Source organism: Gordonia sp. LMA484 (assembly GCF_058129505.1).
Map to the genome: position 1 here is coordinate 3,448,697 of NZ_CM176700.1, position 57,671 is coordinate 3,506,367.

At 67.7% G+C, this 57,671-nt stretch carries 52 protein-coding genes (2 of these 52 running past the window's edge); 18 read left to right on the top strand and 34 right to left on the bottom strand.

The features are described from left to right. The 18 genes from rimI to eccCa form a co-directional block, all read right to left on the bottom strand. A protein-coding gene (rimI, locus tag AC4AMJ_RS15180; RefSeq protein WP_489900323.1) for a ribosomal protein S18-alanine N-acetyltransferase crosses the window boundary here: on the bottom strand, positions 1-407 show its 5' portion. 97 nt of this gene lie to the left of the window's left edge; only the first 407 of its 504 coding nucleotides appear in the window; the start codon lies at positions 405-407; the stop codon falls past the left edge of the window. Further along, a complete protein-coding gene (gene tsaB / locus AC4AMJ_RS15185; RefSeq protein WP_489913076.1) occupies positions 404-1,120 on the bottom strand; it encodes a tRNA (adenosine(37)-N6)-threonylcarbamoyltransferase complex dimerization subunit type 1 TsaB in 717 nt (238 codons plus the stop codon). Before tsaB ends, rimI begins: the two co-directional genes overlap by 4 nt. Then, positions 1,105-1,566, bottom strand: coding sequence for a tRNA (adenosine(37)-N6)-threonylcarbamoyltransferase complex ATPase subunit type 1 TsaE (gene tsaE / locus AC4AMJ_RS15190; protein ID WP_489900321.1), 462 nt, complete (start codon positions 1,564-1,566; stop codon positions 1,105-1,107). The genes tsaB and tsaE overlap by 16 nt, the downstream gene beginning before the upstream one ends. After that, a complete protein-coding gene (locus AC4AMJ_RS15195) occupies positions 1,563-2,696 on the bottom strand; it encodes an alpha/beta fold hydrolase (protein ID WP_489913078.1) in 1,134 nt (377 codons plus the stop codon). The genes tsaE and AC4AMJ_RS15195 overlap by 4 nt, the downstream gene beginning before the upstream one ends. Then, positions 2,689-3,822 carry an alanine racemase gene (gene alr, locus AC4AMJ_RS15200; protein ID WP_489913080.1) on the bottom strand — a complete coding sequence of 378 codons (1,134 nt, stop codon included), beginning with the start codon at positions 3,820-3,822 and terminating at the stop codon, positions 2,689-2,691. Before alr ends, AC4AMJ_RS15195 begins: the two co-directional genes overlap by 8 nt. Before the next feature lie 34 nt (positions 3,823-3,856). Continuing rightward, the gene (locus AC4AMJ_RS15205) at positions 3,857-5,296 is read right to left on the bottom strand and encodes an NAD(P)H-hydrate dehydratase (RefSeq protein ID WP_489913082.1); all 1,440 of its coding nucleotides are present in this window, start codon (positions 5,294-5,296) and stop codon (positions 3,857-3,859) included. Between the two features lie 10 nt (positions 5,297-5,306). After that, positions 5,307-7,169, bottom strand: a complete 1,863-nt coding sequence (gene glmS / locus AC4AMJ_RS15210) for a glutamine--fructose-6-phosphate transaminase (isomerizing) (protein ID WP_489913084.1) — start codon at positions 7,167-7,169, stop codon at positions 5,307-5,309. Positions 7,170-7,192: 23 nt separating this feature from the next. Next, a complete protein-coding gene (locus AC4AMJ_RS15215; protein ID WP_489913086.1) occupies positions 7,193-8,065 on the bottom strand; it encodes a dienelactone hydrolase family protein in 873 nt (290 codons plus the stop codon). A gap of 90 nt (positions 8,066-8,155) precedes the next feature. Beyond that, a complete protein-coding gene (locus tag AC4AMJ_RS15220; RefSeq protein ID WP_489913088.1) occupies positions 8,156-8,416 on the bottom strand; it encodes a hypothetical protein in 261 nt (86 codons plus the stop codon). 28 nt (positions 8,417-8,444) lie between these two features. Continuing rightward, positions 8,445-9,518 carry a hypothetical protein gene (locus AC4AMJ_RS15225; protein ID WP_489913090.1) on the bottom strand — a complete coding sequence of 358 codons (1,074 nt, stop codon included), beginning with the start codon at positions 9,516-9,518 and terminating at the stop codon, positions 8,445-8,447. Next, complete coding sequence (locus AC4AMJ_RS15230) at positions 9,515-9,805, bottom strand: hypothetical protein (RefSeq protein WP_489900312.1); 291 nt, start codon at positions 9,803-9,805, stop codon at positions 9,515-9,517. Before AC4AMJ_RS15230 ends, AC4AMJ_RS15225 begins: the two co-directional genes overlap by 4 nt. Positions 9,806-9,895: 90 nt before the next feature. Further along, the gene (locus tag AC4AMJ_RS15235) at positions 9,896-10,594 is read right to left on the bottom strand and encodes an HAD family hydrolase (RefSeq protein WP_489900311.1); all 699 of its coding nucleotides are present in this window, start codon (positions 10,592-10,594) and stop codon (positions 9,896-9,898) included. Next, positions 10,591-11,955: a phosphoglucosamine mutase gene (gene glmM, locus AC4AMJ_RS15240; RefSeq protein WP_489900310.1), complete on the bottom strand. Its 1,365-nt coding sequence runs from the start codon at positions 11,953-11,955 to the stop codon at positions 10,591-10,593. Before glmM ends, AC4AMJ_RS15235 begins: the two co-directional genes overlap by 4 nt. 2 nt (positions 11,956-11,957) lie before the next feature. Continuing rightward, positions 11,958-12,518 carry a 30S ribosomal protein S9 gene (gene rpsI, locus AC4AMJ_RS15245; protein ID WP_489900309.1) on the bottom strand — a complete coding sequence of 187 codons (561 nt, stop codon included), beginning with the start codon at positions 12,516-12,518 and terminating at the stop codon, positions 11,958-11,960. After that, positions 12,515-12,958: a 50S ribosomal protein L13 gene (gene rplM, locus AC4AMJ_RS15250; protein ID WP_489900308.1), complete on the bottom strand. Its 444-nt coding sequence runs from the start codon at positions 12,956-12,958 to the stop codon at positions 12,515-12,517. The genes rpsI and rplM overlap by 4 nt, the downstream gene beginning before the upstream one ends. A 179-nt stretch (positions 12,959-13,137) precedes the next feature. Beyond that, entirely contained in the window at positions 13,138-14,706 is a 1,569-nt protein-coding gene (locus AC4AMJ_RS15255) for an alpha/beta hydrolase domain-containing protein (RefSeq protein WP_489913091.1), read from the bottom strand. Positions 14,707-14,824: 118 nt separating this feature from the next. After that, complete coding sequence (locus tag AC4AMJ_RS15260) at positions 14,825-16,117, bottom strand: type VII secretion-associated protein (protein WP_489913093.1); 1,293 nt, start codon at positions 16,115-16,117, stop codon at positions 14,825-14,827. Between the two features lie 6 nt (positions 16,118-16,123). Next, on the bottom strand, positions 16,124-20,203 hold the full coding sequence (gene eccCa / locus AC4AMJ_RS15265; RefSeq protein WP_489913095.1) for a type VII secretion protein EccCa: 4,080 nt from the start codon (positions 20,201-20,203) through the stop codon (positions 16,124-16,126). Between the two features lie 115 nt (positions 20,204-20,318). Between eccCa and eccD the strand changes: the two genes are divergently transcribed. Next, positions 20,319-21,869, top strand: coding sequence for a type VII secretion integral membrane protein EccD (eccD, locus tag AC4AMJ_RS15270; RefSeq protein WP_489913097.1), 1,551 nt, complete (start codon positions 20,319-20,321; stop codon positions 21,867-21,869). Between the two features lies 1 nt (position 21,870). Beyond that, the gene (gene mycP / locus AC4AMJ_RS15275; RefSeq protein ID WP_489913099.1) at positions 21,871-23,271 is read left to right on the top strand and encodes a type VII secretion-associated serine protease mycosin; all 1,401 of its coding nucleotides are present in this window, start codon (positions 21,871-21,873) and stop codon (positions 23,269-23,271) included. Positions 23,272-23,788: 517 nt separating this feature from the next. Here the strand turns inward: mycP and AC4AMJ_RS15280 are convergent. The 4 genes from AC4AMJ_RS15280 to AC4AMJ_RS15295 form a co-directional block, all read right to left on the bottom strand. Continuing rightward, a complete protein-coding gene (locus AC4AMJ_RS15280; RefSeq protein ID WP_489918444.1) occupies positions 23,789-24,751 on the bottom strand; it encodes an HNH endonuclease signature motif containing protein in 963 nt (320 codons plus the stop codon). After that, complete coding sequence (locus AC4AMJ_RS15285; protein ID WP_489913101.1) at positions 24,643-25,602, bottom strand: hypothetical protein; 960 nt, start codon at positions 25,600-25,602, stop codon at positions 24,643-24,645. Before AC4AMJ_RS15285 ends, AC4AMJ_RS15280 begins: the two co-directional genes overlap by 109 nt. Positions 25,603-25,998: 396 nt before the next feature. Next, the gene (locus AC4AMJ_RS15290) at positions 25,999-29,052 is read right to left on the bottom strand and encodes an ATP-binding protein (RefSeq protein WP_489913103.1); all 3,054 of its coding nucleotides are present in this window, start codon (positions 29,050-29,052) and stop codon (positions 25,999-26,001) included. A gap of 17 nt (positions 29,053-29,069) precedes the next feature. Continuing rightward, positions 29,070-30,179 carry a class I SAM-dependent methyltransferase gene (locus AC4AMJ_RS15295; RefSeq protein WP_489913105.1) on the bottom strand — a complete coding sequence of 370 codons (1,110 nt, stop codon included), beginning with the start codon at positions 30,177-30,179 and terminating at the stop codon, positions 29,070-29,072. Positions 30,180-30,321: 142 nt separating this feature from the next. Here AC4AMJ_RS15295 and AC4AMJ_RS15300 point away from each other — a divergent pair, with 142 nt between their 5' ends. After that, complete coding sequence (locus AC4AMJ_RS15300) at positions 30,322-31,761, top strand: amidase (protein WP_489913107.1); 1,440 nt, start codon at positions 30,322-30,324, stop codon at positions 31,759-31,761. Here the strand turns inward: AC4AMJ_RS15300 and AC4AMJ_RS15305 are convergent. After that, positions 31,758-32,705 (bottom strand): 4-hydroxy-3-methylbut-2-enyl diphosphate reductase, encoded by a 948-nt coding sequence (locus tag AC4AMJ_RS15305; protein ID WP_489900805.1) that lies wholly within the window; start codon positions 32,703-32,705, stop codon positions 31,758-31,760. The genes AC4AMJ_RS15300 and AC4AMJ_RS15305 overlap by 4 nt on opposite strands. Positions 32,706-32,925: 220 nt before the next feature. On the opposite strand from AC4AMJ_RS15305, the gene AC4AMJ_RS15310 reads away from it, so the two are divergent. The 3 genes from AC4AMJ_RS15310 to AC4AMJ_RS15320 are packed head-to-tail and all read left to right on the top strand — an operon-like array spanning position 32,926 to position 35,203. After that, the gene (locus AC4AMJ_RS15310) at positions 32,926-33,699 is read left to right on the top strand and encodes a lipid droplet-associated protein (protein ID WP_489900296.1); all 774 of its coding nucleotides are present in this window, start codon (positions 32,926-32,928) and stop codon (positions 33,697-33,699) included. Then, positions 33,696-34,949, top strand: a complete 1,254-nt coding sequence (gene xseA, locus AC4AMJ_RS15315) for an exodeoxyribonuclease VII large subunit (RefSeq protein WP_489913109.1) — start codon at positions 33,696-33,698, stop codon at positions 34,947-34,949. The genes AC4AMJ_RS15310 and xseA overlap by 4 nt, the downstream gene beginning before the upstream one ends. A gap of 8 nt (positions 34,950-34,957) precedes the next feature. Continuing rightward, on the top strand, positions 34,958-35,203 hold the full coding sequence (locus AC4AMJ_RS15320) for an exodeoxyribonuclease VII small subunit (protein WP_489913111.1): 246 nt from the start codon (positions 34,958-34,960) through the stop codon (positions 35,201-35,203). A 98-nt stretch (positions 35,204-35,301) separates the two neighbouring features. Here AC4AMJ_RS15320 and AC4AMJ_RS15325 read toward each other — a convergent pair whose 3' ends face one another. After that, positions 35,302-35,868: a DUF4245 domain-containing protein gene (locus AC4AMJ_RS15325; protein WP_489913113.1), complete on the bottom strand. Its 567-nt coding sequence runs from the start codon at positions 35,866-35,868 to the stop codon at positions 35,302-35,304. A 113-nt stretch (positions 35,869-35,981) separates the two neighbouring features. Here AC4AMJ_RS15325 and glpX point away from each other — a divergent pair, with 113 nt between their 5' ends. The 3 genes from glpX (at position 35,982) to AC4AMJ_RS15340 (ending at position 39,320) form a co-directional block, all read left to right on the top strand. Beyond that, entirely contained in the window at positions 35,982-36,974 is a 993-nt protein-coding gene (gene glpX / locus AC4AMJ_RS15330) for a class II fructose-bisphosphatase (protein WP_489900292.1), read from the top strand. A 191-nt stretch (positions 36,975-37,165) separates the two neighbouring features. Continuing rightward, complete coding sequence (locus AC4AMJ_RS15335; protein WP_489913115.1) at positions 37,166-38,854, top strand: fumarate hydratase; 1,689 nt, start codon at positions 37,166-37,168, stop codon at positions 38,852-38,854. Positions 38,855-38,972: 118 nt separating this feature from the next. Further along, entirely contained in the window at positions 38,973-39,320 is a 348-nt protein-coding gene (locus AC4AMJ_RS15340; protein ID WP_489913117.1) for a hypothetical protein, read from the top strand. Between the two features lie 50 nt (positions 39,321-39,370). On the opposite strand, the gene AC4AMJ_RS15345 is transcribed toward AC4AMJ_RS15340, so the two are convergent. Then, positions 39,371-39,847: a hypothetical protein gene (locus tag AC4AMJ_RS15345; RefSeq protein WP_489913119.1), complete on the bottom strand. Its 477-nt coding sequence runs from the start codon at positions 39,845-39,847 to the stop codon at positions 39,371-39,373. Between the two features lie 195 nt (positions 39,848-40,042). On the opposite strand from AC4AMJ_RS15345, the gene AC4AMJ_RS15350 reads away from it, so the two are divergent. Beyond that, positions 40,043-41,443 carry a class II fumarate hydratase gene (locus tag AC4AMJ_RS15350; protein ID WP_489913121.1) on the top strand — a complete coding sequence of 467 codons (1,401 nt, stop codon included), beginning with the start codon at positions 40,043-40,045 and terminating at the stop codon, positions 41,441-41,443. A gap of 85 nt (positions 41,444-41,528) precedes the next feature. After that, the gene (locus tag AC4AMJ_RS15355; protein WP_489913123.1) at positions 41,529-42,206 is read left to right on the top strand and encodes a PIG-L deacetylase family protein; all 678 of its coding nucleotides are present in this window, start codon (positions 41,529-41,531) and stop codon (positions 42,204-42,206) included. A gap of 45 nt (positions 42,207-42,251) precedes the next feature. On the opposite strand, the gene AC4AMJ_RS15360 is transcribed toward AC4AMJ_RS15355, so the two are convergent. The 5 genes from AC4AMJ_RS15360 to AC4AMJ_RS15380 form a co-directional block, all read right to left on the bottom strand. After that, complete coding sequence (locus tag AC4AMJ_RS15360) at positions 42,252-43,217, bottom strand: L,D-transpeptidase family protein (RefSeq protein ID WP_489913125.1); 966 nt, start codon at positions 43,215-43,217, stop codon at positions 42,252-42,254. 362 nt (positions 43,218-43,579) lie between these two features. Next, positions 43,580-44,878, bottom strand: coding sequence for an RNA 5'-3' helicase PhoH2 (gene phoH2 / locus AC4AMJ_RS15365; protein WP_489900286.1), 1,299 nt, complete (start codon positions 44,876-44,878; stop codon positions 43,580-43,582). A gap of 263 nt (positions 44,879-45,141) precedes the next feature. Next, positions 45,142-46,026, bottom strand: a complete 885-nt coding sequence (locus AC4AMJ_RS15370) for an acyl-ACP desaturase (RefSeq protein WP_489900285.1) — start codon at positions 46,024-46,026, stop codon at positions 45,142-45,144. Between the two features lie 78 nt (positions 46,027-46,104). Next, positions 46,105-47,382 carry a serine hydroxymethyltransferase gene (gene glyA, locus AC4AMJ_RS15375; RefSeq protein WP_489900804.1) on the bottom strand — a complete coding sequence of 426 codons (1,278 nt, stop codon included), beginning with the start codon at positions 47,380-47,382 and terminating at the stop codon, positions 46,105-46,107. A gap of 26 nt (positions 47,383-47,408) precedes the next feature. Beyond that, positions 47,409-48,641: a DUF885 domain-containing protein gene (locus tag AC4AMJ_RS15380; RefSeq protein ID WP_489900283.1), complete on the bottom strand. Its 1,233-nt coding sequence runs from the start codon at positions 48,639-48,641 to the stop codon at positions 47,409-47,411. A 52-nt stretch (positions 48,642-48,693) separates the two neighbouring features. On the opposite strand from AC4AMJ_RS15380, the gene coaA reads away from it, so the two are divergent. Next, positions 48,694-49,635, top strand: a complete 942-nt coding sequence (gene coaA / locus AC4AMJ_RS15385) for a type I pantothenate kinase (RefSeq protein WP_489900282.1) — start codon at positions 48,694-48,696, stop codon at positions 49,633-49,635. Between the two features lie 14 nt (positions 49,636-49,649). Here coaA and AC4AMJ_RS15390 read toward each other — a convergent pair whose 3' ends face one another. Beyond that, on the bottom strand, positions 49,650-50,024 hold the full coding sequence (locus AC4AMJ_RS15390; protein WP_489913127.1) for a cupin domain-containing protein: 375 nt from the start codon (positions 50,022-50,024) through the stop codon (positions 49,650-49,652). A gap of 58 nt (positions 50,025-50,082) precedes the next feature. Between AC4AMJ_RS15390 and AC4AMJ_RS15395 the strand changes: the two genes are divergently transcribed. Continuing rightward, positions 50,083-50,535: a MarR family winged helix-turn-helix transcriptional regulator gene (locus AC4AMJ_RS15395; RefSeq protein WP_489913129.1), complete on the top strand. Its 453-nt coding sequence runs from the start codon at positions 50,083-50,085 to the stop codon at positions 50,533-50,535. A gap of 10 nt (positions 50,536-50,545) precedes the next feature. Here the strand turns inward: AC4AMJ_RS15395 and AC4AMJ_RS15400 are convergent, their stop codons facing one another. Beyond that, on the bottom strand, positions 50,546-51,031 hold the full coding sequence (locus AC4AMJ_RS15400; protein ID WP_489913131.1) for a carboxymuconolactone decarboxylase family protein: 486 nt from the start codon (positions 51,029-51,031) through the stop codon (positions 50,546-50,548). After that, positions 51,028-51,783: an SDR family oxidoreductase gene (locus AC4AMJ_RS15405; RefSeq protein ID WP_489913133.1), complete on the bottom strand. Its 756-nt coding sequence runs from the start codon at positions 51,781-51,783 to the stop codon at positions 51,028-51,030. Before AC4AMJ_RS15405 ends, AC4AMJ_RS15400 begins: the two co-directional genes overlap by 4 nt. An 81-nt stretch (positions 51,784-51,864) precedes the next feature. On the opposite strand from AC4AMJ_RS15405, the gene pdxR reads away from it, so the two are divergent. Then, on the top strand, positions 51,865-53,337 hold the full coding sequence (gene pdxR / locus AC4AMJ_RS15410) for a MocR-like pyridoxine biosynthesis transcription factor PdxR (RefSeq protein ID WP_489913135.1): 1,473 nt from the start codon (positions 51,865-51,867) through the stop codon (positions 53,335-53,337). 29 nt (positions 53,338-53,366) lie between these two features. Here pdxR and AC4AMJ_RS15415 read toward each other — a convergent pair whose 3' ends face one another. After that, positions 53,367-54,149: an isoprenyl transferase gene (locus AC4AMJ_RS15415; protein ID WP_489900276.1), complete on the bottom strand. Its 783-nt coding sequence runs from the start codon at positions 54,147-54,149 to the stop codon at positions 53,367-53,369. Positions 54,150-54,196: 47 nt separating this feature from the next. On the opposite strand from AC4AMJ_RS15415, the gene trhA reads away from it, so the two are divergent. From trhA to AC4AMJ_RS15435, 4 genes are all read left to right on the top strand, one after another. Beyond that, the gene (trhA, locus tag AC4AMJ_RS15420; protein WP_489900275.1) at positions 54,197-54,868 is read left to right on the top strand and encodes a PAQR family membrane homeostasis protein TrhA; all 672 of its coding nucleotides are present in this window, start codon (positions 54,197-54,199) and stop codon (positions 54,866-54,868) included. Positions 54,869-54,980: 112 nt separating this feature from the next. Then, positions 54,981-56,603: an alkaline phosphatase D family protein gene (locus tag AC4AMJ_RS15425; protein WP_489913137.1), complete on the top strand. Its 1,623-nt coding sequence runs from the start codon at positions 54,981-54,983 to the stop codon at positions 56,601-56,603. 103 nt (positions 56,604-56,706) lie between these two features. After that, the gene (locus tag AC4AMJ_RS15430; RefSeq protein WP_489900273.1) at positions 56,707-57,321 is read left to right on the top strand and encodes a ClpP family protease; all 615 of its coding nucleotides are present in this window, start codon (positions 56,707-56,709) and stop codon (positions 57,319-57,321) included. After that, a protein-coding gene (locus tag AC4AMJ_RS15435; protein ID WP_489900272.1) for a ClpP family protease crosses the window boundary here: on the top strand, positions 57,318-57,671 show its 5' portion. The gene runs 237 nt beyond the window's last position; only the first 354 of its 591 coding nucleotides appear in the window; its start codon is at positions 57,318-57,320; its stop codon lies off the right edge, out of view. The genes AC4AMJ_RS15430 and AC4AMJ_RS15435 overlap by 4 nt, the downstream gene beginning before the upstream one ends.

Below are 57,671 nucleotides of genomic sequence, written 5' to 3' on the forward strand. Positions count from 1 at the left end.
CCGGAGCGCACGAACCCGTGACGTTCGTAGAGCGAGATCGCGGTGTCGTTGTCGGTGCGCACCTCGAGGAACACCGGCGCCCCGCAGTCGTCGGCAACCTCGAGCATCGCCACGAGCAGCGCACGTCCGAAGCCGCGTCCACGGTGTGATGGAGCCACCGCGATCGTGTGGACCTCACATTCGTGGGCACCGACCGGGCCGAGGGTGGAGATGCCCGCATACCCGACGATCTCACCCCCCGGTCGTTCCCGCGCAGCGAAGTACCGGTTGTACGGGGCGTTGAGCTCAGCACGGAATGCACTTGCGGGCCAGGGAGAATCGCCCTCGAACATCTCCTTCTCCAGCTCGGCGCAGCGCGGGATGTCCGGGTAGTCGAGGTCGTCGATGAGCAGCTCGGGTGTCGTCATCGGACCACCCCGGCCCGTTCGGCGGGGCGACGGCGCTTGGGTTCCACCGCATCCGGGCGACGCAGATACATCGGCACGAGGGCGCCCGGAGCGGTGCCCGAGGCAAGCTCCACCGCCGCGACGCCCACCAGCCCGGCGACCGTTGGCACGGTCGTACCGCCGACCGGGCGGCCGAAGAGTCCGGTGTGCGCGGGCGATCCGAGGACCAGGTCGATCGGTGTCTCGGCGAGATCGGCGACCACGTGTGCCGGGGCGGTGACGTTCGGCCCGCTGATGCGATGCGCGTCGCGGTAGGTGGCCCAATAGATCTCCCTGCGGCGGGCGTCGGAGACCACGAGCACCGATCCCACATCCCCCCGCACCGCGAGTTCCTCCTCGACGATCGCGTCCAGCGAGCACACCCCGTACACCGGTAGGTCCAGGGCGTCGGCGAACGCGGCCGCAGTGGCCATCCCGACCCGAAGTCCGGTGAACGGGCCGGGCCCGCAGCCGACGACCACGGCATCGAGGTCGCTGCGGCGCACCGACGCCTCCTCGAGTGCGTCCCGGATCAACGTGGTGAGCACCTCGGCGTGGCGTCGTCCGTCCGAGACCGCCTGGTCGGCAAGCACTTCCGGGCGTGCAGTGCCGTCCCGATCCATCCGCGCGACGCCGGTCACCACCGCATCGGTCGACGTGTCGATGGCCAGTACGTACATCAGTGCTCCACCCATTCCCACTCTGCTTGGCGGACTTCGGATTCCGGCGCGCGTCGCAACCGCACCCGCAGATGGCGCTCGGCGAGTCGCTCGGCGACACCTTCGCCCCACTCCACCACGATCACCGAATCGGTCAGGTCGGAATCGAGATCCAGGGCATCGAGTTCCTCGAGACCACCGAGTCGGTAGGCGTCGACGTGAATCATGCCCGGCCGCCCGGGCCGTGCCGCGCGGTGCTCCCGCGCGATGATGAACGTCGGCGACGACACCCGACCGGCCACGTCGAGGCCCGCCGCGATACCGCGTGTCATCGCGGTCTTCCCTGCTCCGAGAGGTCCGTCGAGGATGACCAGATCGCCGGCCTGTAACACCGCGGCGAGCTCGCGACCCAACGCCTCGGTGTCGGCGACGTCGGGCAGGATGCGGGATCCGGCGATACCCGCGGCCACAGTCTCGGTCACCGTGGCACCAACTTCCGCCACCACCGCCGGTGCGGCTGCGGGGACGCCGCCCGTGCCCGATCGACGAGATCCGCGATCGCCTCGGTGACCACGTCCGGCCGCTCCATCGGGACCATGTGGCCCGCCCCGTCGACCACCACCAGTCTGGAGTCCGCACCCAGTTCCCCATACATCCGTACCGATTTCGGCAGCGGCGTCAACCTGTCCTGGTTGCCGCACACCACCACCGACGGCAAGTGCGCCAGGATCGGCAGCGCCGTCGACTCGTCATGGTCCTCGAGGGCATGAAGGAAGTTCACGATGGTCTCGATCGGCGTGTTCTGGATCATCTTCTCCACCGCCCGACCGGCGTTGGGACTGTAGAAGTCCGGGCCGAAACTGGCCGCGACCAGGACGGGCTCGAGCACTTGTCGGGTGACCCCGCGTCCGGCCCGCACCACCGACGGGGCGTGGCGGACCGACAGCCGGAACGCGTCGAGGAGCGGATTGGTCAGCCCGACACCGAGTCCGGCTTCGGTGACACCTCGCGACGCGGTCGCGATCAGTCCGACTCCGGTGACGCGGCCGTCGGGACCGAACAACGCCGGATCGCGTCGCGCGAGACCCATCAGCGACATGCCACCCATCGAATGCCCCAGCAGGACAACCGGTCCCGAGGGTGCGGTGGCCCGGATGACCGTGGCGATGTCGTCGGCGAGTCGGGAGATCGTGCACGTCGCGGCGGGCGCGGGATCGCTGCGACCGTGGCCACGATGATCGAAGAAGACCATCCGGATCGATCGGTCGGCCCAATGCTGCGCCAGCGCGTAGCGCTGAAAATGCCAGGTCGCCATGCGGAGGCTGAAGCCGTGCACGAAGACGACGGTGAGGTCGACATCCTCGGTGCCCGGGTCCACGCCCGCCGGACCCGTGACGACCGTGCGCACTGCGAGGTCGAGGCCGTCATCGGTCGTCACCGTCACCGCATGATCGTCGTAGATGGTGGTGAAATCCACTCCGGCAAAGGGATCGACCAATCCGGTGGTCCGCCGGCGGGCGGCGTTGCGGGCGACCCCGGTCGCCGCCACGGCGCCGAGTGCACCCACACCGGTGATCCCGGCCAGCCAGCCGAGGCGCTCGGAGTTACCCATGGACATCACCCACGTACTCCCGGGTGGCGCGTTGCCCTATGCCCGAGACGATCTCGTAGTCGATGGTGCCGATGGTGTCGGCCCAGTCCCGGGCGGTCGGGCCCCCGTCGCGGCCGGTGCCGAACAACTCTGCCCGGTCCCCCTCGCGTACTCCCCCGCCGTCGGGCCCGAGGTCGACGACCAGCTGGTCCATGCAGATCCGGCCCACCCCGGGGTAGGAACGACCGTTGATCCACACGGTGAAACGACCCGACAGCAGGCGTGGGACACCGTCGGCATAGCCGGCGGGCAGCACCGCGATCGTCGTGTCGGCCGGGGTGACCCACGTGTGACCGTAGGAAACCCCTTGGCCGGCAGGCAGCTTCTTGATCAGGGCGACCTGGGCGGTCAGGGTCATCGCCGGGATCAGACCGAAGTCGCCACGATCGGGTACCGGCGTGCGACCGTACAGCGCGATGCCCGGCCGCACGAGGTCCCGAGCGAGGTCCGGACGCGTCAGCGCAGCAGGCGAATTGGCGATGTGCACGACCTCGGGACCGGCGCCGAGCCGGCGCAGGTCGTCGGCGGCGGCGTCGAGACGAAGCGCCTGCTCAGTGTTGAGCGGGTGATCCGGTTCGTCCCCTCGAGCGAGGTGACACATGATCGCCCGCACCGACACCGCACCGTCGGCGTGCGCCTTGGCCAGCGATTCGGCGAAGTCCGGCCACTCGTCTGCCGCGACACCGCTGCGATTGAGGCCCGTGTCGGCCTTGACCGTCACCGTGGCGGTCGTCGAGAGCCGGGTGGCTGCTGCCACGACCGTATCGAGTTGACGTGCGGAGGACAACGCGATGTCGACGTCATGGGTGATCGCCGCACCGAAATCGACGTTCGGTGCGTGCAGCCACGCGGTGATGTGGGCGTCGACCCCGGCCTCCCGCAATGCCAGCGCCTCGGTGATGTGCGCCACTCCGAGTTCGGCGGCCCCTGCGGCGAGCGCAGCCCGCGCCACCGGCACGGCCCCATGACCGTAGGCGTCCGCCTTCACCACGGCGAGCACCTCGGCGTGCGCCGCGGAGCGCACGACGTCGACGTTGTGGGCGATCGCATCGAGATCGATGGTCGCGGTCAGAGCAGATGAAGTCATCGGCTCCATTGTCCCAGACCGGCGCGAGTGGTTGTCATCGACGGATCTCGCGAACCGCGGTCCGTACCGCCGACAGGAGATCGAACGCACCGATCGGCGCACCGCGGGCGGCCAGCGTGGCCGCATGTGCGTGCACTCGGGCCGCGGCGGCCCCCGCGACCTGGGGCTCCAGACCGGCCGCCAGAAGCGAGCCGGCGACACCCGACAAGACGTCGCCGGCGCCGGCGGTCGCCGCCCACGACGACCCCGCGTCGTTGCCCAGCACATCCCCACCCGGGTCGGCGACCAGCGTGACCCGGCCCTTGAGCAGCACCGACACCTGCCACCGTCGAGCGAGTTCGCGCACGGCACCCAACCGGTCGGCGCCGATCTCCCGGCCCGTCAACCGGACGAACTCGCCCGCGTGCGGTGTCAGCAGGGTCGGCGCACGGCGCTGGGCGACCAGCTCCGGGTGGTCGGCCACCACGGTCAGTCCGTCGGCGTCGACCAGCACCGGCAGGTCGGTGGCCAGGATCGTACGCAGTGTGCGCAGCGCCGTGTCGTCGGTGCCCATCCCAGGGCCGGTCACCCATGCCTGCACACGCCCGGCCTCGTCCAGGGACTGCACCGCCACGACCTCGGGAAAATGCGAGACCACTTCGGCGGCAGCGGTGCCGACGTACCGCGTCATGCCCGACGTCGCGCTCACCGCGGCGCCGGAGGCGAGGATCGCCGCGCCCGGGTACCGCGCGGACCCGGCGACCACCCCGACGACGCCCTGTGTGTATTTGTCGTCTGCGGGGCCGGGTACCGGCCAGACCCGCCCCACCTCGGTGTCGGTCAGCGAACCCAATGACTCCGCCACGTCGATGTCCGCCGGCTCGATGCCGATGTCGATCACCTCGATGCGGCCGCACTGCGGCGCGGCCAGCAGATGAGCGTTCCGCCCAACGCCGAAGGTCACGGTGATCGACGCGCGCACCGCCGGGTCGTGGACCTGACCGGTGTCGGCGTCGACACCGGACGGCAGGTCGACAGCCACCACCAGCGGACCGCCGTCGCCGGGCGACCTCAGCGACCCGAACACCTCCGCTGCCCCCGGGCGCAACGGACCGCGACCGCCGATCCCGACGACACCGTCGACCACGATGTCCAGCCCGGGCGGCAACGCGTCGACGAGACGGCCGCCGGCCCGGCGGAAGGCGGCCAGACCGGCCGGGTGTGCTTTGTCGGGTTCGAGCAGAACCGCCGTGCAGGCCACTCCGCGACGTTCCAGGGCGGCTCCGGCGTACAGGGCGTCGCCGCCGTTGTCGCCGGCGCCGACGACCAGGCCGACCTGGCGTCCGTAACACCCACCGGTCCGGTGGAGCTCGGCGATCACCACCTGCGCGACCCCGTTCGAGGCACGGCGCATGAGTGTGCCGTTGGCCAGCAGGTTCCCGGTCGCGCGTTCGGCCTGCCGGACTGCCTCGGCGGTGAGGTAGCGGATCGGCATGGCGGGCGACCTACTCGACCGTGACCGACTTGGCCAGGTTGCGCGGTTTGTCGACGTCGTAGCCCCGGGCCTGTGCGACCGTCGCGGCGAACACCTGCAACGGAACGGTGGACACCAAGGGCTGCAGCAATGTCGGTGTCTTGGGGATGGGGATGAAGTGATCGGCGACGGACGCGGCGGAGGTGTCATCCTGCTCGGCGATCACGATGGTGCGTGCGCCCCGCGCCTGGATCTCGCGGATGTTGCTGACCATCTTCGAGTGCAAGAGGGCTCGTCCGTCGGCCGACGGCATCACGATGATCACCGGCAGACCCTCCTCGATCAGGGCGATCGGACCGTGCTTGAGTTCACCGGCTGCGAAACCCTCCGCGTGCATGTACGCGAGTTCCTTGAGCTTGAGGGCACCCTCGAGGGCCACCGGATAGCCGACATGACGACCGATGAAGAGCACCGTGTTGTGCTCGGCCAGTGAGCGCGCCAGTTCCTGGACCGGTGCCATGGTGCCCAGCACCTCGGTGACCGCCTCTGACATGGCCTCCATCGCCGCGAACTCCCGTGCCACCTCGTCGGCGTACTTGGTGCCGCGGGCCTGGGCGAGTGCGAGCCCCACGAGGTAGGCCGCGACGATCTGCGCGAGGAAGCACTTCGTGGACGCGACACCGATCTCGGGGCCGGCATGGGTGTACAGCACGGCGTCGGACTCACGCGGGATCTGCGCGCCGTTCGTATTGCAGATCGCCAGCACCCGGGCCTTCTGGTCCTTGGCGTGCCGCACCGCCTCGAGCGTGTCGGCGGTTTCACCCGACTGCGAGATCGCGACGACCAGCGTCGAACGGTCCAGAACCGGGTCGCGGTAGCGGAACTCACTGGCGAGTTCCACCTCGACCGGCAGACGGGTCCAGTGCTCGATGGCGTACTTGGCGAGCAGGCCGGCGTGATACGCGGTGCCGCAGGCCACGACGAACACCTTGTCGATGTCGCGCAGGTCGTCATCGGTCAACCGCTGCTCGTCGAGAATGATGCGGCCGCCCTCGAGGTGCCCCAGGAGCGTGTCGGCCAAGGCCGCCGGCTGTTCGGCGATCTCCTTGAGCATGAAGAAGTCGAAGCCGGCCTTCTCCGCGGCAGCGAGGTCCCAGTCGATGTGGAACGGCTTCCCGGCCCGGGGGTCGCCGTCGAAATCCGTGATGCGGTAGTCCTCGGCGGTGATCACCACGACCTCGTCCTGCCCGAGCTCCACAGCGTCACGCGTGTGCTCGATGAAAGCGGTGACGTCGGAACCGAGGAACATCTCGCCGTCTCCCACACCGACGACCAGCGGGGTGGACCGCCGTGCCGCGACGATGGTGTCCGGGTGATCGGAATGGGTGAACAGCAGGGTGAAGGCACCCTCGAGGCGACGGAGCGCCGCGTAGGCGCTGGAGACGAAGTCGCCGGCGGTCGGTCCCGACGCGTAGTAGCCCTCGAGCAAGTGTACGGCGGTCTCGGTGTCGGTGTCCGACGCGAACTCGATGCCGATGTCCTCGAGTTCGCCACGCAAGGCGGCGTAGTTCTCGATGATGCCGTTGTGGACGACGGCGATCTTCCCGTCCGTGCTCAGATGGGGGTGGGCGTTGCGGTCGGTGGGCTGGCCGTGGGTGGCCCACCGGGTGTGGCCCATCCCGGTCGTTCCGGCGAGACTCTCCGGGCCGACCGTCGCGATCTGCTTGTCCAGGTTCTCCAGCCGGCCGGCCTTCTTCTCGACCGCGGTCGCACCCTTGCCGTCGAGGATCGCGACCCCCGCCGAGTCATATCCGCGGTATTCCATCCGTCGCAGCGCCTCGACAACGATGCCCAGCGCGTCGCGCTGACCGACGTATCCGACGATTCCACACATAGTCAGTCAGCGTACCTGTGAAATCAGGGCTTCTTGCGCCGCCGCTTCCGTGGTTTGGCGCCCAGCAGGTGCGATACCGCGTCGACGGCCTGCACCGGCGGGTCGTCGAGGTCGATCACGGTCAGTTTTGCCAGCTCGGTATCGGCGTCCGCGAACCCCCGGTAGTCGGGATCGCCGCCGACCGTGTGCAGCAGGAATCCGGTACATGCCGAACGGACCACCGCGTGCAGGGCACGGTCGGATCCGTTCATACCGACCAGCGACTTGACCGTTCGGCGCTCCAGGAGGTCACGCGGATTCGTCGCCTTGACAGTGCGCAACACCACATCACCGCCGTAGGCCTGCGCCAACGGCAGGGCGTTGGCGTCCACCGTGTCGAGTTCGCCCGCACCGGCCACGACGAGGCCGGGAGCGCTCACCAGGCCGGCGGACGGCAGCAGCGCCGACGTCGTCGGCGCCGGGAACACGGCGACAACACCGGCCACCGCAACCGCCGACTGGCCGCGTAACGGTTGAGCCGATGCGGCCATCACCGCCGCCGAGGCCCCGAAACCGTGTCCGATCACACCGAGGCGGTCGGGGTCGACGGTCACCGCGCCGTTGCCGAGGGGCACGTGCGCGACGATGTCCAGAGCTGCCCGCAGGTCCGCGGCGAGTCCGACGTCGGAGGCGAAGAATCCGCGGTTGGCGTCCGGTGCGACGGCGACGAACCCCCAGGAGGCCAAGTGGTAGAGCAGATCCCGGTATCTGCGACTGTCGGCCAGCCAGGTGTGCCCGACCGCGAGGGCGGGCAGTCGACGGCCCTGCTCCGGCGCGAACACCTGGCCGCGCATTCCCGCGATCCCGAGGTCTCCGCGCAGGACACGATGGGGTCCGCGACGACCCAACTCCGACATCAAGGTGCCGGGTGGTCGCGATGATTTCGAGGAGCGTGATCTCGGCGCTGACGTGGTCTGCCCTGGTTTTGTTGCCGGCACACCGACAGCCTATTCGTCGTCGGCCGATCCATGGGGACTGGCCTCGGCCACGTCGGCCGGTAGCAGAATCCTCGGTGTCGCCGCGTCGGCGGCGTCGGCGTCGCGCTGCAACCGAGTGCGCAGGTACGCCTCGGGCGTGGCTTTCTCGGCCCGGAGCTCGGCGAGCTCGGATGCCAATTGCTGCTGCGTGGTGGAAAAGGTGTTCGATGCGTCGACGACCTGTGCGGTGGCGCGCCGGGCGATCGCCTCGATCTGATCTGCGAGATTCATGATGGCTGCACCTCCGTTCGCCGTGTGGTCATTCCTCGCCTGCCAGGGCGAGGTCACCGGTGGAGGATGACTCCGTCGGTGGTGTGGAGTCCGGCGGGGCCGACGAGGTGGTGCGCGAGGAGAGCGCGGCATCCTCGGTGGGTGCGTCTCCGGTCGGCGCCGGTGGTTCATGGTTGTGCTGCGGCGTCGGCGATCGCCCCTGCGTGCCTTGCGGATCCGGGTCCGGTTCGGCCGCGCGGTGATCGGGCGCGACCGGGTCGTCGGGGCCGGCGGTCGGGGTCAGCTGCAGCGGGACGTCGGGCTGACGGTCGTGTGTACCGGCCGAACTCCCGGTCGACGGCTGCTGCGTCTCGGCGTCGGACTCGCGAGCCGGCACCGACGTGCTCTCGTGGTCGGCCGCGGGTGGCACCTCCGGGCGGTCGCCGGTGATCGGTGTCCTGATGACCGGCGGCGCGGATGGCGCGGTCGGATAGGGCTCCACGTCCATCGCCGCCGTCGCGCGGTCGAGGTGCTCGAGGATCGCGTCGATACCGGCGACGGTCGCCTCGGCCGAGGTGAAGTAGAGCGTTGCGCGCGAGGCGATGTCGGCGACCACGACCTGCAACGGCAGCTTCCCGCTGAGGACTGCCGCGGGGACCTCTGCCACCGGAACCCCGGCCACCAGCGGCGCCGAGAGCCGCGCGACGGTGAGATACCAGGTGCGCAGCAGCTGATCGATGCCCGACGAGGCCGCGCGGGTCGCCTCGGCCAACGTCCGCAGGACATGGAGGTCGGACTCTGCGCGGCGCTGGTGATCGATGACGGCGGTGACCGCCAGCGAACCGGACGTGCCGGTCCATCCGCGGCCGAGCCGCACCTGTTGTTCGGGCAAACGGTGTAGATGGTCGGCCACGGCACGGTGGGCGATCGCCAGCCTGCGGCTGTCGGCGGCCATCCGGTCCGGATCCAGGGCGCCGACCTTCAGAAACGGCGGGTGAACCTCGTCGGGATGCCGAGTCACGGCACCCAGCGTCGCACCGAGCGCCAGGACATCGGCGAGATCTTCGATGCCCGCGACAGCCTGGTCGCGCAGCGTGGCGAGCGAATCGGGCGAGCGGGTCATACCGTCTCCTCGTCGGCATCGACGAGCACCGACATCCCCTGAGCCAAGGCATCCGACAATCGGTCCGCCGCCCTGGCCTGCTCACCGAGTCGGTCCGCGATCACCACACCCATCTCGCGGTAGCGCTCGCCGAGTTCGCGATAGTGACCCCCGACCGCCCATGTGCCGAGCTCGTGGGCACGGATCTCTTCCGCCGCCGCACCGACGATCTCCGCGGCGTCACGGTAGAACGCGACCACCCGGCGCACCTCGTCGGCATCGACCGACATCGACGCGTCGACCACCATCCGACCCCCTCGCATCCCGTTGGCGTTGAAGTTTAGACGCGCACGCGCTCGGAGTGGTTCCGGCCAGGTTTCGGATCCCTCTCGCCGGCGTCAGGTCGGCAGATCTATGCCACCGGCGGTGACCGCATCGACCAGGGCCGTCGGCCGCTGCGCCGGCGCAACATCGTGCACGAGGGCGAAGGCACAGCCGAGCCGGCGTGACCCGCCATCGGCCTCCTCGCTGTCACCGATCATCAACGCCTCACCGGGTGTCACCCCGATCGGATCGAGCGCGGCGTGAAAGATCCGTGGATCCGGCTTGATGGCGCCGACCTCGAACGACAAGGAATAGGCATCGACCAGATCGGCGATCCCGTGTAGTTCGAGGACCTCACGCAGGTCGAACGCGATGTTGCTGACGACACCGACCGGGACGCCGGTCGCCCGCAGGCCGCGCAACACCCGCTCCGTGTCCGGGAAGATCCGCCACGAGTGCGGATCGAGGACACGCGCGTACAGCTGTTCGGCATGGCCGGGCACGCTCAGGCCGGACGCGCGCAACATCGCCAGATATGCGCGCCGATGCTGACTCGGGTCGAGATCCCTCTCCTGCCAAGCGAGTCGGTCCTCGTCGGAGAGCACCGACGGTATCCCCACCGGCTGCGTCATCCGACGGATCAAGTCGGCCTGATGGTCGAGATGCAGGTCGTTGCCGCGCTCGTCGTGGAGACCGGCGAACCACTCGTCGCGGGCCTCGAACCGGAAGAGGGTGCCCGAGAAGTCGAAGAGGACGGCCTTCGTGGTTGTCATGCGCCGGCGGTTTCCACGACCCCGGCGATCCGTTCGGCCACCGACCGCGCGGTGTCGGCGGTGGCGGCCTCGACCATGACGCGGACCAACTGTTCGGTTCCGGATGGCCGCAACAAGACCCGGCCTTGCTCACCGAGTTCGGCCTCCGCATCGAGCACCGACTGCTTCACGGTCGAGGACTGTGCGACCGCGTGTTTGTCGGCAACCCGCACATTGATCAGTTCCTGGGGCAGCACCGTCAAGATGCTCGACAGATCGGCGAGGCGCCGACCGGTCGCCGCCATCTGTTCCATCAGCAGCAGACCGGTGAGGACTCCGTCACCGGTCGTGCCCGAACCGGGGACGACGATGTGCCCCGACTGCTCACCACCGAGCGAATAGCCACCCCGCCGCAACTCCTCTAGCACATAGCGGTCGCCGACGGCAGTGGTGCGCAACGTGATTCCGGCCTCACGCATGGCGATGTGCAGCCCGAGATTGCTCATCACCGTCGTCACCAGCACGTTGTCGCGCAGCTGGCCACGGTCGTTGAACGCGGTCGCCAGGATCGCCATGATGGCGTCGCCGTCGACGATCTCGCCGGTCGAGTCGACGGCGAGGCAGCGGTCGGCGTCGCCGTCGTGGGCCACACCGAGGTCGGCGCCGTGTTCGAGCACCGCGGCCTGCAGTTTGTCCATGTGGGTTGAGCCGCAGTCGGCGTTGATGTTGAGCCCGTCGGGCTCGGCGTGGATCGCGATCACGTTCGCGCCGGCATCGGCGTAGGCCTGCGGCGCGAGATCTGATGCGGCGCCATGCGCACAGTCGACCACAACGGTCAGCCCGTCGAGACGATGTCCGATCGCTTCGGCCAGGTGGCGGCGGTAGCGATCGCCGGCGTCGGGCGCGTCGAGGATGCGGCCGACAGCCGCGCCGATGGGTCGGGCGAAGCCGTCATCGGCCATTTCGGCCTCGATGCGGTCCTCGACCGCGTCCTCGAGCTTGTGCCCGCCGCCGGAGAAGAATTTGATGCCGTTGTCGGGCATGGGATTGTGCGACGCCGAGATCATCACGCCGAAGTCAGCGCCGTAGTCGGCGGTCAGGAACGCCACGGCGGGGGTGGGTACCACTCCGACGCGGATGGCGTCGACGCCGGTGGCGGCCAGCCCTGCGCAGACGGCGGCCTCGAGCATCTCACCGGATGCGCGCGGATCGCGACCGACGACCGCACGCGGACGCAGGTCATGGCGGGCCGGATTCGGCCCGCCCGCGATTTCTTTCTCGAAAACGACCGCGGCGGCCGAGGCCAGGCGCAACGCGAGCTCGGGTGTGAGCTCGTCGTTGGCCAGGCCTCGGACGCCGTCGGTGCCGAAAAGGCGTGCCAAGGTCAGCGCTTGGAGTACTGCGACGCCTTACGCGCCTTCTTCAGGCCGTACTTCTTGCGCTCCACCGCACGCGGGTCACGGGTGAGGAAGCCGGCCTTCTTCAGGGCGGGACGATCCTCCGGGGTGACCTCGATCAGCGCACGGGCGATGCCCAGGCGCAGCGCGCCGGCCTGCCCCGAGGGGCCGCCGCCGACGAGCTTGGCGAAGATGTCGAACGACTCGGTGCGCTCGACGGTGACCAGCGGAGCCTTGATCAGCTGCTGGTGCACCTTGTTGGGGAAGTAGTCCTCGAGGGTGCGGCCGTTGAGCTGGAACTGACCCGAGCCCGGGACGAGGCGCACGCGGACGACGGCCTCCTTGCGGCGACCGACGGTCTGGATCGGACGGTCGAGGACGACCGGGGCGACGTCGGCGGCGGGAGCTGCGGCCTCGACCTCGGTGTCATAGTCGTCGGCAGCCTGCTCGACGGACTCCACGGCCGCGGACTCGTCAGCGGCCACGACCTCGGCGGCGTTGTCTTCGACGGCCTCGACGGCCGCGTCGCTGATGTTCTCGTTGCTCACTGGGCCACCTGCTTGATCTCGAAGGACACGGGGCGCTGGGCCTCGTGGGGATGGGTCGGTCCGGCGTAGACCTTCAGCTTGGATGCCATCGCACGGCCAAGCTTGGTGTGGGGCAGCATGCCCGTGATCGCCTTCTCGACCACCCGCTCGGGATGGGAATCCAGGAGCTCGGCGGTGGTCTGGACCTTGAGCCCACCCGGATGCCCCGAGTGGCGGTAGTTCAGCTTGCGTTCTGCCTTGTTGCTGGTCAGAGCAACCTTCTCGGCGTTGATGATGATGACGAAGTCACCACCATCGACATGGGGCGCATAGGTCGGCTTGTGCTTGCCGCGGAGCAGATTCGCGCTCTGCACGGCCAGCCGGCCGAGCACCACGTCGGTGGCGTCGATGACATGCCACGAACGTGTGATGTCACCGGCCTTCGGGGTGTAGGTAGGCACAGTTGTCCTCAACTCTGTCGAAGTGGATGCTGGTCAGGTGCCATGGCAGAGGATGTCCCGGCGACCAGTGGGGACCCGGGCCTCGACTATCCCGTTCCGGTCGCCCGGTCGGGGATGCCACGCACCAGCGATCCAGATTACGCGAGGGGCCAGGTCAGGGTCAAAACGCGTCGCAACGCTCAGCCCAGCGCCGCATCGAGGTCGCGGCACGACGCAGGCTGCAACCCGGGCGGTGTGACGCCCCATCGGGGAATCGCCGAATCGCAGGCCATCCGCATCTGCTGACGGCCGTCGTAGGGGGTGAGGAATCCGTCCGCGATCGATGTCCGGGTGGCCGCCAGCATCTTGGCGACGTAGACCTGATGCGTCGGATAGAGGCGTACGAGTTCGGCAGGCTGCAGGGGAACCGTGGTGCCGAAGAGCACGCAGAGCGCACCGTCGTACCGGGCGACCGGAACCGCGATCTGCGGCAGGCGCATCCCGCCGATCGCGTTCCCGTGCCCGTCCTTCGCGACCGCGAACGGCCCGGCGACGGCCGGCACGATGACAGGTCCGCCCCCGACCAGGATCGGGGTCCTGATCGTGACCGGCGAATCGGCAGCGGCCTGTCCGAATGGATTCAACCGGAACGGCGGGGTCACCATGGGCGCAACGCCCGTCGCGATCCACTTCTGCATCGCCGACACGGCGGCGTCGACGACGTAACGGCGCTGGAACTGACTGCTGACCACACAACTCGCCGATGCGCTCGGTCCGGATTGTCCGTACTCCGACAGCAGCCGTTCGGTCGCGAGAGTCTGCGCTGCCGTCTGCAGCGGCCGGCCCGTCGTGTTTCTCGTGATGCCGTCGACGGTGGTGAGCCACGAGAACTTGTCGAGGTGGGGCGCGCCCGCCACGGACCAGGTCCGATGGTTGGGTCCCTGCGGTGATATCGGCCGAGCGGCCTCCTCACCCCAGATGTGCAGGGTCGGCACCCGGTAGTGATCCGGCAGGGGCTGTGCGATGTCGGCATCGACGATGATGCCGTCGAACACGCGGGCCGCGTCGTCGGCCCCGAAGCTGATGTAGTTGTCCAGCGCCATGGCCGACTGCGAGATCCCGATCGCGATCAGATACCTCGGATGCAATCCGCCGAGTGGCCCGCCGACCGAGGCGTTTCGTAACGACTTGCCGGCCTGGCTGTAGATGTCGAACGAATAGGCGACACCGGGCAGGTACATCGCGCTGTACCGGACCGGGTCATAGCCCTTCATCGAGATCGGCGTGCACGGTGCGACCGTCACGTCGCCGAGGTGAATCATCGGCTGACCGGTGAGGAACCAACCGCATGCGGAGGCCTGCTGCGAGCTGACCACCACGTATGCGTCGCCGTGACGCATGGTCTGTGCCCGCAGCCACGAGAATTCCAGTGGCAGGTCCATCTGAAAGCTCGCGTTGCTCCATTCCACCTCGACATTCCCGCTGAATTTCGCAGGGTCGCGGGGGCGGTAAACCAGCATGCGGGCGGTGTACGGGCTGGGTGGCAGGTCGCGCCTACCGAATGCGCGAGCCGTGCCGGAGATGAGGTATTCGGTCTGGGTGTATCCGAATTGGGTGGCGTCGAACGGCAGCCCCGTCCAGGGCCGGTCCGTCACGCCACGGGTGACCGTGGTGAGCTTCGATGCCGGGACGTCGGCGAATGCGGCGGCGTGGCCGACCATCAGTGCGAACGCGAGCATCAGGCAGACAATCACGCCTCTGCCTGTCATGCGGGTGATCGTCCCGCCGGACATGGTGTGATTCTCCCCCTGAGAGCTGCACGAAACCAGGGTTTGACGCAGCGCTCACGGGTGTTTCAGATATCGCCTTGGTCATCACGTGCGCAGGTCAAGCAGGCGCGATCTGCACCGACGGCACCGCCAGGGCGCATTCGGTGTCCACCGACTCGCCCGCCGTGCCGGCCTGACAACCGATGGACACCTGCAGGCCGTCGCCGACGAGGACATACCAGCGGATCGCACTGCCCGACGCGGGTGCCTCGCGGTAGCTGATCACGTCGCGACCCATGAACCGGGTGGCCGGGGAGAATTCGGTGACCACGTCGTCGCCGCGCTGCCGGATGCGATTGCCGAGGCTCGTCGCGACCGATGACAACGTCGAATCGGTTCTGACCTCGCTCTGCACCACGAGTATCCGGCGTCCGGACTCAGGGTCGACGAAGACGGTGCGGGAAGGCCGCTCGGTGTCGGCCTCAGCGTGGTCGCCCAGTTCACTACGCCGCCAATCCGCGGGTACCTGCAGGCTCGTCCGACCCACGGTCACCATCTGCTCGTCCGGCGTGCCCGCCTCCCCGCGTTGGAGAAACCCGACCACGGCCGCGACGAGAGCCACGGTCACCGCGATGACGCCCGCCGACCACAGCACCCGTGACGAACTCCGGCGAGGCGGAGCCGTCGTGCTCGCCGGTCTCGGGCCGAGCAACGGGCTCGGCTCCGACCCGCCGGCGCGCCTTCCATGGCGTCGGATCAGCTGACGGTCGACCGGTACGACCCGGCCGGCCAGTGCATGGGTACAGACGAGGTCGACGGCACACCGCACCTGCGCCGGATCGGTCCCGTCGACGAACACCGCCTCGACCGAGTCGTCCACGATCGACTCGGTGCGTGTGGCGACGTCGTCGGCGTCGGGTTCGAGAACCTCGGACGCCTCGATCTCCCAGTCGGTCGACGTGCGGCGAAGTCGTGTCACATCCCAGGCCCGGGCCGGAGTCCGGGCTGGGTCGACGGGCCCGGACGGCACGTGTGCCGTCTCCACCACTGCACAGCGCTGCATCGCGCCGTCGGAGTGACTCCGTGCGATCAGCACGGCCCGCGGCACCAAGGTCACCGGCGTCGAGAGGTCGGCGGTCGAGCCGGCCAGTACCGACGTCCGCAGCCGTCCCCACGTGCTCGGGTACCCGACGACGACGGGCAGCGGGCCGTCGGGCCCGGCGTCGGGTAATCCCAGTGCGCTCCAGACTCCCTGCCAGGCCTGGTGACCGTAGAGCCGGGCACCGCCCACCACCACCGTCGTCGCGTCCACCGCGGCGAGCAGGTCAGAGACGTCGGCCGTCCGGTCTCCGGTCAGCAACAGCTGCCCGTACGCGAGGTCGACGACGGTCGGACGCGGCACACCGGACACCGCGGATCACACCTGGGGCTCGACGTAGCCGACCTGGATCATCTCCTGCGGTCGGGTCCGCGAGACGAGCTCGCCCCGACCCGGGATCAGCTGCTGCAGACGCACACGACCGGTGATGTAGCCCTCGTCGCGGTCACCGCTCATCAGCAGCATGTCGCACGACAGGTCCTTCAGTCGGCCGATCAGCGGGTCGAACATGGCACGACCGAGACCTCCGGAACGCCGCGCGAGGATGATGTGCATCCCGATGTCCCGCGCGTGCGACGCCATGTCGACCAAGGGCGCCATCGGGTTGCTCGACCCGGTCGACACCATGTCGTAGTCATCGATGATCACGTAGATGTCGGGGCCCGACCACCAGGAACGATCCCGCAGTTGCTGCGGTGTCACGTTCTCCGGTGGCAGGCGCCCGGAGAAGTGAGCGGCGAGCTCGGTCATCATCGGCACCGCGGTGTTCGCCGAGCTGGCATAGCCGGCCAGATGATCGCCCTCGATGATGCCCAGCATGGTCCGGCGATAGTCGACCAACACGATCTTGACCTGTTCCGGGGTGGAGTTGCGTACGAGGCCGGTCACGATGTTGCGCAAAAGGTTCGTCTTGCCGTGTTCCACGTCGGCGAACGCCATGAAATGCGGCTGCACACCGAAATCGAGTACCACCGGCGCCAGCTCGAGCTCCCCGACGCCGATCGCCACCTGGGTCGGGGCCAACGCCCGTCCGGCCCGCTCGAGTCGGGTGTCGATCTCTGCCTGGGCGATCTCGTTGCCCAACTTGCGCACGACCATGGCCTCACGACCCCGGTAGGCGGTCGCGAGCTTGTCGGTCGCCTGCTGCACGCCGGCCGGGAGCGACTCGACCGCGCTGACCGCGTCCAGACGCGGCAGCGCGATCAGCATGTGCAGCTCCTCCGGCGTGAGGCCGCGACCCGGACGGTTGTGCGGCACGAGTGCCGCGGCCCGACGTCCCATCTCCGAGTCCATGGCGTCACCGAGTTTGAGCTCGATCCGGCTGCCCATGAGGTCTTTCACCGCCGGGCGGACCTCGGCCCACCGCGAGGCGGTGACGATCACGTGCACGCCGTAGGACAGTCCCTGTTGGACGATCGCGTTGATCTGGTCCTCGAGGAAATCGAACTCGTTGCGCAGCACACCGATACCGTCGAGAACCAGGAACACGTCGCCATGGCGATCCGCGCTCAGCGGGTCGGATTCGTCGACCGCTCCCCCGGCGAACGCCTCACGTCGGCGTGCGCGGTAGTCGCGCATGGATTCGATACCCAGACGGGCGAACAACAATTCGCGGCTGCGGACGATGGCGCTCACTTCGGCGACCGTGCGCCGCACAGCGTCCATGTCGCCTCGGGAGGCCACCGAGCCCACATGCGGGAGCCCGGCGATCGACGCGAGGCTGCCGCCGCCGAAGTCGAGGCAATAGAACTGCACCTGTTCCGGCGTGTGGGTGGCCGCCGCCGCCATGACGATCGTGCGCAACGCGGTCGACTTGCCCGACTGCGGACCACCGACAACGGCGACGTTGCCGGCGGCGCCCGCCAGATCGAGCAGCTGAACGTCGCGACGCTGGTCATACGGGCGATCGACGACGCCGACGGGCAGGCGCAGATCGCCCAGCGCGCCCGGCGCCGACCAGTCGCGACGTCCAACCAGCTGATCGACCGTCGGGGACTCGTCGAGAGGTGGAAGCCAGACCTCGTGTGCGGGTGGACCGTGCCCTGCCATGCGCCCGACGAGCGTATCGAGCAACGTCGGTATCGATGCCGCGGCAGGGTCGTCGTAGGCGGGCACCTCCGGCTCCTGCGGTGGCTCCTCGTCCAGCAGGGCTTGCGCCTGATCGAGGACCGACGAGCTGGCCGCACCGTCCTCCAGGGGCACCGGCAGCGCGGTGAACACCTTCATGCGTCCCAGTGGTCCGGTGTAGACCGCCATGTCCTCGAGCGCTCCGTCGGCGACCGGTGGGAGATATGGACCCGACACGTAGGAGGTGTTGAACCGCACCGGTTCCGCGGAATCGCACTTGAGGTATGCCGATCCGGGCACGCTCGGCAGGTGGTAGGCGTCAGGAACGCCGAGTACCGATCGGGACTCATTGGCCGAGAACGTCTTCAGTCCGATGCGATAGGAGAGGTGGCTGTCGAGTCCGCGCAGCTTGCCCTCTTCGAGCCGCTGCGAGGCCAACAACAGGTGGATGTGCAACGACCGTCCGAGCCGGCCGATCGCGACGAACAGTTCCGCGAAATCCGGCTTCTGTGCGAGCAGTTCGGAGAACTCGTCGACGACGATGAACAGCGCGGGCAGCGGCTCGAGGCGCACCCCGGACGCACGGGCCCGTTCGTAATCACTGACGTTGGCGAAATTGCCGGCACTGCGCAGCAATTCCTGACGGCGGTTCATCTCTCCGGACAGCGCGTCCTTCATCCGGTCGACCATCGACAGTTCCTGCTCGAGGTTGGTGATGATCGCGGCCACGTGCGGCGCAGACTCCAGTCCCAGGAATGTCGCACCTCCCTTGAAGTCGACCAGCACGAGATTCAGCTCGGTCGGCGAATGGGTCGCGAGCATCGCCAGGACCAGAGTGCGCAGGAACTCCGACTTGCCCGACCCGGTCGCGCCGATGCATAGGCCGTGCGGACCCATTCCGCCGTGTGCGCTCTCCTTGATGTCCAGATCGACCGGGGTACCACTGGGCGTGATACCGATCGGCACCCGCAACCGGTCACGTCCGGTGCGGCCGCGCCAGCCCACGGTGGGTTCGAAGCGCGTGGCATCGGTGATACCGAGCAGTGCGGGCAGACCCGGGTCGCTCGAGGTCGCCTCGGTCTCCAGGTTCGCCAGCGCCGCCGCCGTGGCCAGCCGGTACCGTGCCATGCGGCGGGCGAGGGTCTCGGCCTCGGGGATCGTCAGCGAGTCCATGTCGGCGAACTCCTCGACACCGAAAGCACTGCGCGCCGCCACCTTTCGGTTGCGGACGACCAGCTGAAGACCACGGCGTGCGGCGAGCCCGTCCGGCGGGGCGGTCAGATCGAGGACGGTGACACCCTCCATCCCCGCATCGTTGATCAACCGCTCGTCGCCGGCCACGTGGCCATCGTCGAGCACCACCACGAGATGCGCACGACCGGGCGTGGGGGGCGCGGAACGACTGAAACGCCCGCGCTCGAGCAGATCCGAGGCCATCGAGTTCTCGAAGTCGGCCAGCGTCGGGTAGATCATCCGCATGGCGCCGAGCCCGTCCCGCAATGTCGGATGGCCCACGTGCGGAAGCCATTTCGCCCAGTCCCAGGCCTCACCCGCCGGGTCCCCGGTGATGATGGCGATGTGCATGTGGTCCGGTCCGTGGAAGGCACACAGCTCGACGATCATCGCGCGCACCAGGTCCCGGGTCTCTTGGCGAGCACCCTCGATGTTGACCGCGGGGAAACCGCGCAGCGAGATCGCAGTCGGCAGCCGGTGCACGACGGAGTGGGTGCGAACGAAACGACGCAGCGCCACCATCGACACCGGCTCGAGGTCCTCGAGAGGGCCGGTCTCGGGCGGCATCAGGCGGGTGGCGAGTCGTTGCGACCCGACACCCACTCGGACGTGGGCGAAGTCGCTGTCGGTCGGTCGCCGCTCCCACATCCGCCGGCTGCCCACGATGTCGAGCAACGCCGCCGGGTCGGGATGGCTCCACGACAAGGCGGCGCGCTGTGCGGCCACCGTGTCCATCACCTGGGCGCGGGTCTGGCCGAGGTAGCGGAAGTAGTCCTTGCGTTCCTCGTTGAGCTCGGCCGCCTTTTTCCCGCCGCCGCGCCCGCCTGCCGCGAACATGCCGAACATCGACATCAGCATCATCAGCGGGAACATCATGAACAACGGGTTCGACAGGATGTTGCGTCCACCGGTCGCGAACATCATCGCGACCATGCCCACGACCGCCACCACCATCACGACCGGCAGCAGTTTCATGAGCATGCTGCCCGGCACGACCCGCGGCACGTCCGGCGGCGGCGCGATGTTCAGCTCACCGCCGGGTGCCCGCGGAGGTGTGATCCGCGCACGGCGGACGAACCCCTCCGTAGTTGTCACCACGCGATCTTCCCCCCGACCGATCGTGCCGCCCCGAGTTGTCCCGACAGGGCCGCGCTAGTACACAATTGACGCGGTTCGCATGGTAACCGCGAACAGGGCGGGGAGGATCCACCAGATGTCGACTCTGGATTCGCAAACAATGCTGTCACATTCGCCGGGGCCGGGGCCGGCGGCCGGCGGACAAGCCGGTGCGCGTGGCCGGGCGGGCATCGAACCGGAGCTCGTCCGGGTGTCCGTGCTCGGCGGCAACACCCAGTTGGATGTGGGTCTACCTGCGGCGATGCCGATCGCCGCGCTCATACCCGACCTGGTCGCGCAGATTGAGTCGCGTAGTCCCGCGCGGCGCGATCCGGACGACCCCGACGACGGTGACAACCGTCCCCGGGACCGTCAGAATCGCTGGACCCTGGGTCTCGTCGGGCAGGAACCGATTGCTCCGAACCGCTCGTTGTCGGAATCCGGAATTCGCGACGGTGACCTGCTCGTTCTCCGCCCTATTCGTACCGGTGAGTCGCCGGCACTCTTCGACGACGTGGTCGACGCTGTCGCCCGTTTGAATGAATCTCGGTTCGCCGCTTGGTCGGCCAGGTCGGCCCGCTATGCAGGGTTCACCGTGGCACTGTTCGCATCGGTCGGTGCCGCCGTGGCGCTCGGTACCTACCGATCGACGAGCGGGGCCTTGTGGATTGCCACGCTCAGCGCGCTCGCCGCGATCGCGTTACTCACCGCGGGCACCATCGTGGCGCGCCACTACCGCGACGAGATGAGCGCGAGTGTCCTCGTCGCGACGGCGGTGCCACAGCTTTTCGTCACCGGCATGTTGCTGGTTCCCGGCCGGTTCGGCGCCGCGCATCTGACTCTGGGGTGCGCGCTCACGCTCGTCGGAATCGTCGTCTCCTACCGTCTGATCGCCACCGGTCCCGCCCTGCACAGTGCGGTCACCACCGCGATGGTGCTCGCCGGTGGCGGCTGCGCGGCGGACCTGCTGCTCGATGTCGACGTCGCCGACATCGCCGCAGTGCTGGCCGCCATCGGGCTTCTCGTGCTCGCGATGGCGCCCCGCGCGACGATCATGCTCGCCAAACTGCCCCTGCCCCCGGTACCGACTGCCGGTGCAGCGATCGATGCCGAGGAGATCGAGCCCAAGCCGGCGATCGAGGGAATCGGCGCCATCGGCGCGATGGCCTTGCCCAAGGCTGATGCGTTGGAACGTCGTTCGTATGTCGCGAACGCCTATCTGACCGGCATTGTCGCCGGGACGTCGCTGGTGACCGCGGCCTGTGCCGTCATGGCGGCAGCCCCCCTGGCCGGTTTCGCACCCAAGGCCGCCGCGTATGCGGCCATCGTCGCAGTTGTCATGTGCCTGCGCGGCCGTTCGCACAGCGACCTGGCTCAGGCAGCTTTCCTCATCGCCGGCGGTTCGCTGACCCTGGTCACCCTCACCACCGGCCTCGCGTTCGGCTCCGACAACTGGCCGGTGATCGGTTTCGTCGTGGCCATGGTGATCGTCGGGGCCGCCTTCGTCCTCGGCGTGGTGGCACCCAACCAGGAGTTCTCACCGGTGATGCGGCGTGCAGCCGAGATCGTCGAGTACGTCCTCGTCGCGATCATCGTGCCACTGCTGCTGTGGATCCTCGACCTGTACCAAATCGTCCGGGAGATCTGACGTGCGTCGGCGCGCGACGGGCATCATCGGCGCACTTCTGTCGACCATCGCCGTGAACGCCTCGATCGCCGGTGCACCTGCGGCCGCGATGACGCCACCGGTCATCGACTCGACCGCACTCGTGCGTTCGGCGCCGGTCACACCTCCGGAACCCACCGAGCAGCGCACGCTGTGCGCCGAGCCGTTGGCCACCGGCCGCCACGACAACTCGAAACCGACTGCAGCCCAGTCGATGATGAACCTTCCGGAGGCCTGGCGGTTCAGTAGCGGCCGCGGCCAGAAGGTCGCCGTCATCGACACCGGTGTCACCCCGCACCCGCGGTTGGGTCGGGTCCAGGCCGGTGGCGACTATGTGTCGTCGGGCAATGGGCTCGTCGACTGCGACGCGCACGGCACACTCGTGGCCGGCATCATCGCCGCACGGCCGAGTCCCCGGGACGCATTCGCGGGCGTCGCGCCCGACGCGTCGCTGATCTCGATCCGACAGTCGAGCGGCGCCTACTCGGCAAAGGATCGGCGAAGTTCTGCGGAGGCCGATCCCACAGTCGGTTCCGGCTACGGGTCGGTCGCGACACTGGCCAACGCGGTCGTACGGGCCACCGATCTCGGTGCCACCGTCATCAACATCTCCGAGGTCGCCTGCGCCCCGGCGGGTACCAGACTCAACGACAAGTCTTTGGGTGCAGCAGTCAAATACGCCTATGACCACGACGTCGTGGTCGTCGTCGCAGCCGGCAATCTGTCGCCCAGTTCAGGTTGTCGGGAACAGAATCCGACGCCGTCGCCTGCCGACACGAGCGGCTGGGGCTCGGTCGAGACCATCGCCAGCCCGGCCTGGTTCTCGCCCTATGTTCTCGCGGTTGCCGCGGTCGATGCCGGGACCGGCGCACCCAGCGGGTTCAGCCTGCACGGACCCTGGGTGAGCGTCGCCGCCCCCGGCACCGACATCGTGAGCCTCGACAGCACACGCGGATCGTCGAGGTTGGTCGACGCCCAGCAGGGGCAGGACGGCCCGATCCCCATCGTCGGCACCAGCTTCGCGACACCGTATGTCGCCGGGACGGTGGCACTCGTGCGGTCGCGCTTCCCTCGGCTGAGACCGAGAGAGGTCATGGACCGCATCATCCGGACCGCACATGCGCCCGGCACTGGCCATGACACCGTGATCGGCTACGGGGTGATCGATCCGGTCGCGGCGCTGACCAGCGAGATTCCCGGCGACCGAGCTGATCCCACCGAGTCGAAGGCGATCGCCGCACCCGCCCCGGACATCCCGCCCGACCACACCGCCCGCAACGTCGCACTCGTCGGAGTCGGTGTCTGCGCGGCGGTCATCGCCGCGGTACTCGCCATCGCGCTACCGCACCGCCGCGTTCGACGACTGAGTCCGGATGAGTTCTAGTCAAGTCATCCCCTGAGGCGCCGCTCGGAGGCGAGTGACCTCGGGAGCGTCACCACCCGCTCCCTGAGGAGCCTGCGAGGCGTCACCACCCGCTCCCTGAGGAGCCTCCGAGCCTGCGAGGATGCGTCACCACCCGCTCCCTGAGGAGCCTGCGAGGCGTCACCACCCGCTCCCTGAGGAGCCTCCGAGCCTGCGAGGATGCGTCACCCCCCGCTCCCTGAGGAGCCTCCGAGCTTGCGAGGCGTCACCACCCGGTCCCTGAGGAGCCTCCGAGCCTGCGAGGATGCGTCACGAAGGGGCGCCCCTTCGTGACGGCCCTCCGCTAGCGCTCCGGACCTCCTCAGGGATCGGGAAAATCCTGACGCGCGAGCCTGCGAGGATGCGGGAGAATCCTGACGCGCGAGCTTGCGAGGATGCGTGACCACCCGCGCCCTGAGGTACCTCCGAGCCTGCGGGCGTCACCATCCGGTCCCTGAGGAGCCTCCGAGCTTGCGAGGATGCGCCCGCGTTGGGCCGGCTACCGCGGGTAGGTGACGATGACCTTCCCGGTGACCGGGTTGCGCCAGGTGATGGTGCGGTCGATGTTCATCGTCGGTATCCACATGCCCAGATGCTTGCGCTGATGATCCGGCCGGCACAGCGGCACCAGGTTTGCGGGCAGCGTCCAACCACCGGTCTGCGGGTCGCCACGCCGAAACTTCACCAGATGATCGAGCTCGCATTCGTGCGCGGGTCGCCCGCAGAACGGATACCGGCAGTACCAATCCGACAACAGAACCTGCTCACGCACCTTCGCCGACGGCGCATAGGTCAACGCACCCGGCGGCGGCAGGTCGTGGCCACCGTGTCCGGACGGATCGACCGGTGGGCCCGGTCCACGCTCGCCGAGCACGATCAGCCCCGACGGTCGGCGGTTCTGGTGGTTCGGCAGGGTGATCAGCGTGGCCCGATCGCTCAGCCGGTCAGCCAGAGCGGGATCGATCGCCCCGTAGCCACGCAACCGGGGCACCTCGATGCCATCCGGGCCCAGTTCTAGCGTCCACGGATTGGGAGCCGGGGTGAGCGCGGACCCGGATGCACCGTCCGGCTCGGATGCGGGGTCCGGCTCGGCGTCGGCGACCGTGTTGTCAGCCCGTGCTGAATCTGTGCCGTCGGCACGGGTTTCATCGCGGGCCGCGTCGTCGCAGCGGTTACTGCGTTCAGGTAGGGCGCCATCATCGTTTGAACCGTCGATGTCAGTTGCGTCGCCACCATCATGGTCACCGTCTCGGCCGCCGTCGGGTGCGGGGGACTGGGTCGGATCGGTCGGCCCACAGCTAGGATCGGCCGGACCGCTGCCGACCGGGCAGTCATCGTCGCCACACCGACACGTCAGCCGCACCCCGGGGACACCGATGAGTTCGGCCAACGCGTCGACCCGCTGCTGACCCAGCGTGCGCGGATCGCGCCGACACACCCGCGCACGCAGCAACGCCGCGATCCCCGCACGCAGAAACACCCCGTACTCGGCCGGCACACAGGCATCGATGTTGGCATGCCCGAACTGTCAGTGGCCACGGTCACGTTCTGCCACGCCCGACCGAACTCCCTGCGCGCCTCGGCCGCCCCCTCCGGATCCAGCCCGATCGCCACCCCGGCCAACTCATCGCGCAACACCGTGTCCGTCGTCGGACGCGCCCCATACTTCAGAGCAATGTCCTCCACATCAGTGACCGGCTCGGCGGTGTCAGCCGGATCAGACGTGTCAGCCAGATCAGACGTGTCAGCCGGATCAGATGTGTCAGCCGGACCGGACGTGTCAGCCGGATCGGACGTCGCAGGCTCGGCGTCGATGTCGGTGTCGATGCCGGTGTCGGTGTCGGTGGCAGAGTCGTCGTCACCGCCACCTGAGCCCGCGGCGTCCGTGTCGGGAGTCGAATCATGCTGTGTGACATCGGGTGCCGCTTCCACAAAATGCACCAACTCCGACAACCGATTGGTGCTGTAATCACCGTCGAGATACGCCATCCGCAGCTTCGGCCTGAGCTGCAACGCCGACCCCAACCGATACCATTTGCCGGCCTTGGTCCGCGACAACCCCAACTGCAGCGAGATCTCCCCCACCGCCGCCTTCTCCGCATGACGACGCACCTTCATCTGCGCGCGCGGACCCAACGCCACCATCAGATCGTCATGCACCTGCTCACCGATCCGAAAGGCCAACAACAACGCCCGCGCCTCAGCTTGACGACTCAACCGCAACGCAGCACACGCCTCGGCCACCAGATCCGCCGACCCGGCCGACGACATAACCAAATCATCAGCAACCGAATCAGAATAAGAGAACACCACACCCCCTTCGTGACGCTCGCACGCTCGCTCCCTTCGTGACGCTCGCCAGCTCGCTCCTCAGGGCGGCGCCTCAGGGCGGCGCCTCAGGGCGGCGCCTCAGGGCGGCCCCCCAGGGACCGAGCTGGTGACGCTCGCACACGCAATACAGACAGGACGACAACCTCAGCCCGTCATCAAAAACCACAGCCCCCGTGACGAATTCACTGACCACAGACTATCCGAGACCACCGACACGAAAGTTTCATCGTCGGTGGGGATTGTGGACAACCCGCATCACTTCAACTGGGCACAGAATATCGGAACCCTCCGACAAGAATTATTCTGCGCAAGAACAGCTTCGGCATCCTCCAACACGATCGGTTCACGGCCTCGGCGACGCGAACGCCGGGTCAACCATCATTCCCGTGACGGCATACCCAGTCTCGGCACCCCTTGTGCCACATCTCCTGTGCCGCATCGCCAGTCGACCGGCGACAACGGTAGGTATGAACAGGTCGTTCCGAGATGCACGGACGCCCGCAGGTGCACGGCAAGTTCCGGATGAACTCGCTCGATCTTGACGATGCTTCCGCGGACTCGGGCGCCCACCGTCTTTCTCGCGCGCTCCGTCACATCACCGAGCCGACGATCACGTCCACCGATACCGCTGGCCGCAGCGAGCTCGGCGACGATGGCGGATCGTTCATCGCCGAGACGTTGTGCACCAACGGAATCACCGATGTCCTCGGCATCAGCGATCTGCGCGCCCAATTCATCGATGCGCTGTTTGTACTCTCCCTTTGCGCGATCGTCGAGGACCCGGTCGGAACCAGTCCATCCGACGGTGGCCGCGACGTCGGGTCCGAGCAGGTCGATCACGTGGATCGCGCGCCCGTGACCGGCGATGATCGCCTGCAGGTCAGCGAGGCCCTTGGCGTTCGGCAGCGTCACGCGACGACCTGCGAACGACAAGGTCCACTGGTCGTCGACCATGTGGAACTCGTTGTCCGGCAACCTCTGATCCAGTTGCTCGAGCGCCTGACGGGTTACCTCCGCCCAGCCGGCGGCGCCGAGGTGGGTGTGCATGTGGAGCGCATCGGTGAGATGGCCGCGCGCCGAGGCCAAGTCGCCTAACGACGCAGCCAGCATGCCGAGATGGTGATCGACGGCCGCGTGATAGGCGGCACACCCGCTGACGACGACGTGCAGTCCGGCGTGAGGCAGCAGCGAATGGTACGTCCACCGGCGTTGGTCATTTGTGCCGACCGCGGCGAACACCACTGCAGCGATCGCGAGCTTCTCCAGATCGGTGGACGGTGTGACCGCGACAACGCTGAAGTCCCCCAACAGTTCGCGCACCAGTTCGAACTCGCCACGCACGGCCGGAGGCCACGCACGCATGAGAGGAAACAACGGCCAAAGCGGGTCAGCGGCGTCGAGCACCGCCGGAGGCTCACGGATACCGAGGGCCACCAGTGACCAGCGTTGCGTACAGAAGCACCCCATGGCGTCCGGCTCGGCGATGGCCCTGCCGAGTTCGAGCGCCTCCTCCCCCAACTCCGCGGCTTCAGCGGCTTGACCGGACAGTTGCGCGAACGTCGCCTTGCGGGTGAGAGATCCCCACCGACCGCGCGCATGACCGAGCCGAGCGGCAAGATCCACGTAGGTGAGGAGCTCGTCACGGCCCGCACGATCCCCGATCTCGAGCAGAGCCGTGGCGCGCAGCAGGTGACCCTGGGCGACCAGATCGGGATCGCCTCCGCGCTCAGCGGCGCCGATCATCGCGTCCACCACCGGTAAGCGGTCGGCCGAACTCCCGGGCACCCAGAGCGCGTCGTGCAACGCGAGATTTGCGTCGGCGAGCGCGGTGGCATCGTCGCCCTCCTCGGCGAGCGCCACCGCTCGTCGGGCCATCCGGATCGGCTCCGCTGCACCGGGAGCACTGGCGGATCCGTGGATCGATGCCCGCGCGGATGCCGCGGCCACACGCGATCGGACGGCGGCCGGCCCGCATGCCAGCAGCGCCGTCGCCTCGGCAAGGCGAGCGATCACCTCCGTGTCCTGATCACCGGACCGGTGGCCGAGTGACTGCAGGCCGAGCGCGCCACGGGAGAACAGTTCGGCATCGCCACGCTCGCTGGCGGTCTCGATCACCCGGCGGTAGGAGTCGCGCGCGTCGTCGAGGTGTCCGGCCCGGTCCTGGGACAGTGCCAGTCTCAACTCCACCGCGTCTCGCTCAGATCCGGACCCCATGAGCGCCAATGCATGTCGGTAGTGCCCGATCGATGCCTCATGACCGAGTCGGGCCGTCGCAAGATCGGCTGCCCGTAGTGATGCGGCGATGGCATCGACGGTCGCCGACGATCCTGCGGCCAACAGGTGGCTCGCCGCACGGGCAGCCGAGTCAGGGCCATCGAGCCGTTCGAGGACATGCCCGAGGGCGAGATTGATGTCTCGGCGCGCCGCGGCGCCCATGTCCTCGAGGACGGCATCGCGATACAGGTCATGAACGAATGCAGGCGGATCCACGGTGATGATGCCGGCCCGCTCGGCTTGCGCGAGCTCGTCCCGAGCGACGTCTGCGTCCTCGACCGCCCCGGCCGCGACCAGGAGGGGGATCTCGATCTCGCGCCCGGCGACGGCAGCCCAGTCCAGGAGGCGTACGCAGGTGCTCGACAACCGCGCAAGGCGACGCCGCACGGTCTCGATGATGCTCGCGGGCAGTCGATTCGGCGGCTGCGCCGATCCGTGGGCCTGTACAAGACGGATGAGTTCACCGACGAAGAACGGGTTGCCCCCGCTGCGATGCCACACCTTCTCGACCACCGACGACGCGACAGCCGGCCCCGGCATACCGGACACCATCGCCTCCACCTCGGCACGACCGAGTCCGAACAGTGGCAGCGCGAGCGCGGAACCGGCCAATTCGAGCAGCGCCTCGGGTGCTTCCGTATCGCGGTAGGCGCCCACCAGCAGGACCGGTGCGTCACGCACCGCACGCGCCACAAACGACAGCATGACGAGGGATCCCGCATCGGCCCAGTGCAGATCATCGATGACCACGACCACCGGCCGATCGGCCGATGCATGGACCAGAAAGCGTGACACTGAGTCCAGGAGTCGGAACTGCGCATCGGCGGCCTCGGCTACCCCTCCCGTCACGCTCGCCTCTACCGGGTCGAGCAACCGAGCAGCCTCACCCAGGGCCGCGGGGGTCGGCTCGGCGGCCCGCAAGACCTGCGACCACGGCCAGTACGGGGGTGCGCCGCCGTGTTCCCAGCAGAACCCCCGGAGCACGCGACAGGTCGGTGTCGCACGATCGACCAACCAGCCGAGGACTGCGGACTTGCCGATCCCGGCTTCCCCGGACACAAGGACGAAGCCGCCGACACCCGAACTCGCACTCTCGAGTGCAGAATCGAACACCGCGACGGCGTGGCCGCGCCCGAGCAACTCGGTGGTGCCGCCCATGACGCAATCGTTGCCGGTCAGGGCCGTAGTTGCAAGATCAGGTTCATCGGGGCGCCGACGTCGAGCTGGAGCACGGACGAGAAGCCGGCCTGGTGGGCCAGATCGGTCAGGACCCGCGGACCCGCCAGCGCCCCGAGCGGCTCCGAGGCGGTCTCGTCCTCGGTGCGCTGCGAGACGGCGTTCGGAGTGCACACCAGAGTGGAGACCGCGTAGAACATCCGCCCGCCGGGATTCATGTTGTCGACCACCTCATCACCTCCTGGCGGTTCGAACAGCACCACCGCTCCGTCGGCGGCCAGGCCCGCGCGGGCCGCGGCGAGGGCGCCGAGCGGGTCGCCCATGTCGTGCAGGGAATCGAAGAAGGTGATCAGTGTGGCATCCGAAGCCGCGAGATCTCCTGCCGTGCCGACCTCGTACCGGAGATTGCCGACTCCCGCGGCGGCCGCCGCCGACCGTGCCTGCATGATCGACGCGTCGTGGTAGTCGATGCCCATCACGTCAGCGCGCGGATAGCGCCGGGCGATCGCCGTGGTCGGTGCGCCGTATCCGCAGCCGACATCGATCACTCGGCCGCCGGCCGCCAACGTCTCGTGCACGTCGGGAACTTGCTCCAGTGCGGCCGCGATGAGCTCGGGCGGGAGTGCCGTCCTGGTCAGCAGATCGGTGCCGTGCCAGTGCGCCGAGCTCCGTTGATGCCAACCGAAACCTTCACCGCTGCAAAATGACTCGGAGAAGGCGTCGAAGCTCTCACACATCGACGAGAACATCTCGACGCAGGCCTCGACCATGGACGCACCAGGTCCGCCGACGAGAACGGCGCCCGCTCCGTCGCGCAGGCTGAAGGTGTCGGCGGCAGAGTCATGGTCGTCGGCGTCATGGTCGAGGTACCCGCCTGCAGCTTGCGCGCGTAGCCATTCACGGACCAGTGCTCGGTCGACGCCCACCTTGGCGGCGACCTCGGCGACCGTCCGGGGCCCGGCGCCGGCCAGCGCCTCCCACAGACCGCTGCGGGTGCCCAACGAGACCAGCAGGACCCCGAGGGTGCCCGCCAGATCGGCTTCCAGACGGCCCATGGTCTGTTCCACGTCCTGCTCGACATTCTGTTCGCTGGTGATCTCGATGGTCATGATCGCGTCCCTTCTCCTGTCAGATGCGGGCCGACGAGCATCGACCCTCATGAACGCAGGCGCGACATGGCATATCGCGGACCGCTAGATCAGACCTCGCGCACTACTCACTGACGGGAAGATCCGACGGACGGAGGACATCATGGACGACGACGCGGTCGCGATGGCACAGCGTGTTCGGTCGGGCGAGATCAGCGCCATCGAACTCACCGAAGCCGCGATCAACCGGATCGAGGCGGTCGACGGCACCCTGAACGCGGTCATCACGCGAACGTACGACCAAGCGCTCGAAGCAGCCGCGACGATGCGGACCGACGCCCCGCTCGCCGGTGTGCCCTTCCTCGCGAAGGACCTGGTCGTCGAGATAGCAGGGACGCCGTTTCACGAGGGCTCGAGATTTGTCGACGGGCTGATCTCCGACACCGACAGCGAACTGGTGCGCCGATGGCGCGCCGCGGGCCTGATCGTTCTCGGCAAGACCAACACACCGGAGTTCGGCATGGTCCCGACCTGCGAGCCCATGCTGCACGGACCCACCCGCAATCCGTGGGACCCCTCTCGGTCGACGAGCGGTTCCAGCGGCGGATCGGCTGCGGCCGTGGCGGCGGGAATGGTTCCTCTGGCTCACGGCAACGACCTCGGCGGGTCACTGCGCTACCCGGCATCGGCATGCGGCGTGTTCGGGCTGAAGCCCACCCGCGCTCGCAATCCGCTCGGCCCGGAGTACGGCGACGCGATCAGCGGCTGGGCCGTCGAACATGCGCTCACCCGCTCGGTCCGTGACAGTGCGGCCCTGCTCGATGCGACATGCGGTGCTGCGCTGGGTGATCCCTACGTGGCTCCGCCTCGGTCCGGCGCATTCCTCGACGAGGTCGGCCGCGATCCGGGTCGACTCCGCATCGGCTTCACCGAACGCACCCCCGAGGGCACGCCCGGCCACCCGGACTGCATCGCGGCCCTGCGCGACGCCGCCGAACTCTGCTCGGACCTGGGCCACGAGATGATCGAGATCGACCTGCCCGGACTCACACCCGAGGTCGGTGCGGCGATCGGCGACGTATTCCATTCCGCCACAGCCTGGATACTCGGCTACTGGATGCGGCGCCTGGGACGAATTCCCGGAGCCGACGAGATCGAGCCACTCACCCGCTACTACTGGGAGAAGGGCGAGCAGGTCAGCGCCGGACAGTACCTGCTCGCGATCGAGACCTGCCAGCGGTTCGCACGAACCGTCGCGTCGTTCCTCACCAGCATCGACGTCTGGCTCACCCCGACCCTGTCCACGCCACCCGCCCTCATCGGCGAGATCACCTCGACCCCGCAGGACCCGACCCGCGCGATCGCGGCGGGTGCACCCACGGTCGCCTACGCGGGAGTCGTCGCGAACATCACCGGCAACCCGGCGATGTCGGTTCCCCTCTGGTGGAACGACGACGGACTGCCGATCGGCGTGCACTTCCTCGGTTCCTACGGCGACGAGGCCGGACTGTTCCGACTGGCGGGCCAGCTCGAGCGGGCCCGGCCATGGGCCGATCGCCGGCCCCCGATCTGGGCGGGACAGGCGATACCCGTAGCTGGTTAGCTCCGCGCCGGACGCAACTCCCGCGGCAGCGCGAAGGTGAGGGTCTCATTGGCGGTGTTGACCGTGTCGACGGTGTCGTAGCCATGCTCGGCGAGCAGGTCGAGCACTCCGCGCACCAGCACCTCGGGTACCGAGGCACCAGATGTCACGCCGACGGTCGTGACACCGTCGAGCCACGCGGTGTCGATGTCGCGGGCGTAGTCGACGAGGTAGGAGGCCGACGCGCCGTTCTGCAGCGCCACCTCCACCAGACGCTGGGAGTTCGACGAGTTCTGTGATCCGACGACGATGACCAGATCGCACTGCGGGGCCATCGCCTTGACGGCCACCTGCCGGTTCTGTGTCGCGTAGCAGATGTCGTCACTCGGCGGATCCGCCAACAGCGGGAACTTCTCCCGCAACCGCTTCACCGTCTCCATCGTCTCGTCCACCGACAGTGTGGTCTGCGACAGCCAGATGACTTTCGACTCGTCCCGGACCACCACGTCGTCGACGTGATCGGGGCCGTCGACCAGCTGGATGTGCTCCGGCGCCTCACCGGCGGTGCCCTCGACCTCTTCGTGGCCCTCGTGCCCGATGAGCAGGATGTCGTAGTCGTCACGCGCGAATCGCTTGGCCTCCTGGTGCACCTTGGTGACCAGGGGGCAGGTGGCGTCGATGGTCTTGAGGCTGCGGGCCGCCGCGCTGCGGTGGACCTCCGGGGACACGCCATGCGCGGAGAACACGACGATGGCGCCCTCGGGAACCTCGTCGGTCTCGCCGACGAAGATCGCGCCACGATCGGTCAGGGTCTCGACGACATGCCGGTTGTGCACGATCTCCTTGCGCACGTAGACCGGGGCGCCGTGCTTGTCCAGCGCCCGCTCGACGGTCTCGACGGCACGGTCCACCCCGGCGCAGTAACCACGCGGTTCGGCCAGCAGGACACGTTTGCGATCAACCATGCTGTCCAGGGTACGGGTCCAACCGGAAACGCCCGGGGCGACTCGGCCCGCTCGTTGCGCTCCCGGCGCCCCGCCCACCACGGCCCGCTCGCTGCGCTCCCGGCGCCGCGCCCACCACGGCCCGCTCGCTGCGCTCCCGGCGCCGCGCCCACCACGGCCCGCTCGCTGCGCTCCCGGCGCCGGGGTGACTCGACCCACAACCAATGGCAGAGTATGGGCCATGGTTCGCGCACCCTATCCGGCCCGCATCATGGCCGGCCTCGTCGTCACCGCGATCGAGGAGACCAAGAAGCTGCCCGCCCTGGTCATCACCCTGCCGATGACAGCGGTCAGTCAGACCCTCCAAGCCGGCATGCGGATGCAGCAGAACATCGCCGAACTCGCCATCAAGGGCGATCTCGCCCTCGAAATGCTCTTCGACAAGCCCGTCGAGCAGCCCGAATGGGCCCGGTTCGACGACGATGACGCCGCCATCGACGCCGAGGCCGACCGCACGCCGATCGAGAGCCGCGGCGAGACCACGACCGCACCGCCGCCATCGACCGCACCCACCGTGAAAGCCCCGGCCACGCCCAAGAAGACCGCCAAGAAGGCCGCTCCGGCCACGAAGCCACCGGCCAAGCCGACCCCGCCGGCAGAGCAGCCGTCCGACGAAGCACCGCTCCCGACACCGGACACGTCAACCGGGCGCTTCGCCCTGTACAGCTCACCTCCGGAGGACATGATCAACCGGGACGGCTCCGCAGAGTCGGAATCCGAGCGCGGCCCGTCGGCGAGCTCGAACCACGACGGCCCTGTCCCGGAGATCGTCGAGTACATCGAGTACGACAATCTGACCCTCGCCCAGCTGCGTGCGAAGCTGCGCGGCGTCGGTCTCGCCGAACTCGAGGAGCTCGCCTCCTACGAGCGTGCGACCAAGTCGCGGGCACCATTCGTCACCATGATCGACAATCGCATCGCCTCGCAGAACAGCAAGCGGCAACAGCCGACGTGACCTCGGCATCATCGAACGCGGCATCGTCTCCGAACTCGGCCGAGAACCCGTGGCCGGTGCGGACCGTCAACACGAAGATCGCCGATTGGATCCACCGGCTCGGTCAGATCTGGGTCGAAGGCCAGGTGACTCAGATCAATCGCCGGCCCGGAACCCGCGTCGCCTTTCTGACCCTGCGCGATCCTGCCGCCGACATCTCGATCTCGGTGACCTGCAGCCCGGACCTGCTGTATCGCACCGAGGTCGAGCTCACCGAAGGAAGCCGGGTTGTCATGTTGGGCCGGCCGACATACTTCACCGGGCGCGGCACCGTCTCCTTGCGGGTCACCGACATACGTCCGGTGGGGGTCGGTGAACTGCTCCTGCGAATCGAGCGCCTCCGCAGGCTGCTCACCGCCGAAGGGCTGTTCGATCCTCGTCTGAAACGGCCGATTCCGTTTCTGCCCAAGGCCATCGGCCTCATCAGCGGACGGGCGAGTGCCGCCCAACGTGATGTGATGACCGTGGCCGGTGACCGATGGTCCGCGGTGCGCTTCGAGGTACGCGACGCTCCCGTCCAGGGCCCGACCGCCGTCCCGAAGATCCTCGGTCATCTCGCCGACCTCGACGCCGATCCCCATGTGGAGGTCATAATCATCGCCCGTGGCGGCGGCAGCGTCGAAGACCTTCTGCCCTTCTCCGACGAGGCGCTGCTTCGCGCGGTGGCCGCCTGCACCACGCCGGTGATCAGCGCCATCGGACACGAACCGGACACCCCGCTGCTCGACCTGGTCGCCGACGTCCGCGCGGCGACCCCGACCGACGCGGCCAAACGGGTCGTGCCGGATGTGTCCGCGGAACTGGCCGGGATCGATGAGCTACGCCGGCGCAGCGCACACGCCCTGCGCAACTGGGTGCGACGGCAGGCGCACGTCGTCGACGGACTCCGGGCACGGCCCGTGCTGGCCCGTCCGTTCACCATGATCGACACGCGTGGCGAAGCCATCGACCGGATGCGCCGCGACATCCGCCGCGACATCCGACGGCACGTCGACGCCGAGGACCGCCGCCGCGAACACCTGTCGGCACGCCTTGCCACACTGGGACCGGCACAGACACTTGCGCGCGGGTACGCCGTGGTGCAACGCACCGACATCGACAACCCTCACGTCGTCGGCACCGTCTCGGACATGCCGACCGGTGCGCAGGTGCGCATCCGGGTGGCCGATGGTGCCGCGACCGCCCGTGTGACCGAAGGAGACCCACTGTGAACGGGGACATGACCGAGACGGACTCGGACGCCGGCGAGGACTGGGTGCCCGTGGAGGAACTCGGGTACGAAGCTGCCCGCGACGAGCTCGTCGACGTGGTGACGACACTGGAACACGGCGGTCTCGATCTCGATGCGTCGCTCGCCCTCTGGGAGCGGGGTGAGGCGTTGGCCCGCCGCTGCGAGGAACATCTCGATGGTGCACGTCAGCGGATCGAGTCGGTCCTCACCGACGGCGAGGCGGACGAGGACTGAGTCGACGGGGACCGAGTCGGCTCGGGCTGGATTCGACGCGACAGGATGCGACGCGGACAGGGCCGACGAGTTCACGTCAGGTGACGACGACGGTTACGTCAGGCCCGGCCGGGAAGTGGCTGCTCGTCGAGCACCGCGGTGGCCAACTCGGCCATGTCGTCGTCCGGGCCCCGCGACAAGACGGCGATCCGGACATCCCCGAGATCGGTGATCCAGAACTTCTTCTCGTCGGAGGTCGAGTAGGTGACCCACTCGCGGCCGCCGACCTGGCGGGTGCCGGCACCCAGCGCGTCATCCCCGCCGAGGTGGACGACGAGGTCCTCTTCCTTGGCGTTGGTCTGGCTGAGCTGGACGTACGCTCCGACGTCGGAGATCCAGCCGACGTTGCTGACGTTGGTGCCTCCCACGGGCTGGGTGGAACCCGAGTTGGGTTTCCAGCCCTCCGGGGTGTCCGGCAGCCGGATGGGGAACGGCAGGTCGCGGGCATCGGCCTGTAGAGCGTGGGTGACGTCGAACTCCGCCATCCGATTGTCCGAGGCCTGGCCCGACAGGCCGACCGAGCAGTTCCCCGACGCGATCGCCACGATCGCGCAGATGATCAGCAGCGGGATCAGCGACCAGATCATGTCCTTGCTGCTGTGCAGGATGCGGGGTTTGTCGGCCATGGCGGCCAGTATTCCAGCCGGGGTCGCTGCTCAAACGCCGGGTGTGACATGCAAGGATGAGGACAATCGCTTTGTTGTCGAAGTGTCACCGCCGCCACGCCGAGGAGTCCGACATGTCCCCTTCCCCCCAGGCCCCTGACCGTAACCTCGCGATGGAATTGGTGCGAGTGACCGAGGCCGCTGCTCTCGCCGCCGGCCGCTGGGTGGGTCGTGGTGAGAAGAAGAAGGGCGACGGTGCCGCCGTCGACGCGATGCGTGAACTCCTCTCGACCGTCTCGATGCGCGGCGTCGTCGTGATCGGCGAGGGCGAGAAGGACGAGGCGCCGATGCTGTTCAACGGCGAGGAAGTCGGCAACGGCCAGGGCCCCGAGTGCGATGTGGCGGTCGACCCCATCGACGGCACCACCCTGATGGCCGAGGGTCGGCCCAACTCGATCGCCGTCATCGCGGTGAGTGAGCGCGGCACCATGTACGACCCGTCGGCGGTCTTCTACATGGACAAGATCGCCGTCGGCCCGGAGGCCAAGGGCGCGATCAACATCGAAGAGTCCGTCGAGTGGAACATCAACTCCGTCGCCAAGGCCAAGGGCATCGACATCGCCGACCTGACCGTGGTCGTCCTCGACCGCCCACGTCACGCCGATCTGATCGGCGAGATCCGCAAGGCCGGCGCCAAGATCCGACTCATCTCCGACGGCGACGTCGCCGGCGCGATCGCCGCCGCCGACAACTACAGCACCGTCGACATGCTGATGGGCGTCGGCGGAACCCCCGAGGGCATCATCACCGCGGTTGCGATGAAGTGCATGGGCGGCGAGATCCAGGGCAAGCTCTGGCCGCGTGACGACGCCGAGCGGCAGAAGGCCATCGACGCCGGACACGATCTCGACCGCGTGCTGACCAACGACATCCTGGTCCGCGGCGAGAACTCCTTCTTCTGCGCCACCGGCGTCACCAACGGCGACATGTTGCGCGGCGTCACCTATCGCCCCAACGGAGCCACCACGCGCTCGCTGGTGATGCGGTCCAAGTCGGGCACGATCCGCCGGATCGAAGCCGTGCACCAGACCGCCAAGCTGCGCGAGTACGCCCGCCTCGACATCTAGTCGGCCGCCCAGCCGCCCTTCCCGGGTGGTTGTCCGACTCCCGCCCGAGCCGAACACAACGCCTGTCGCCGAATACACGTGGTGCGGCACATGTATCTGACGACAGGCGTTGTACCTGAGTCAGTGTGATCCAGAACACCAGCACACTGGCGGGCGGGAAGGCCGCTGAGCGGCCACGATACGATTCTCCGGTGAGTGACACAGCCCCCGCTCCCGAGTTCCGTTACAGCGATCTGCTTCCCGCCGGCGCCGACGACACCCCGTATCGCCTGATCACCACCGAAGGTGTGACCAGCGTCGACGTCGAAGGTCAGACCTTCCTCAAGGTTGCGCCCGAGGCGATCCAAAAGCTGACCGCCGAGGCGATGCACGACATCAGCCATTACCTGCGGCCGGCTCATCTCGCTCAGCTGCGCAAGATCATCGACGACCCGGAGGCGTCGGGCAACGACCGCTTCGTGGCGCTCGACCTGCTCAAGAACGTCAACATCTCCGCCGGTGGTGTCCTGCCCATGTGTCAGGACACCGGCACCGCGATCGTGATGGGCAAGAAGTCCGAGGGCGTGCTGACCGGCGCCGACGATGCCGAATGGATCTCGCGCGGTGTGTTCGACGCCTACACCAAGCTCAATCTCCGCTACTCGCAGCTGGCGCCGATCACCACCTACGAGGAGAAGAACACGGGCACCAATTTGCCCGCCCAGGTGGAGATCTATGCGACCGAGCAGGGCCCGAAGGGCCCCGAGTACAAGTTCCTCTTCATGGCCAAGGGCGGCGGCTCGGCGAACAAGTCGTTCCTGTACCAGGAGACCAAGGCGATCCTGAACCCGAAGCGGCTGCTCGAGTTCCTCGACGAGAAGATCCGATCGCTCGGCACCGCAGCCTGCCCGCCGTACCACCTCGCCGTGGTGATCGGCGGCACGTCGGCCGAATTCGCCTTGAAGACAGCCAAATACGCCTCAGCCCACTACCTCGACACACTGCCGACGGAGGGGTCGATGTCGGCGCACGGCTTCCGCGACACCGATCTCGAGGACGAGGTCTTCAAGCTGACGCAGTCGTTCGGTATCGGCGCACAGTTCGGCGGCAAGTACTTCTGCCACGACGTCCGCGTGGTGCGGCTGCCCCGGCACGGCGCATCGTGTCCCGTGGCGATCGCGGTGTCCTGCTCCGCCGACCGCCAGGCGCTCGGCAAGATCACCGCCGACGGTGTGTTCCTCGAGCAGTTGGAGACCGACCCGGCCAAATACATGCCGGCCCTCGGCGTCACCGAGGACATCGAGGGCGGGGAGGTCGTCGACATCGACCTCAATCGACCGATGCCCGAGATCCTCGCCGAGTTGTCGAAGCATCCGGTCAAGACCCGACTCTCACTGACCGGTCCGCTGGTGGTGGCCCGCGACATCGCCCACGCCAAGATCAAGGAACGGCTCGACGCAGGCGAGCCGATGCCCGACTACCTGCGCGATCACCCGGTCTACTACGCCGGACCGGCCAAGACGCCCGAGGGCATGGCGTCGGGCTCGTTCGGTCCGACCACCGCTGGACGGATGGACTCTTACGTCGAACAGTTCCAGGCTGCCGGCGGCTCGATGGTCATGCTCGCCAAGGGCAACCGATCAAAGCAGGTCACGCAGGCATGCGGGAGCCACGGCGGCTTCTATCTGGGATCGATCGGCGGGCCCGCGGCGCGACTCGCCCTGGACTGCATCAAGAGCCAGGAGGTCATCGAGTACCCGGAGCTCGGCATGGAGGCCGTCTGGAAGATCGAGGTCGAGAACTTCCCGGCATTCATCGTCGTCGACGACAAGGGCAACGACTTCTTCACCGATCCCGGTGGTGCGGTCACCGTCCCGTTGGGGGTTCGCGTCCGGTCGTGAACAGTGCCGTAGATCTGTGTCGCCCAGCGGCATGAAAGTACGGCGACATCGGTCTACGACACGCTCGGACACGCTTTGGGGTGCCGTTCCAGCCGCGTGTGCGCAACACTTGCCCGATTTGCTGAGCCGTGCAGCACGGGCGATCGAACACCTGCCCCCAACCGATGCGCAGTGTCAGGCGTTGGGCGCCGACCGCAGCGTCGAGGTCGCGCTGGAGATCGAGATCTCGGTTGCTCACTCCGTCATGACCGGCTCGACCGTCGAGTTCTACCACGACACCCCACTGGGCATAGTCGACGTCACGAAAGCCAGGCCGTCCGATGGTGGTCGGGGCCTGTCGAAGCGGCCGTGGAAGTCCATGCGGGCGTTCCACTCTCACCAGATAGCCATGTTCAAGGACCGAGCACGTACCGCCGGCCACATCATTGAGGACTCCCTCGATGAACTCCCGACGACGCAGTCGTGACCGGCGACGGGCCGCGGCGAGCAGCCGGTCGGCAGTGGTCTTGCGGGCGTTCACGACGTCCGCCAGACACGCGACGGCAGCGGTCTCCGATGGCGCCTCGACGGCGACGTCGAGCGCCGCTTCCTCGACGCGCGCCCGGAGAGGATGCGCCCCCACAACACCCGCTCATCGAGCCGAGAACCGTAGTGGACGACCACGCCGGGCCGCCGGGTCACCCGCCGGGAACGGGCGACGACGATGTGAATCGGCCCGGACCCCGTTGCGCCGTCCGGGCACAGGGCTGAGCCATGACTCAGTGCGGCCGGGTGGGCGTAGAGCACCGCGCCCCAGGCTCGCTGCCGCCACGTCAGCGGCCCGGTGTGATCGACGTAGACGCCGGGATGCACTGTCGCCCATTCTCGGCGACGAAGCTTACGCCGGATGAACTCCGCAGATAATCCGCGCTCGAGGACTTGAAACCGGGCGACGACGCCATCTTGGGAGGCCAGCACGTCGTCGAGGCACGGCAGCGGAGGTGGCCAGGTCACCTCGCCAGTGTGAGGGTCACTTCGACCCAAACCCCCACGGTCGCGCCGCCTGTGCACAACGAGCGCGCCATCCACAGGTCGATCAGGGCTGTGCCGTACTTCGGTGTCGCTCCGTGACCCGAAAGTACGGCAGATGCATTCATCCAGCAGTGAGTACCGTGGTTGATACTGTCGACGAAGCCGGAGGACCCGAGGATGACCGATCAGCAATACCGCATCGAGCACGACACCATGGGCGAGGTCAAGGTTCCGGTGGACGCGCTCTGGCGGGCCCAAACCCAGCGGGCCGTCGAGAACTTCCCGATCAGCCACCGGCCTCTCGAGCGTACCCAGATCCGCGCGATGGGTCTGCTCAAGGCCGCGTGCGCGCAGGTGAACAAGGATCTGGGACTTCTCGACGCCCAGAAGGCGGACGCGATCATCGCCGCGGCCAAGGAGATCGCCGACGGGCAGCACGACGACCAGTTCCCCATCGACGTGTTCCAGACCGGGTCGGGCACCAGCTCCAACATGAACGCCAACGAGGTCATCGCGTCGATCGCCAAGGCCAATGGCGTCGAGGTGCACCCGAACGATCATGTCAACATGTCGCAGTCGTCGAACGACACCTTCCCCACCGCAACCCATGTCGCGGCGACCGAGGCCACCGTCACCGATCTCATCCCCGCCCTCGACCATCTGCGACTGGCCCTGCTCGACAAGTCGACCGAGTGGCGCGACGTCGTCAAGAGCGGCCGCACTCACCTGATGGACGCGGTGCCGGTGACGCTCGGCCAGGAGTTCGGCGGATACGCGCGGCAGATCGAGGCCGGAATCGAGCGGGCCACCGCAACCCTTCCGCGAGTCGGCGAGCTGCCGATCGGCGGGACCGCGGTCGGCACCGGACTCAACGCCCCGGACGGCTTCGGCACCAAGGTCGTTGCCGAATTGCGTAAGCTCACCGACGTCGACGCGCTGTCACTGGCCAAGGACAACTTCGAGGCCCAGGCCGCCCGTGATGGCCTCGTGGAGCTGTCCGGCGCACTCAAGACCATCGCGGTGTCGCTCACCAAGATCGCCAACGACGTCCGCTGGATGGGGTCCGGCCCGCTCACCGGACTCGGCGAGATCGCGCTGCCCGACCTGCAGCCGGGTAGCTCGATCATGCCGGGCAAGGTCAATCCCGTTCTGCCCGAGGCGGTCACACAGGTCGCGGCACAGGTCATCGGCAACGACGCCGCGGTCACCTGGGGTGGCGGCAACGGCGCGTTCGAACTGAACGTCTACATCCCGATGATGGCCCGCAACGTCCTCGAGTCACTCAAGCTGCTGGCCAACGTGTCCCGCTTGTTCGCCGATCGCTGCATCAGCGGTCTCGCCGCCCACGAGGACCGCCTGCGCACCCTCGCGGAGAGTTCGCCGTCGATCGTGACGCCCCTCAACAGTGCAATCGGCTACGAAGAGGCCGCCGCCGTCGCCAAGCAGGCCCTGAAGGAGAAGAAGACGATCCGGCAGACCGTGATCGACCGCGACCTCATCGGCGAGAAACTGTCCGAGGTCGAGCTCGACAAGCGACTCGACGTACTCAAGATGGCCAACCTCGATCGCGAGCGCTAGCCTCCAACGACGGCCTCCCAACCGATTTCGTGGCAATTGTCCGCGGTGGCCGCGGATGGCCGGCACCAATTCGTATGCTGGGGTCATGGAGGACTTCCCCGACGACTGGCAGACCGCACTGGTCCTGGTGGCTCACCCGGACGACCCGGAGTACGGGATGGCGGCCGCGGTCGCACGGTGGACGTCCGAGGGCAAACGCGTGGTCTACGCTCTCGCGTCGAGCGGCGAGGCCGGCATCGAGGGCATGCCACCGGCCCAGGCCGGGCCGATCCGGGAGGGCGAACAGCGAACCTCGGCTTCCATCGTCGGCGTCGACGACGTCGAATTCTGGGGGTTCCCCGACAGCGACATCCGCAACACTGCCGAGTTGCGGCGACGAATATCCGAGACGATCGAAAAAGTCGCCCCCGACGTTATCCTGTCGTTGTATGGCGGACCGGAATGGTCTCCGGGTCAACCCAATCAGCGCGACCACATCGAGTTCGCGGCCGCGGTCCTCGAGACATATGACTCCCTCGACGAACCGCTACCACGGTGGTTGTTCGAGAACGGCCCGGATCCGACATATACGGTCGACGTCACCGATCAGTTCGAGATCGGCGTGCGCTCACTCGCTGCGCATGCGCAGTATTTGTCCGTGCTCGACCCCGATACTCCCGTCATCGACCAGGCTCGCCGCCAGATCGACATGGTCACGGCCGGCCACGATGCCACGAGCGATCGGCGGGTATGCGGCTTCGCAATGAAGCGGGGACCGGAATGACCCGGTCCCCGCTTCTGGCATGGAGCGACCGCGCGCCCCTGATGATCAGCTCCCCTCGGCCGTTCCGAGCAGCGACGGTACAAGACTCACCAGCTGATTGAGCAGCTGTGTCAACGACTCCGCGCCAGGGATGCTCGGCGTGCCGGTCGTCGGGGGCGTAGCGGACTGGGGCGCACCGGACTGGGGTGTCGCCGACTGCGGCGTGGCCGTTCCGGGCGCCGTGCTCGACGGCCCCGCCTGGTTCACACCGATGGCGATCTTCGGATGCTTGGCCGGGTCGAGCCAGACCAAGATCTTGCGCATCAGTTCCTTGTCGATCGCCACGCAGCCCTGAGTCGGCTGGTTGTTGGTCACGTGCAGGAACATCGCCGACGCCTTGCCCGGGGTGCGCTGGGGATTGTGGGCGATGTTGACCGCGTAGTCATAGACGGGTCCGGAGTCGTACAGATTCTCACTGTCGCCACCCGGACTCTTCACCTGACGCACATGGGTGTTGTAGGTCGGCGACTTCATGTTCGAGTCCCACCAGTCCTGCCGGTCGACCTTGAAGTACGGCATCTTGGTGCCCGGATTGGCCAGACGGCCGAACGCCTGGTCGAGGGCGAACGTACCCTCCGGGGTCCGGTAGACATTGTCCTTCGGCTCGCCCATCCCCAGCGACCCCAGGAATGCCTTGGTCGGTCCGATGACGGGTTTCCACGACTGGTCGGCGCCTCGCTCGAACGCCGTCAGCGACGCGGTCGTCTCACTTGCCTTGGGTGCGGTCACGACGATCATCTGACTGGTGTCCGGCTCCGCGCTACCACTTCCTCCCAGTCCCAGATTCCCGGCCAGTGTGTTCAGCACGTTGTCGAGCATCGGGATGCCCGTTTCGGGCACCAGGGATCCGCCGGGTGCAGCCGGCGTCGTGGGCGTCGTCGGGACCGTCGAGCCGGGCGCGGCGAGAGCCGTTCCGGCACCACCGGCGACAGCGGCCATCACCGCGATCACCAATAGTCCCAATAACCTCATTCGCCTCATCAGTAACTTGTGCACCACACCAGTGTGCCAGTGCGCAAGAGGTGACGAATCTCGTGATGGTCACGGTGCGATACAGATCGTGTCACCGGGGACGCGGCATTCGGTCCCGCCGAGCGCACACATGCCGAGCGGATCGGAGTGCGGACAAGTAGTGTTCGTCGCGTCGGGGACGATCGTGACCCCGGCGATACGAAAGGGGATAAACATGGATCTCATCAAGCTGTGGGCGATGCTTGCAGACCTTATCGCCGGAGGCTACACATTCGGATCGATGTGAACAGCTGACAGCTCACGCATGAACGACGCCGCCACAGCATCTGTGGCGGCGTCGTTGTGTCGGGTAGGGCAAAACGTCAGGCGCCCGGCGCGAACTCCTCCAGCATCTCGGTCACCAGCGCAGCGATCGGCGAACGCTCGCTGCGGGTGAGGGTCACATGTGCGAATAGCGGGTGGCCCTTGAGCTTCTCGATGACCGCGGCCACACCGTCATGACGGCCGACGCGCAGGTTGTCACGCTGGGCCACATCGTGGGTGAGCACCACCCGCGACCCGGCACCGAGCCGCGACAGGACGGTCAGCAGCACGTTGCGCTCCAAAGACTGTGCCTCGTCGACGATCACGAACGAATCGTGGAGCGAACGACCACGAATATGCGTGAGCGGCAACACTTCCAGCATGCCCCGGCTCAGCACCTCCTCGATCACCTCAGGTGAGGCCAAGCCCTCCAGGGTGTCGAACACGGCCTGCGCCCAGGGGCCCATCTTCTCGGCCTCACCACCGGGCAGATAACCGAGCTGTTGTCCGCCAACGGCATACAGCGGTCGGAACACCACGACTTTACGCTGCGTGCGTCGTTCCAGGACGGCTTCGAGTCCGGCGCACAATGCCAGCGCCGACTTCCCGGTACCGGCCTTACCGCCCAGCGATACGATGCCGACACTGTCGTCGAGCAGCAGGTCGAGCGCCACTCGCTGCTCCGCCGATCGGCCATGCAGCCCGAACGCCTCCCGGTCGCCACGGACGAGCTGGACGCGCTTGTCCGGATTCACGCGACCGAGCGCACTCGACGAATGTCCGAGAAGCCTGATTCCGGTGTGGCACGGTAGTTCTCGCGCCTCGTCGAGATCGACCACACCTTCGGCGAACAGTGTGTCGATGACTGACGAGTCCACTTCCAACTCGTCCATACCCGACCAGCCGGAGACCACGACGTCCTGCGCGTGGTATTCATCGGCGGCGAGGCCGACGGCTCCGGCCTTCACTCGCAGTGGGGTGTCCTTGGAGACCAAGGTCACATCGCTGCCCTCAGCGCGAAGATTCAACGCGCAGGCGAGGATTCGAGAATCGTTGGTCTCGGTTCGGAACCCGGCCGGCAACACGGCGGGATCGGTGTGGTTCAGCTCGACCTGGAGGGTGCCGCCCTCGTGACCGATCGGCAGCGGGATGTCGAGGCGGCCGTGCTCGAGACGGAGGTCATCGAGCAGCCGCAAGGCCTCGCGCGCGAACCAACCGAGTTCATGGTGATGACGTTTGCCCTCGAGTTCACCGATGACCACCAATGGCAGCACCACATGGTGTTCGGCGAAACGCGTGACCGCCCAGGGATCAGACAACAGGACGGACGTGTCGAGGACGTAGGTGCGTGTGGTCACGTAGGGCTCCTACGTTTGTGCGGCCCCGCACAAACCAGTTGCGACGACCGGCGGGTTCTTGCCCGTCTCGGCTGGTGAGCCGAGCTGGACGAGGACCGGGGCCGGCCCTCTCGCGTTGCTGGTGCAAACCACGAATCGAACCTCCCGGACGAACCGCTTCCCCGCGGCCCGTCACTCGTCAACGTACGCCGAACACCCCCCTCCGGCTCGGCGGAGAGGGGTGTGTCGGCGTGAATTATGGGTTAACGCAGGTTGCCCGGAGGCTACGGTCGGCTGCCCGCACCGGCCAGCGCGAGCACACGCTGACGAGCGGCTTCGGCCTCGTCTCCCAGCTCGTGGACGGTGTCCAGCTTGAGTTGCTCGACGATGGCCGCGGCGACGGCGGCGCGGGTCTCGTCGGTCTCATATCCGGCGATGAGCGTGCGTTCGGCATCGAAGTCGGCGATGTCGGCGCCGATGGGCTCGGTCGCCAGGCGCGCGAGCGCGCGGTCGACGGCGAGCACCGTACCCTCCTGATCGGCGACGAGGCCGGAGTTCAGGAACGCGCCGAAGGTGTGGGCCTGCAGAGCGTCGTCCGCCGAGATCTTGGCGAGAATCTGCGCGAAGACGTCATCGGTCACCACCGACGCCAGCTTCTCGGCGAAGGCCACGCACTGGTTCTCGTGCACCGCCATCAGAGCCAGGACGTCGAGCGGACCGAGCTCGGCCATCTCCTCGGTGTGCTGGCGGTAACCGGCCGTGACGTGAATCCGGCGGCGCTCCTCGGCGTCGACCGGATCGATCGCACGCGTGACCACGAGATAGTCGCGCAGCACGATCGCATGCCGGTTGTCCTCGGCGGTCCACACACCGACCAGCTGACGCCAGTCGGAGAACGCCGGGAAGTGCTTGGCCAGCACACGGTGGAAGGACGGCAGGTTGTCCTTGGTCAGCAGCAGCGCGAGCACCGCCGCGCGCGCCTCGTCCGAGATCGTCGCCTGCGACGGATCCCAGTCCTCGCCCCCGAGGAAGGCGAAGTTGCGGCCCAGGTCCCACGGCACCCAGTCGTGCGGATTCCACGGGTTGGCGGCCGCCTGATGGTCTTCGGCGATCTCGGGCAGCGCCTTCTCGAGCGCGATGATCAGCTCATCCTCGGTCAATGCGTTCACCGGAGCAAGGATAGAGAATCGCCCGACGGTCTGGCCAATCTGGGTCCGCGTCCGTCATGCACCCACAGCGATGCAGGTTCACACGCGGCTCATCAACCCCCACTCTTCCAGCCCGTCGTAGAGCGGGAAGTCCAACGCGAGCGCCGAGACACGCCCCCGGAGTTCTGACACATCGGCGTCGGCACCCGCGGCCAGGGCGGTGCCGATGATGTCGGCGACCTCGGTGAACTGCTCGTCGCCGAAGCCCCGGGTGGCCAGCGCCGGGGTACCGATCCGCAGGCCCGAGGTGACCATCGGCGGTCGGGGGTCGAACGGCACCGCGTTGCGGTTGACGGTGATGCCGATCTGGTGGAGCAGATCCTCGGCCTGCTGCCCGTCGAGTTGGCTGTTGCGCAGGTCCACCAGCACGAGGTGGACGTCGGTGCCACCGGTGAGCACCGACACCCCCGCCTTGGATACGTCGGCACCGGTCAGCCGCTCGGCCAGGATCTTCGCCCCCGACAGCGTGCGCTGCTGCCGTTCGACGAACTCCTCGCTCCCGGCGATCTTGAGCGCGACGGCCTTGCCTGCGATGGCGTGCATCAGCGGCCCGCCCTGCTGTCCGGGGAACACCGCCGAGTTCAGCTTCTTCGCCCATTCCTGCTTCGCCAGGATCAGGCCGGAGCGCGGCCCGCCGAGGGTCTTGTGCACAGTCGTCGACACGACGTCGGAATGCGGCACGGGAGACGGATGCAGGTCGGCTGCCACGAGTCCGGCGAAATGCGCCATGTCCGTCCACAGGTAGGCGCCGACCTCGTCTGCGATCGACCGGAAGGCCTCGAAATCCAGGGTCCGCGGGTAGGCCGACCACCCGGCGCAGATGACCTTCGGCTTGGCCGCGAGCGCGATCTTGCGCACCTCGTCCATGTCGATGCGGAAGTCTTCCTTGCTGACCCCGTAGGACTCGATCTCGTAGAGCTTGCCGGAGAAGTTGAGCCGCATGCCGTGGGTCAGGTGTCCGCCGTGGGCGAGGTCGAGCCCGAGCATCTTCTCGCCCGGGTTCATCAGCGCCATCAGCACCGCTGCGTTGGCCTGGGCACCCGAGTGCGGCTGGACGTTGGCGAAGTCGGCGCCGAACAGGGCCTTGGCCCGGTCGCGCGCGATGTCCTCGACGACGTCGACGTATTCGCAGCCGCCGTAGTAGCGGCGGCCCGGATAGCCTTCGGCGTACTTGTTGGTGAGCACGCTGCCCTGCGCCTGCAGCACCGCCCGGGGGACGAAGTTCTCCGAGGCGATCATCTCGAGGGTGTCGCGCTGCCGGCTCAGTTCGCCGTTCATCGCCGCTGCCACATCCGGGTCGAGCTCGGCCAGGGACATCGAATTCACGCTCATGACAGACAAGTCTATGGGCCGGGCCTTTCGATCCCGAGTTCGGCTCTCAGCTGCGCCGGGGTCAGCGGCTCGTCGAGCAGCCGGCCGAACCGGGTGAGGCGGTCGTCGGCTGGCGCCGCGTCGAGCCACTCACCGAGCAACCGGTACCCCTCGACATAGGTCGAGATGTAGGCCCGCCACAGCGGTGAGGTCAGGAATCGCAACATCTGCCGTGCCCGCTCGGTCGGTGCGAGCAACCACTGCTGGAGGAATTCGGCGACCGAATCGTGGTCGGCGCGGCGGTCGTGCAGCAGCAGCGCGGCGTCCTGGCGAACGCCGAGAAGCCCGCTCGACGCCTTGGCCATCCGCTGAGCCCGATCACCGTCGAAACGCAGGCCCAGGTCGGCGTAGATCTCCTGTGCCCAGATCCCCCACTGCGGTCCGATCGCGGCATGCAGCGCGTGGTCGGCGAGCCCTTCGGCCATCAGGCATTGCGGCGTGTTGACCAGAAAGATGGTCTGCTCCTGCTGGCCGGAGCCCACCAGCACCTCCTCCTTGCGGCAGTGCTCGGTGTGATGACCCGGGTAGGCCTCATGGGCGATGAGGTGCGGGAGGGTCGACATGTATTGCGTGAGGTCGGTGTTGATCGCGACACGCGACCGGTAGCCGCCGAGGTAGTAGTTGAATCCCGACCACGGTTTGTCCGAGACCACCTCGAAGTCGACGATCTCGTTGTCGGGCAGCGCATAGGTGCGGCGTACCCGCTCGCGCAACGCGCCGCTGAAGGCCCGGACGCACTCGTCGACCCGCTCGGGCGGGATCTCGTCCGCATGTTTGTACGCGGCGTAGGCCTCGGCAAGCGCGGCACCCGACGTACCCGGCACACCGAGTTCGGTTGCCATGGCAGCGTGCGCGTCCCGGTATGTCTGCGGATCGCCCATCGCGATGTCGACGTCGAAGTAGGAACGCACCTCGTCGACGAAAGCGATCTCCTCCCCGGCGAACTTGCGGGCCGAGCACTCCATCGCCGACAGGTGCGAGCGAACGAATTCCGCGCGCGGGGCGCTCAGGTCCGCGGGCAGGTCCGCCCGTAGGCCGCGTGCGCGGTCGGCCAGATCGGCCGGCGCCGGCGCAGGTCCGTTGGCCACCTCGGCTCGCAACGCCGGGTCGCCGGTGAACGCGTCGACGAATCCCTCCTCGAGCCGATCGAAGGCGAGACCGAGGCGTAGATAGTCGGTGACCAAGGACGACGTGGGTGTGGTCATGTTCGGAGGCTACCGACAGTCCGGGCAAACGTGCGCCCTAAGCTGTAGGACCATGGCACGCGACACGACCGGGCGGGATCCCAGTCTGTATCTGGAACTCGACCGTCGGCAATGGCGTGAACTGCGCGAATCGATGCCATTGGTACTGACCGACACAGAGCTGCAGCAGCTCGTAGGACTCGGCGAGCAGGTCGATCTCGACGAGGTCGCCGACGTCTACCTCCCGCTCTCGCGTCTCATCCATCTGCAGGTCGCCGCGCGGCAGCGGCTGTTCGCGGCGACATCGACCTTCCTCGGCGAACGCCAGACCAACCGGCAGGTGCCGTTCATCATCGGGATCGCCGGGAGCGTGGCCGTGGGCAAGTCCACAACGGCGCGCGTTCTCGCCGCGCTGTTGGCCCGATGGGAATCGCACCCCAAGGTCGATTTGATCACCACCGACGGATTCCTGCTGCCGACGGCCGAGCTGGAGCGTCGAGGCATCATGCACCGCAAGGGATTTCCGGAATCCTATGACCGACGCGCCCTGCTCCGGTTCGTCACCGAGGTGAAGTCCGGGGCCCATGAGGTCACCGCACCGGTGTACTCTCACATCGCGTACGACCGGGTGCCTGATGTGAAACATTATGTGCGACAGCCGGATATCTTGATCCTCGAAGGGCTCAACGTCCTACAGACCGGAGAGACGCTGATGGTCTCGGACCTGTTCGACTTCTCGGTGTACGTCGATGCCAAGACCTCCGACATCGAGCAGTGGTACATCTCCCGGTTCCTGAAGATGCGCTCCACCGCGTTCGCCAACCCCGAATCACACTTCCACTACTACTCGACGCTCACCGACGAGCAGGCGACCATCGCCGCGCGTGACCTGTGGACCTCGATCAACCTGCCCAACCTGAACGAGAACATCCTGCCGACCCGACCACGGGCGACGCTGGTGTTGCGCAAGGACGCCGATCACGCGATCAACCGGGTGCGTCTGCGCAAGCTGTGACCCGGCGGTGCCGCTCATCTCGCCCAGGGCGGACTGATCCGTTCGCCGGTGGGTACCGTCGCACTGAGGCCGACCACCGTCGTCACCCACAGGACCGCCGCCGTGTCACCCGGATTGCTCAGGCACACAGCCGTTCCCGCCGGAACCAAGATCACCGACGATGGATAGACGGTCGATGAATCCCCGTCCAGCGTGATCGTGGGCGAGCCGGCCAGCACGAGGAACACCTCCTCATGATCGACGGTGTGCGTGGCGCCCATCTGGCCCGGCGCCACCGTGGTCCGCCACGCGCAGAGTTCTCGGCTACCGCTCGACGGCGCGACGTATGACTCGAAACGTGAGCCGTGCATATCGTGGACCGTGCGTTGACCCGCATCGAAGACCGGCATTGCACTCACCTTCAATAGACAGTATGACTGTCTTTAATCAGACAGCTAAACTGTCCATATGTCAAGCGCTTCGATGCCCTCCGCCGATTTGCTCACGCTGCTGATGCGCGCGAGTTCGGCCGTGGCCGAACGGATCAATGCCGCCGTGGTGGATGCCGGGAACCCGGGACTGCGACCCGTTCACGGACTCGTGTTCACCCGCATCGCCGCAGGTGGTGCGTCGATCAACCAGATCGCCGACCATCTCGGGATCACCAAACAGTCCGCTGCCGCGATCGTCGACGGCCTGGAGGGCAGCGGGCATGTGTCACGTCGGCCTCACCCGTCCGACCGCCGGGCCTGGCTGGTCGAGCTGACGCCGCGCGGTCGAGAGGTGACCGCGGTCGCCGCCGACGCCCTTCGGCGCGAGGAGTCGACGCTCGAGGACGTCTGCGGCGCCGACTGCGCGCGAATCGTCGGTGACGCATTGCGATACCTCGGCGGGGACACCAAACCACGACCGGTCTGGTGACCGGACGGTGTCAGCGCAGCCGACGCTCGTCCAGACCGGCCGGATAGCGTCCGGCGACCGCGATGCGGTTCCAGGCGTTGATCATCACGATGGATGCCACCACCTGACCCAGCTCGAATTCATCGAAAACCGCTGCCGCCCGGTCGAAAACGTCGTCCGGAACACCTCGCTCCCCCAGCCGCGTGACGCATTCGGTCAACTCCAGCACTGTTTGCTCGCGTTCCGAGAACAGATGTCGCGCTTCCCACCACACCGAGACCATCCCCAACGCGATGGGGTCCATCCCGGCTGCAACGGCATCGGAGAGATGCATGTGGAGGCAGTACGCGCACCCGTTCAACTGTGACGCCCGGACCCTGATGAGTTCGTTGAGCTCGGCGGCCATCCCCTCCGACGACGCCCGCTGCAGCGCGACGAGCGCCTTGTAGACGCCCGGGTTGCTGTGCGGCATCCACATACGACGAGTGTCCGGCAGAGTCTCAGGAGTCGTGCTCATGCCGCGAACTCCCGCTCGATCCACTGGTCGAGTGTCGTCGTTGCGATCACCGACGGCTCGGCAGGGACGAGGCTGCCGTCACGGATCGGTGCTCCGCCGACCTTGATCCCCACCACCCACTTCGGCGAACCTGCCTTGCGCGCAATCGCTTTCCCGACGTCGGCGAGGTCGAGTACATCCGGCCCGGCAACCTCGACATCGCCGGACGATCCCGATGTCACGGCGTCCGCGAGGGCTTGCGCTGCGTCGTCCGCAGACAGTGGACGGCACCGCATGTGCGGAACCGCCGCGATCGGCCCGAGGCTCAGCGTGCGCATCATCTGTCGGGCCAGTTCGAAGAATTGAGCCGAGCGCACGATGATCAGGCGGTCGGCGTCCACGTTGTCACGATATGCCTTCTCCTGAGCGGCTTTACCCTGGTAATAGCCGAACTTGGCGTTCACGGCCGGGTCCGCCGCGTTGATGATCGACAAACAGATCACCCTCCCGACGCCGGCCACCCCGGCCGCCGCGGAGACATTGCGCGCCACGGTGCCGAAGAAATCGATCGCCTTCTTCGCACTCGTCGTGGTGATATTGGTGCAGTCGACCACCGCATCGACACCGACCACTGCGTCGGCGAGGCCGGTCCCCAGATACGCGTCCACTCCCGCCGTCCGATGCGCCGCCACGACCTCGACACCACGCTCTCGCAGGCGGGCGGTGAGCGCGGTGCCGATCTCCCCGCTCGCGCCGAGCACAACCACTTTCATGACCTTCCTCCTGTGTCTCCGCCGGTTTCTCCATATCCACGGTAAGCCCGGATTGGATCACAAAAGTGGTTCAATTCCAGCATGGAGAAGAGTGTCAATCCGGATCCCTGGGACGCCGTGGCCCGTCGTCTCGGAATCGACCTCTACCTCGACCTCCAACCCGATCCCACTGCCGGCGCCCGTGGGCGCGGGGCGCGACGGCGCAGGTCACTGGCCGACGCACTGCGTGAGGCCATCGGCGACGGCCGTCTGGAACCGGGGACGCGCCTGCCGCCCTACCGCTCGTTGGCCGCCGATGTCGGTCTTTCCCGTGGCACCGTCTCGGCGGTGTATCAGGAACTGATCGCCGAGGGCTGGCTCGTGGCGCGTCAGGGCGCCGGCACCCGGGTCGCCGACACGATCCGGCGACAGTCGCCGGCGACTGTCGCCGCGCATTCTCGACAGCGCGTCCCGAAGCACGATTTCGGCCTGGGGCAACCGAATCCGTCCCTGTTCCCGCGAAGCGACTGGATCTCATCGACACGCCGGGCCATCACCGGGGCACCCGACGGCGCCTTCGGACCCGGCGACCCGCAGGGCAGTGCAGCCCTGCGCCGATCACTCGCCGGCTACCTCGCGCGGGCCCGTGGAGTGCGCACCGAACCCGACCGGATCGTACTCACGACATCGGTCATGCACGCCCTGGAGCTGTTGTCCCGCACGGTCTTCGGCGACGAGATCGCGGTGGAGAGCTATGGACTGCCGTTTCATCGACAGAACATCGAACGCGCTGGGACGCGCACGACATCGCTGCCGATCGACGACGGTGGCGCGATCGTCGACTCGCTTCGACCGCGGCACTCGGCAGTGCTGTTGACGCCGAGCCACCAATTCCCCACCGGCCTCGGACTCTCGCCGTCGCGCCGCGCCGAGGTGGTGGACTGGGCCCGCGTCAACGGCCGGTTGATCGTCGAGGACGACTACGACGGGGAGCTACGGTATGACCGGGAACCGGTGGGAGCCCTGCAGGGGCTGGGCCCCGATGTGGTGATCTACACCGGATCGGTGAGCAAGAGCCTGTCCCCGGCCGTGCGCGTCGCCTGGTTGGTGTTACCTGACCATCTGGTCGACAAGCTGCTGTGGGTCAAGGGGATTCGTGAAGCCGATGCGAGCATGGTCGATCAGCTCGTGCTGGCCGACCTGATCGAGAACGGGGCATATGACCGGCACATCCGCCGCAGCAGGCAGTACTACCGGGACCGTCGCGACCGCCTCACCTCGCGTCTCGCCGATATCGGCATCGTGCTTCCCGGGATCGCCGCAGGCCTGCACGCGGTCATCCCGGTGCCGGTCGACGTCGAACAGGCCGTGTTCGACGAGGCCATCCGACGCGGCTTCGCGCTCGCGCCGCTGTCGATCTTCCGACATCCCGAGACACCCGGCGACGCGGGACCGGGGACACCGCACACCGACCGCGGCGGCATCGTCGTCGGGTTCGGCACCCCACCGGCGTCGTCGTTCTCGACCGACCTCGACGCACTCGTCGCACTGATCGCCGAATACGTCAGCGGTTGACAGTGGTCGACGCGTAGTGGCCCTGTCCTCTACTTGCCGAACCGCCGACTGCGCGCCGCGTAGTCCCGCAGTGCCCGGAGGAAGTCGACACGCCGGAACTCGGGCCAGTAGGCATCGGTGAACCAGATCTCGGAATAGGCGCTCTGCCACAGCAGGAAACCGGACAGGCGCTGCTCGCCCGAGGTCCGGATCACCAGGTCTGGATCCGGCTGCCCCTTGGTATAGAGGTTGCGGTCGATGGCATCGACGGTGACCGCATCGATCATCTGCTGGGCGCCGTCGCCGTTCGCGAGCCGTTCGTGCAGCAGGGACTGCACCGCGTCGACGATCTCCTGCCGTCCGCCGTACCCGACCGCGACGTTCACGTTCATCCCGACCCGATCCCGCGTGCGGTCCGACGCCGTCTCCAGACGTTCGGCCACCTTCAGGGGCAGTTGCGACAGGTTCCCGACGATGCGGACCCGCCAGTTGCCGGTCGGGCCCGAGATCTCGTCGACGATATCCGGCACGATCTCCATCAGCGCGTCCAATTCGTCGGAGGCACGCTGCAGATTCTCGGTGGACAGCAGATAGATGGTCACGGTCGAGATGTCCAGATCGGCACACCAGGTCAGCATCTCGGCGATGCGCTGAGCACCGACCCGATGTCCGTGACTGACGTCCTCGAAACCGGCCTCGCGCGCCCATCGCCGGTTCCCGTCACAGATGATCGCGACATGGCGCGGGAGTCGGGTGGTGTCCATCAACTGGATGAGCCGACGCTCGTAGACGCGCAGCATCGGCCGCCGGGCCCGATCGGGAAGAAGTTTCATCGCTGCCTGATCATATCGGCTCCAAAAGTTACGGTAGCGTAGGTTTGGTGAGCAGCATTGCAGAAGACCTCGCGGCGGTCGTCAAACCCCGACTACGAGGTGTGATCCACCAGTACTCGGCGTGGGTCGCCGTGTGCGCCGGCGTGGCCGTGATCATCGGCGCCGCCGTGCTGCACGGGCCCGGCGCAGCGGTGGCGTGCGCGATCTATGCGCTGACCACCTTCGGCGTGTTCGCGGTGAGCGCCAGTTACCACCGCATCCCTTGGCGCACGCCGCGAGCACAGATCCGGATGAAACGCGCCGATCACTCGATGATCTTCCTGTTCATCGCGGGTACCTACACGCCGTTCTGTGCGCTCGCACTGCCGGCCGGCGTCCGATGGTGGGTGCTCGGCATCGTCTGGATCGGTGCGATCGCCGGGGTCGCGCTCAAGATCGCGTGGCCCACCGCGCCCCGATGGCTGGGGGTGTCGCTCTACACACTGCTCGGTTGGGTGATCATCGCGGTCGCTCCGGTGCTCGTCGCCCATGTCGGATGGCTGGTCATCGCGCTCCTGTTGCTCGGTGGCGTGTTCTACACGGTCGGTGGAGTGCTCTATGCCGTCCGGTGGCCGAATCCGTGGCCGGCGACCTTCGGCCACCACGAGGTCTTCCATGCGTGCACCGCGGTCGCGGCACTGGCCCACTACGCCGCGGTCTGGCTGGTGCTGACGGCCTGACGGCAGGCGCGGGTGTCGCGTACACGGACACACGGACCCTCTTCACCCGAGCGTCATCGACCCGTCAGTCTCCGGTCGGCGGGCGGACAGTCGAGCCTGATCGGCTGTCGGCATGCCCAGCACTGCTGCGCCGATCATGTCGATCTCGGCCGACAGGTCGTTGCGTGTCGGCCCCACCCGTCGCCACTTCCTCACCTGGGCGGGTGTCGCCGCCGGTCTCGCGTTCACCCCGGGTCTGCTCGGGGACACCGCCGTCTCGTCGGGTTCGCCACGCGCCGGTGATCGGCTGTTCACGCTCGGCGTCGCCTCCGGCGACCCGCTGCCGGACTCGGTCGTGCTGTGGACGCGCCTCGCGCCGGCGCCCCTGGTCCGCGGCGGCGGGATGGGTGTCGCGCCCGTAGCGGTCGATTGGGAGCTCGCCGCCGACGAATCCATGTCCCGCGTGCTCCGGCGCGGGCGGGTGATCGCGACTGCCGACGACGGACACAGCGTGCACATCGATGTCCGGGGACTCCAGCCGGCACGCGAGTACTTCTACCGATTCCGCGCAGCGGCCGACATCTCCGACATCGGCCGCACCCGGACCGCACCGGCACCTCGGTCGTCCGGTCACATGATGACCTTCACGTTCGCCTCGTGTCAGTCGTGGGCCGACGGGTTCTACGTCGCCTACGACGACATGGCCGCCCACGCGCCCGACGTGGTGTTCCATCTCGGCGACTACATCTACGAAAAGCCGATCCCCGGCGACGGCGGGCGGCGGCGCACCCGGATCATGCCGGAATCGGCCGCGCGCGAATGTCTCGACATCGCCGACTATCGCGAGCGATACGCGCTCTACAAACTGGATCCACACCTGCAGCGCATCCACCGGACCAGCCCCTTCATCACGGCGTTCGACGACCATGAGGTGGACAACAACTGGGCCGCGGACATCCCGGAGGACGGGATGCCGGTGCCCGCGTTTCTGGTGCGACGGGCGCACGCACTCAAGGCCTGGTGGGAGAACACCCCGGTCCGGCTGACCCAACGGCCTCGCGGGGCCGACATCCGGGCCTACCGCCGCTTCGGTTTCGGCCGGCTCGGCGAGTTCCACGTCCTCGACACGCGTTCCCACCGAAGCGATCAGGCCAACGGCGACAACGACTCCGCGCAGGACGCCGCGACCGCAGACCCACGCCGGACGATCCTCGGCGCCACGCAGGAACGCTGGCTCCTCGACGGATTCACACGAACCCGGGCACAGTGGAACGTTCTTGCACACCAGACCACCATCGCCGACCTCGCCCGCGATCACGGGGGCGTGCGCGCGGTGAGCATGGACGGCTGGAGTGGGTACGAGGCATCCCGGACCCGCATCCTCGACGGCGCCCGGATCCGGGGCGTACCCAATCTGGTGTCGATCGTCGGCGACATCCACCGGAACGTGGTCGCCGACCTGCGCACCAGCTACCGTCGCGAATCACCCACCGTCGGTGTCGAATTGGCGGCGACGTCGATCTCCTCGGGCGGCGACGGCCGGGACAGCGACGATCCGGACCGCGCGCTCAAGGCGGCGTCGCCGCACGTGCGATTCGGCAACGCCCAGCGCGGCTATGTTCTCAACCGGCTGCGCCCGGATCGGTGGGAGGCGGAGTTCCGGGTGGCCGACTCGATCGGCACACCCACCGCCCGACTGCATCGGCGCGCCACCGTCACCATCGGCGACGCCGACCCCGCCGTCGACGTCGTCTGAGCCGCGAATCAGCGTCCGCACCGAATTCTGCCGTCGGCAGCACCACGCTGCCCACGGCAGCACACGGCTGCGGGATCACGGACTCCCCGTGCAGGCTTCGATCATGAGCGATGACAGACAACCACTCCCCCTGAAGAAGCGGACGGCAGAAAGCCTACTGAGCCAACGCATCCTGATGCTCGACTCGGCGCTCGACGACGAGATCGGCAGCCAGCTCTGCGCCCAGCTCGTGATGCTGGCATCTGAGGATCCGGTCGCCGACATCGGACTGTGGATCAACTCTCCGGGCGGCTCGGTACCGGCCATGCTCGCGATCATGGACACGATGCAACTCGTCCCGAACGACGTGAGCACGGTCAACCTCGGCATGGCCTACAGTGCCGGACAGTTCCTGCTGTGCTGTGGGACCCGCGGCAAACGGTTCACCCTCCCGCACGCAAAGGTGTTGTTGCACCAGGGTTCCGCGGGGATCGGCGGCTATGCACCGGACATCGAGTTGCAGGCCGACGACCTCCGTCATGTCCGCGACACGGTGTTGAGGATCATCGCCGAACAGACCGGCCGGCCGCTCGAGACGATCTTCGCCGACTCGCTGCGTGACCACGTGTTCACCGCGGCGGAGTCGCTCGAGTACGGGTTCGTCGACCACGTCGTCGATCACCTGGCCCAGATCCGCCCGCTGACACCGGCATCCACCGGATTCGGGGTGAGCAGGTGAGTACCTACACGATTCCCAACGTGATCAGCCGTACGCCGCAGGGCGAGCGTGTGATGGACGTCTACAGCCGGCTGCTCGATGACCGGATCATCTACCTCGGCACCGAGATCGACGACGGCGTGGCGAACGCCCTGATCGCACAGATCCTGCATCTCGACTCCGACAATCCCGAGGCGCCGATCGAGCTCTACATCAACTCAACGGGCGGGTCGGTGATGGCGACCTTCGCGTTGTACGACACGATGCAGTACTGCCATGCCCCGATCGCCACGACCTGTGTCGGGCAGGCGTTGTCGTCGACAGCCCTGCTGCTGGCCGCCGGGACCCCGGGGCGGCGGTCGGTGTTGCCG

Bases quoted from the DNA above. Each gene is read 5' to 3' on its own strand.
- tsaB (WP_489913076.1), bottom strand. From the start codon at position 1,120: ATGGGTGGAGCACTGATGTACGTACTGGCCATCGACACGTCGACCGAT.
- AC4AMJ_RS15195 (WP_489913078.1), bottom strand. From the start codon at position 2,696: ATGGGTAACTCCGAGCGCCTCGGCTGGCTGGCCGGGATCACCGGTGTG.
- alr (WP_489913080.1), bottom strand. From the start codon at position 3,822: ATGACTTCATCTGCTCTGACCGCGACCATCGATCTCGATGCGATCGCC.
- AC4AMJ_RS15205 (WP_489913082.1), bottom strand. From the start codon at position 5,296: ATGCCGATCCGCTACCTCACCGCCGAGGCAGTCCGGCAGGCCGAACGC.
- glmS (WP_489913084.1), bottom strand. From the start codon at position 7,169: ATGTGTGGAATCGTCGGATACGTCGGTCAGCGCGACGCGCTGGGCATC.
- AC4AMJ_RS15215 (WP_489913086.1), bottom strand. From the start codon at position 8,065: ATGTCGGAGTTGGGTCGTCGCGGACCCCATCGTGTCCTGCGCGGAGAC.
- AC4AMJ_RS15220 (WP_489913088.1), bottom strand. From the start codon at position 8,416: ATGAATCTCGCAGATCAGATCGAGGCGATCGCCCGGCGCGCCACCGCA.
- AC4AMJ_RS15225 (WP_489913090.1), bottom strand. From the start codon at position 9,518: ATGACCCGCTCGCCCGATTCGCTCGCCACGCTGCGCGACCAGGCTGTC.
- AC4AMJ_RS15230 (WP_489900312.1), bottom strand. From the start codon at position 9,805: ATGGTGGTCGACGCGTCGATGTCGGTCGATGCCGACGAGGTGCGCCGG.
- AC4AMJ_RS15235 (WP_489900311.1), bottom strand. From the start codon at position 10,594: ATGACAACCACGAAGGCCGTCCTCTTCGACTTCTCGGGCACCCTCTTC.
- AC4AMJ_RS15255 (WP_489913091.1), bottom strand. From the start codon at position 14,706: ATGACAGGCAGAGGCGTGATTGTCTGCCTGATGCTCGCGTTCGCACTG.
- eccD (WP_489913097.1), top strand. From the start codon at position 20,319: ATGTCGACTCTGGATTCGCAAACAATGCTGTCACATTCGCCGGGGCCG.
- AC4AMJ_RS15290 (WP_489913103.1), bottom strand. From the start codon at position 29,052: ATGGGCGGCACCACCGAGTTGCTCGGGCGCGGCCACGCCGTCGCGGTG.
- AC4AMJ_RS15295 (WP_489913105.1), bottom strand. From the start codon at position 30,179: ATGACCATCGAGATCACCAGCGAACAGAATGTCGAGCAGGACGTGGAA.
- AC4AMJ_RS15300 (WP_489913107.1), top strand. From the start codon at position 30,322: ATGGACGACGACGCGGTCGCGATGGCACAGCGTGTTCGGTCGGGCGAG.
- AC4AMJ_RS15305 (WP_489900805.1), bottom strand. From the start codon at position 32,705: ATGGTTGATCGCAAACGTGTCCTGCTGGCCGAACCGCGTGGTTACTGC.
- AC4AMJ_RS15310 (WP_489900296.1), top strand. From the start codon at position 32,926: ATGGTTCGCGCACCCTATCCGGCCCGCATCATGGCCGGCCTCGTCGTC.
- AC4AMJ_RS15320 (WP_489913111.1), top strand. From the start codon at position 34,958: ATGACCGAGACGGACTCGGACGCCGGCGAGGACTGGGTGCCCGTGGAG.
- AC4AMJ_RS15325 (WP_489913113.1), bottom strand. From the start codon at position 35,868: ATGGCCGACAAACCCCGCATCCTGCACAGCAGCAAGGACATGATCTGG.
- glpX (WP_489900292.1), top strand. From the start codon at position 35,982: ATGTCCCCTTCCCCCCAGGCCCCTGACCGTAACCTCGCGATGGAATTG.
- AC4AMJ_RS15350 (WP_489913121.1), top strand. From the start codon at position 40,043: ATGACCGATCAGCAATACCGCATCGAGCACGACACCATGGGCGAGGTC.
- AC4AMJ_RS15355 (WP_489913123.1), top strand. From the start codon at position 41,529: ATGGAGGACTTCCCCGACGACTGGCAGACCGCACTGGTCCTGGTGGCT.
- AC4AMJ_RS15360 (WP_489913125.1), bottom strand. From the start codon at position 43,217: ATGAGGTTATTGGGACTATTGGTGATCGCGGTGATGGCCGCTGTCGCC.
- glyA (WP_489900804.1), bottom strand. From the start codon at position 47,382: ATGTCCCTGGCCGAGCTCGACCCGGATGTGGCAGCGGCGATGAACGGC.
- AC4AMJ_RS15380 (WP_489900283.1), bottom strand. From the start codon at position 48,641: ATGACCACACCCACGTCGTCCTTGGTCACCGACTATCTACGCCTCGGT.
- coaA (WP_489900282.1), top strand. From the start codon at position 48,694: ATGGCACGCGACACGACCGGGCGGGATCCCAGTCTGTATCTGGAACTC.
- AC4AMJ_RS15390 (WP_489913127.1), bottom strand. From the start codon at position 50,024: ATGCCGGTCTTCGATGCGGGTCAACGCACGGTCCACGATATGCACGGC.
- AC4AMJ_RS15395 (WP_489913129.1), top strand. From the start codon at position 50,083: ATGTCAAGCGCTTCGATGCCCTCCGCCGATTTGCTCACGCTGCTGATG.
- AC4AMJ_RS15400 (WP_489913131.1), bottom strand. From the start codon at position 51,031: ATGAGCACGACTCCTGAGACTCTGCCGGACACTCGTCGTATGTGGATG.
- AC4AMJ_RS15405 (WP_489913133.1), bottom strand. From the start codon at position 51,783: ATGAAAGTGGTTGTGCTCGGCGCGAGCGGGGAGATCGGCACCGCGCTC.
- pdxR (WP_489913135.1), top strand. From the start codon at position 51,865: ATGGAGAAGAGTGTCAATCCGGATCCCTGGGACGCCGTGGCCCGTCGT.
- AC4AMJ_RS15415 (WP_489900276.1), bottom strand. From the start codon at position 54,149: ATGAAACTTCTTCCCGATCGGGCCCGGCGGCCGATGCTGCGCGTCTAC.
- AC4AMJ_RS15425 (WP_489913137.1), top strand. From the start codon at position 54,981: ATGCCCAGCACTGCTGCGCCGATCATGTCGATCTCGGCCGACAGGTCG.
- AC4AMJ_RS15430 (WP_489900273.1), top strand. From the start codon at position 56,707: ATGAGCGATGACAGACAACCACTCCCCCTGAAGAAGCGGACGGCAGAA.